This is a genomic window from Pedobacter psychrotolerans, from assembly GCF_004340665.1.
GTDB lineage: Bacteria > Bacteroidota > Bacteroidia > Sphingobacteriales > Sphingobacteriaceae > Pedobacter > Pedobacter psychrotolerans.
The window spans coordinates 461,286-518,956 of record NZ_SLWO01000002.1; the positions used below are offsets into that span (position 1 = coordinate 461,286).

Genomic DNA, 57,671 nt, shown 5'->3' on the forward strand with positions numbered 1-57,671 from the left:
AATCCACTACCAAATCTAGCAACATTGAGGGTCAGGATTTCCCAAGTGATGCCTATGTAAAGTTAGGATCTGCGGCCACAAAGGTAATTGCCTTAAGTAGTGAAAGTGCCTTTAGCTTTCTTTCCTATTTTTTCAGAGCCAATTACAAATACAATAACCGTTATTTAGTCGGACTTAGTGTTAGAGCAGATGGTTCATCCCGTTTTGGCGCAAACCACAGATATGGATATTTTCCTGCCGGATCGGTGGCATGGATTGCTTCAGAAGAAGATTTTTTGAAAAGCAGTGAAACCATTAGCTTATTAAAACTTAGAGCAAGTTATGGCCTTACCGGTAATGCAGAAATTGGTAACTATTCAGCAAGAGGCCTGTTTGCCGGAACGGGTGCTTATGGCGGCATAGCTGGTCAGATACCATCACAAATTGCTAATCCAGACTTAACCTGGGAAAAAACAAAACAACTGGATCTTGGATTTGATTTTGGCTTACTTAAAAACAGGATTACTGGTACATTTGATTTCTATCAAAAAAATACCACAGATTTATTACTGGACGTACGAATTCCCCAAACAACAGGCTTTGGCATTAAGACACAAAACTTAGGTGCCTTGAAAAATAATGGTTTTGAACTGGGCATTAATACCGAGAATTTCGTTGGTGCCTTTAAATGGTCTACTGCCATTACAGGTGCCATCAACAATAACAAAATCACCAATCTGGGCGGGCAAATCCTAAACTCAAATGAAATTAATGCCGCGGTGGAAGGACAGCCCATTGGTGTATTTTATTTACCAGAATATGCCGGTGTAAACCCAGCCAATGGCGATGCCCTATATTATTTAAATACCGTTGACCCAAACACAGGAAACATTAATAGAGGTACAACTACTAACATTAATGAGGCAGCAAGAATATTTGCTGGTAACCCAAACCCTAAATATACCTTCGGTTTAAACAATACATTTTCTTATCAAAACTTCGACTTAACTGTATTTTTTCAAGGCGTATCTGGCAATAAAATATTTAATGCTGGCGGCCAGTACATGAGTGCAAATGGCTCAAACGGATATGATAATCAGACTGTCGATCAAATGCAGTATTGGAATAAGCCTGGTGATATCACTTCAGTTCCTGAGCCTAGGTTAGGATATGGAAATGGAGTTGGGAACTCAACCAGATATCTATCAGATGGTAATTATGTCCGCCTTAAAACTTTAACCCTTGGCTATACTTTTCCTGCGTCAGTTTTAACGAAGATTAAACTTAGTAAACTGAGACTCTATGCCACAGCCCAAAACCTGGCGACTATTACCGGTTACAAAGGTTGGGACCCTGAGGTTAATGCAGATCATCAATCTACAAACATTAACCAGGGTGTAGATTTTTATTCTGCGCCCCAGCCACGGGTAATTTCATTTGGCATTAACATAGGTTTATAATTTACAGACGAATCAACATGAAAAAAACATATAAATATACTTTGCTCTTTGCATCTGCACTACTTTCTGTAGCCACATCATGTAGAAAAGCACTTGAAATTTCACCGGTAAACACTATTGAACAGGGTAAAGCATTACTCAGTTCAAAAGATGTAGAGGCTGCTTTGGTAGGTTCATATTCGGCACTTGGAAGCAGAAATCTTTACGGTGGCAGACCATTTCTAATGGCCGATTTTTTAGCGAATACCGATGCCATTGAATGGTATGGAACTTATGCCGAGCTCACACAAACCATCAATAAATCGCTATTAAAAACCAATACCTTTGTAAATAATATTTGGGCCGATAGTTATTCCGCAATTAATGATGCTAATAATGTACTGGCAGCGATTGACAAAGTAGATGCCACGAAAAAAAATAAAGTTGAAGGTGAAGCCAAATTTATCAGAGGATCGGTTTATTTTGACTTAGTGAGATTATTTGGGAAGGCTTATAATGATGGATCGCCATCAACCAACCCAGGGGTACCCATAGTACTAAGTCCTACTACAAATATTACTGACGGAAGTTATGTTAGCAGAGCAAATGTTGCCGCTGTATACGCGCAAGCTATTGCCGATTTAACCGACGCGGAGGCTAAGTTACCAGCAACTAATGGTTTCTTTGCTACAAAATTCGCAGCGGCAGGCATGCTGGCCAGGTTGTATTTGCAAATGGGAAATTATGCAGCAGCTGGAGCAGCAGCTAATCGCGTGATTACATCTGGCAATTATAACTTGACAAGTACTTTTATTTCAGCTTTTCCTAAAATGCCCGAACCAGGAAATTCAGGTCAACCAGCAGACAATACAAAAGAAGATGTCTTTGCAATTCAAGTGAGAACCTTAACAGGCTTTAACGGTTACAATGAATTTTATGCCTCACCAACCTATGGTGGTCGTGGAGACGCAGTAATCTCAAAAGATTGGATTGATCTTACGTATAGTAACGATGACGATCGTATTAATGCTTTTTATGATGATGGAGATATGTTCACTTCTAAGTTTGGCAATCAGTATGGAAATGTTCCAATTATTAGATTGGCTGAAATGTATCTGATTAGAGCTGAATGCAATGTACGTTTAGCCCCTGCTGCACCAATTGGCGGGCAAACTCCTTTACAGGATTTGGCCGTAATTAGAAGTAGGGCTGGATTAACCACAACCACAGCAACTTTAATAGATATACTGACGGAAAGAAAACTTGAACTTGCTTTTGAAGGCTTTGCGCTGCATGATGCCAAGCGAACTCAAACCAATATTGGATCTATTCCATGGAATGCAAATCAACTGGTATTTCCAATTCCTCAAATTGAAATTGATGCCAATAAGAATATCGTTCAAAACCCAGGTTATTAATCGCTAAATCATCTTAACAAAAAATGCTCCCGAAATTCGGGAGCATTTTTTATTTAAATCAATATTATACTTATTTCAAAGCCTTAGTAGCTTCAATAATTTCGTCCACAATAGCCGGATCCAACAACGTTGATGTATCACCCAAATTTGAAGTGTCACCCTCTGCTATTTTCCTTAAAATTCTTCGCATAATTTTACCGGAACGTGTTTTAGGCAAGCCTGAAACAAACAGAATTTTATCAGGCTTAGCAATTGCTCCGATTACACGGGTAACGGTTTGAAGAATATCTTTTTTAGTCAGTTCGGCTTCACCATGCATTTCCGGGTTAATCACAAAGGCATAAATTCCCTGTCCCTTCACATCATGTGGATAACCTACAACCGCACTTTCCACCACACCAGCATGCATATTGATGGCATTTTCTACTTCAGCGGTTCCGATTCTATGTCCTGAAACATTTAAAACATCATCTACACGACCTGTAATTCTATAATAGCCATCCTGATCGCGTAAACATCCGTCTCCAGTAAAATATAAATTTGGATAAGTAGAAAAATAAGTCTGTTTACACCGCTCATGGTCTCCATAAGTAGTCCTTAACATTCCCGGCCATGGAAATTTAATACAAAGATTCCCCATAACATCATTGCCAACAATTTCCTGACCGTTTTCATCCACCAGGATAGGCTGAATTCCAGGTAAAGGCAAAGTAGCAAAGCTAGGTTTAGTTGGTGTTACCGTAGCTATAGGCGAAATCATAATCCCTCCGGTTTCCGTTTGCCACCAGGTATCAACAATAGGCGCTTTACCCTTTCCAATTTTCTCATCGAACCAATGCCAAGCTTCTTCATTAATAGGCTCACCTACCGACCCTAAAACGCGGATACTGCTTAGATCTTTCTCTGCTAAGGGTTCATCACCATAACTCATTAAAGAACGAATAGCTGTTGGTGCAGTATATAACGTATTCACTTGATGTTTTTCTACAATATCCCAAAACCTCGATGGTGTTGGATAAGTAGGAATTCCTTCAAATAAAACAGATGTGGCACCTTGAGAAAGCGGACCATAAACAATATATGAATGCCCGGTAATCCAGCCAATATCTGCCGTACAGAAATAAACTTCGCCTGGCTGATAATTGAAAACGTTGGCAAATGTATAGCCTGCATAAACCATATAACCACCACAAGTATGTACCACACCTTTGGGTTTTCCAGTAGATCCCGAAGTATAAAGAATGAAAAGCATGTCTTCTGCATCCATTTCTTCAGCCTCACAAATATCATTAACATGTTTCACTTCATCTTCCCACCAAACATCACGTCCTTTTAACATAGAAACCGGGGTACGCACATGCGTCAGCACGATACATTTTTCCACTGTCGGGCAACCAATTAAGGCATCATCAATTACATCTTTTAAAGGAATTTGCTTACTTCCTCGATAGGCACCATCTGCAGTAATCACCACCTTACATTGCGAATCATTAATCCTGTCGGCAATAGATTTTGCTGAGAAACCTCCAAAAATTACAGAGTGAACGGCACCAATTCTGGCACAGGCCAAAACAGCAATAGCCAGCTCAGGAACCATTGGCATATAAATACAAATACGGTCGCCCTTTTTTGCGCCATTGCGTTTTAATACATTGGCAAAACGACAAACACGTTCGTGAAGCATTTTGTAGGTGAGCGTAACGCTTTCTTCTTCAGGGTTGTTGGGCTCCCAGATAATTGCTGGTTGATCACCTCTTTTTTCCAGATGACGATCAAGACAATTTTCAGTGATGTTAAGTTTTGCACCTTCAAACCATTTAATATTGGGTTCTTCAAAATTCCACGATAGTACCTTGAACCAGGGTTTACGCCACTGAAAATTTTGCGCAACTTCGCCCCAGAACTGTTCCGGATTTTCTACGCTTTTTTTGAAATCTTCCTCGTATTGCTTAAAAGATGTAATTTGCATTGCTCAATTATATGTTTTGGATTAGTATCGGCTAATTTAACTAAATAATGATAAGGAGAAATATCCAAAGGAGATTAAAATGAATCATCCATCATATTTAAAAAATATATGAAAATATTTACCGGCACTCTTGCGCTTTTCATTTATTATTCAGATATTTGCACACTCTTAAAAAAATTAAGCGGACGATATTAACAACTATATTTACAAGTCATGTCAAGAGTTTGTGATTTAACAGGAAAAAAAGCAATGGTAGGTAACAACGTTTCTCACTCAAACGTTAAAACCAAACGCAAATTTTACCCGAACCTTCAACTTCAGAAATTTTATATTCCTGAAGAAAACCGTTGGATTACGTTGAAAGTTTCTACTTCAGCGATCAAAACCATTAATAAAGTGGGTATCAGCGAAGCCATCAACCGTTTCGTTAAAAAAGGATTTTTGTAAAAACATTAACTGTTGAGATTAACAGTTTAAATTTATATTATAATGGCAAAAAAAGGTAACAGAGTTCAGGTTATTTTAGAATGTACTGAACATAAAGAAAGTGGCATGCCAGGTATGTCTAGATATATTTCTACCAAAAACCGTAAAAACACCACTGAGCGTTTAGAATTGAAAAAATTCAATCCGGTGTTGAGAAAAGTAACCGTACACAAAGAAATAAAATAATTGAACGATAGATTGATTGAATGATTGAGTTAAAAATTCTCTCATTCCAACATTCTCTAATTCGATCATTAAAAACATAAGAACATGGCAAAGAAAGTAGTTGCAACCCTTAAAACAGGTACAGGTAAAGAATATTCGAAAGTAATTACAATGGTTAAATCACCTAAAACTGGTGCTTACTCATTCAAAGAACTTATCGTTCATAACGACCACGTAAAAGATGCTATTGCATCCAAATAAGGTTAATATTTTTGATCTTGAAAATATTAAAGGCCGTTCCGTTTTAACCGGAAGGGCTTTTTTTGTTAGTGAAATTTACGATAGAAAATAATTGATTACCTTTGAAAAAATTAGAGCCATGGAAGCGTATAAATTTAAAACCAAAGTTTCTGAAAATGGAACAATCGTTGTTCCGGATGGCTTTGATGTAAAAAACAAAGAAGTAGAAGTGATTATTTTGGATGAGGTAGTTTCATTTCCAAAAAAGATGACAGGAGCAGAATTTGTTGAAAAATTTGCTGGAGTCATTCAAAATATTGATGCTGACAAAGCAAAGTGGGCGTATCTAAAGGAAAAACATAATCTATGACAATTCTATTTGATACAAACATCATTATCGATATTGCTTTAACTAGATTACCATTTTTTCAAGATTCATCTAAAATTTTTGCACGTATTGATGGAAACCAGATTAAAGGTTGCATAACTGCATCATCATTAACTGATATTTACTATATAATCAAAAAGAATTCAGATTATAAAAAAGCTATTTCATTTATCGAATCGTTAATCATGACAATAGACGTTTTGAATGTAAATAGAGATACCATAATGCTTGCCCTCCATTCCAACTTTTCTGATTTTGAAGATGCTGTTCAAAGTTCAGCTGCAGAATTAAATCATGTTGATTTAATTTTATCAAGAAACGTAAAAGATTTTACAAAAAGCAAAATACCAACTTTAACACCTACTGAATTCCTAGAAAAATATAAACAATAATGGGCTTATTTGATTTTTTCAAAAAGAAAGAGACTGCGCCTGAAGCTCAGGAAGCTTTAGATAAGGGTTTAGAGAAAACTAAAGATGGTTTCTTTAATAAAATTACCAAAGCCGTTGCCGGTAAATCTACCGTAGACGATGAAGTACTTGATAACCTTGAGGAAGTTTTAGTTACTTCCGATGTTGGCGTAAAAACCACCCTAAAAATTATTTCGCGTATTGAAGATCGGGTCTCAAAAGATAAATACCTCAATACTTCCGAACTGAATTTCATTCTTCGCGATGAGATACAGTTACTTCTATCAGAAAACAACAGCAACGATTTTCGCCAGTTTGAATATGGTGATTATAAACCCTATGTAATTATGGTGGTTGGTGTAAATGGGGTGGGTAAAACTACAACCATTGGTAAACTGGCACATAAATTAAAGGAATCGGGCTTAAAAGTTGTTTTAGGCGCTGCCGATACTTTCAGAGCCGCAGCTGTTGATCAGATTAAGCTCTGGGGTGAGCGTGTAGGTGTTAGAGTAGTGGCACAAGCCATGGGTTCTGATCCGGCATCTGTAGCTTTCGATACTTTACAATCTGCTGTGGCTAATGGTGAAGATGTAGTTATTATCGATACAGCCGGACGTTTACATAATAAATTGGGCTTAATGAATGAGCTTGGTAAAATTAAGCAGGTAATGCAAAAGGTTATACCTAATGCACCTCATGAGATTTTATTGGTTTTGGATGCTTCTACCGGTCAAAATGCTTTTGAACAATGCAAGCAATTTACAGAAGCTACTGATGTAAATGCTTTAGCTATCACCAAACTTGATGGAACTGCCAAAGGTGGAGTCGTAATCGGGATTTCAGATCAGTTTAAAATTCCGGTTAAATATATTGGTGTAGGAGAAAAAATTGGAGATTTACAGCTTTTCGATAAGAAAGAGTTTGTAAATAGTTTATTTAAATAGAATTTGAGTCGTCGTCATTGCGAGGCACGAAGCAATCCTTCTCGATTAGTAAAATCGTCGCTTCAAGATTGCTTCGTGCCTCGCAATGACGATGTGTAGAAAAAGCTAACAAAATTAAAACAGGATTATTGATTAACTTTGGCAACACTAGTTGTGAAGTAAAGAGAATATCTGTTTGATTCTTTAAGTATCTACACATTACAATCTGTGACATCGCTAAATCTGTGTAATCAAACCGCAGGAGAAGCGCAATTATTACAAATATGATTACCAAAATAATAAAAAGTAAATCTGCCATTAAACAACCTAAAATTAACGTGATTACTTTAGGTTGCTCAAAAAATATTTACGATTCTGAAGTATTGATGGGACAGTTGCGTGGAAACAATTTAAACGTTGTTCACGAATCTGATAAAATGGGGAAAGATGATATTGTTGTCATCAATACCTGCGGATTTATTGATAATGCCAAACAAGAATCTATCGATACCATTTTGCAGTTCAGCGAGCTAAAAGAAGCTGGCAAAATTGGTAAGGTTGTGGTAACAGGATGTTTATCTGAACGCTACAAACCAGAATTAGAAGCAGAAATCACCAACGTTGATGCCTTTTTTGGTACCAATGATTTACAAAATATATTGCATGAGCTAGGTGCGAACTACAAACATGAGCTAATTGGAGAGCGTTTGCTCACCACACCATCTCATTTCGCTTACTTTAAAATCGCCGAAGGTTGTAACCGTCCTTGTTCATTTTGTGCCATCCCGCTGATGCGTGGAAAGCATATGAGTAAACCAATGGAAGAATTGGTTAACGAAGCTAAAATACTGGCTAAAAATGGTACGAAGGAATTAATTCTAATCGCTCAGGATCTGACTTATTATGGCTTGGATCTTTATGGCGTTCGTAAACTAGATGAATTGATGCGCCGCCTTTCTGATGTTCCCGGAATTGAGTGGATTCGCTTACAATATGCTTATCCGAGTGGTTTCCCTATGGAAATTTTAGATGCCATGAATGAACGTGATAACATCTGCAAATACCTGGATATGCCACTTCAGCACATTACTGACAATATGTTGAAATCAATGCGTCGTGGTACCACCAAACAGAAAACGATTGATCTGGTAAATCAAATCAGAGATAAAGTGCCAAATATAGCCATGCGTACCACATTGATTTGTGGTTACCCTGGAGAAACCCAACAGGATTTCGAAGAAATGGCTGCTTGGGTAGCAGATACTAAATTTGATCGATTAGGTTGCTTTACCTACTCACATGAAGAAAAAACTCATGCACATACATTGATCGATGATGTTCCAGAAGAAATAAAACAACAACGTGTAGATGATATTATGGAAATTCAACAGGGTATTTCTTTTGATATCAACCAGGATAAAGTTGGTCAAACCTTTAAGGTTTTGGTAGATAAGAAGGAGGGCGACTTTTTTGTAGGAAGAACAGAGTTTGATTCTCCAGAAGTTGACAATGAAGTATTAATTGATGCCACCACAGGTTATGCTGCAAATGGAAGCTTTGTTAACGTAAAAATAGATAGGGCTGAAGATTTTGATCTGTATGGTACCATCGTTTAAATATAAATCAAAAACATTAATGATCCTGAAGGCTTTCCCTTCAGGATTTTTTTTATCGTTATTTTTCTTTGTTGCTGTAGCGATAAAAGAACAATAGCCGTTTAACTTCCTAAACCATTAAACATGAAAAAAGTCTTTATTATCCTCGCTGTGATGTTTGTTACTGGAGTCAGCTGTAAAAAAACAATTGATCCAGGTGGAGGTGCATGTGCCTGCTCCCCTACTATAGAATCTTATTTAATTTTATCCATTAAAGGAAGTAATGGTTCAGATTTATTAAACGTAACAAATACTGGTGCTTATAGCAAAAATCAGATTCAGCTCTACTATGTTGACAAAAACGGAACTGTTCAACCAGTAGAATTTGAGATCAGACAGGCATTCACATATGGCACCACAACCTATGCCTTTAATCAGTTATTTTCTTCCCGAATGGCATCGCTTGCTCAAGTCAATATCAACACTTTTTTCCTTAAACTTGGTGACCGCCAACCCTTGGAACTAACCTTAAAGATGAATGGAATTAAAGCTGAAAGGCTATTGGCCAATCAGATTGAAGTGCCACTGGAGACTTCTGCACCTAATGATGATGTATATATAAAAAGCATATTTTCCCTGAAATTATAACCATAAAAAAGCAGCTCATAATGTTGAGCTGCTTTTTTATTCAATTCAGTTGCCAAATACTATTTTTTGTGATTTGGTCTGTTTTTAATCTGGCTAGGTTTTAACCAAATCTTTGCACCCTTCGAATTAACATAGTACTTTTCGTTTTTAGAATTGATGTACACGTCAGTACCATCTGGTGCCATTTTACCTTTCCAGGTTTTGTCTGCAACCTTCGAACCACCTTTGACAGCAACTTCGGCCGTTTTATTACCAACAGATTTTGCACCTTTTCCAATGGCTTTACCTGTTTGATCTAATGCTTTTCCTACTTCTGTCTTTTTCTCTTGTGCGCCCGCACCGAAGGTTAATCCTCCAATTAAAGCAAGCGTTAATAATCCGATTGAAAATTTCTTTTTCATGGCCTTTATATTTATTTCAGTTGATAACAGACAGTGTTTAATTTTGTTTTAATTTACAGCGTTACAAAAGGTTAAATAAATCCATATTGCCTATTGTGATGTTTCACGCAGATAAATAAAAATTAAAGAATAGAATATTAAGACAAACAAACACAAATGTCCCTTTTTGCTTAGTTATCTTTAAAAGACTAATTTAATTTTTCTGCCAGTAATTTCATTTCAATCCTTGGGGAACGGTTACCATACAAAATGTTATGCACGGCTCTGCAAATCGGCATATCAACATCATGAGCTTGGTTTTTGATATGCATGCATTTAACAGCATAATAACCCTCAGCAACCATATTCATTTCCAGCTGTGCTGATTTAACCGTATAGCCCTTCCCAACCATATTTCCAAAGGTACGGTTACGACTAAATTGAGAGTATGCGGTAACCAAAAGATCGCCGAGATAAGCTGACTCCATAATGTCACGGTTAATGGGATGCACAGCATCAACAAAACGTTTAATTTCACGGATAGCATTGCTGATTAGCACTGCCTGAAAATTATCACCATAGCCTATTCCATGGCAAATACCACTGGCTACAGCATAAATATTTTTTAATACCGCAGCGTATTCCGTACCAAAAATATCATCCGATACATTGGTTTTAATATACCGGGTATTTAGAAATGCTGCAAATATGGAAGCCTTTTCTACATCAGTACAGGCAATAGTAAGGTAAGAAAGTTTTTCAAAAGCAACTTCCTCGGCATGGCATGGACCACTAACCACCAGAATATTTTCATAAGGTACCTGATAAACCTCGTGCAAAAATTCGCCTATAATCAGATTATCCTCCGGAACAATCCCTTTAATAGCTGAAATGATTTTCTTTCCTTTCAAATCTTCTGCACTAATCCCTTTTAAACTTTCTTTTAAAAAGGCAGCAGGCACATTTAAAATCACGAAATCTGCTGGATTAATGATACAGGCTATATCTGAAGAAATTCGATCCTCAGGCAATTTAATTTCAACAGAACTTAGATAATGCGGGTTGTGCTTAAATTTTTTAATGTGTTCTATCGCCACTTCATTACGCATCCACCAATAAATTTCCTTCTCAGATAAGTTATCTGATAACATTTTTACAATAGCTGTAGCCCAGCTACCGCCCCCTATCATTGCTATTTTAGGTATCATGTTTATAAAAAAAAGGTTAAAGGTAAAAGGTGCTTTAAAAAAGGCATAAGTAAAAGGTGTAAGGCTCAAGATTTAGACTTCGTGCCTTAAACCCTGAACCTTACACCTCAAACTGATGTATTTACACCTTAAAGCCTTGCAAGTTACTATTTCTAGCGATTATTTATAAACTACTTCTTACCGTCTTTGCTAAACAATTGGTCTTTAGCTGTTTTTTCTACAATCATTCCATCCTTTAATTTATTTTGAATGGCTGAATACGGTCCGGTTACAATTTCAGCTCCAGATTTAACACCAGATTTTACGATGATAAACTGATCATTCTGGATTCCGGTAGTAACTTCAACTTTTTTAACTTTTTTAGTTTTAGCATCGTAAGTATATACAAACTGCTTAACCTTTTTATCTGATAATTTAGACTTCTGTTTATCTGAGTTTTCCTGATTACCTTGATTTTGATCAGCGCTTTTACCACTTTCGGTAAATACAGCCTGGATCGGGATGGCTAACCCATTAACCGATGCACTTTCGATATCTACAGTGGCTGACATGCCCGGACGGAAGATAGATTGTTGCTTACCTTCCATTACTTCTGTAATTCTGATTTTCACGGAGAAGTTAGTTACCTGATCTACAGAAGTGCTGGTAGTGGTACCCACAGCGGTTGATGAACTGGCGATTTCAGTAACTATACCTCTGAATTTTTTATCTGAAAATGCGTCAACCTCAATTGAAGCCTTATCTCCAACCTTAACCCGGGTAATATCATTCTCATTTACATCAACATTAACTTCCATTGATGATAAGTTTGATATCCGCATAATCTCGGTTCCGGCCATTTGTGATGTACCTAAAATACGATCACCTAATTCAATTGAGAGTTTTGAAACTACTCCATCAGCTGGTGCGTAAATGGTAGTTCTGGCTAAATTAGCACCTGCTTCTTTCACATTTGCACCAGTTTGTTCAAGGGTAAATTTAGCACCGGTTACACTCTCTTTAGCACTGGCTAAGGTGGCTTTTGCTGATAAATAAGCCGCTTTTGCTGCATCAAACTCCGATGCTGAAATTACTTTTTTCTTAAAAAGTTCTACATTACGTTTATAGGTTGCTTCTTCATTGGCGAAATTTGCCTGATTTTGTATCAGTTGTTGCTGAGCAGCTGCAACACTTGCCTTTTGTGCATTAAAAGTGGCTACACTTCTTTCATATCCTGATTGTAAAATATCTGGACGAACTTTACAAAGCAATTGGCCTGCCTTTACAATATCACCTTCTTTAACTTTCAATTCTACAACCTCTCCTGAAACTTCAGAACTTAATTTAACCTCTGTTTCTGGCTGAATTTTACCACTTGCCGTTACAGTCTCCACCACAGTTTTTGATGATGCTTTTTCAGTCGTCACTTTCTCTGTTTTATCTCCGCCTATCACTCCGGTAAGTTTCAGTACGATTAAAATGGCAATGATCACACCAATGGTAATTAATATGTGCTTCAGTTTCATAATTCTTTATTGTGTTTCGTTAGTTTATTTTTTCCCAGAAGGTGACCCTTTAATCTTTTACTATGGCTATCTTGCCTTAAATTTTCTAAGCTAGCTTAGAATGTAATCTGTTTTCCTAAATAATAATCGATCACTTTGGCCCTGAATAAAAGATCATATTTTGCCTGAATAAAATCTATTTCAGCTTTATTTCTATTGGTTTGTGCAGTGCTATAATCCAATGAATTAACCAAGCCAACATTATAGCGTTGCTCAACCACATAAAACGCATCTTTTTGAGCATCAAAAGCATTCTGTGTAGAACTGTAACGGCTCTCTGCTGCTTTTAAATCTGTTGTGGCCTGGAAGATAACCTTATTTAAATTATTCTTCGCAAGCTGCTCTGAGGTTAAGGTATTTTGATAAGTTATTTTCGCTTTGCGAACACTCGAACGAGCAGTAAATCCGTTAAAAATTGGAATTTGTATACTCATCCCGATACTTTGTCCTAAACGTTGATTAATCTGATCTGCAAATGATGACTGAGGAAATGCTCCTATATAATCAAATTGGTACGAATAAGAAGTATTAAGTCCGGCACCTAAACTCAATGAAGGAGAATAAGCACCTTTTGCTACTGCAATTGCTTGTTTAGCAGCCAATGAACGTAAACTTGCGAGTTTTATATCCGGAAAAATATTTAAAGCATTATTATAAATTTCTTCAGCATTAGCTGTTGAAGAAGCAGCTTTGATATTATCAATTAATGGTGCTTGTACAACAAATCTCTGATTAGGTTGCATTTCCATAAGCTGACCTAATGTTAAATAAGAAATTGACAACTCATTCTGAGCATTTGTTAAATTAAGCTCTGCGGTTGCCACCTGAGATTTAGCCTGAGACACATCAGCAAGGGTTTTATTTCCTGCATCAAGCAAAGCATTTTCCCTGATTAAAGTTTTATTGGCAATTTCCAATTGTTCTTTTGATGCTCTTTCTAAATCAGTATTATATAAAACTTGTAAGTATGCAGTAACCACATTCAAAATCAAATCATTTTTAATTTTGTCTACATTGGTCTGATCTGCTTGTAACAATAATTTGTTTTGTCTGATTTGATTAATTTTAGAAAAGCCCTGGAACAAATCAACGTTGGTACTTAAACTACCACTAGTGTATAAAGATGTTTGATTGGTAACCTGAAAAGTGGTTTGATCCAGACCACGTCCGAAGGTTAAATTTGGACTAATACTTGCGTTTAAGTTTGGATAAAGCGCATATTTAGATTGTGTTAAATTCTCTTCGGTTATGGCAGCGCTAAATTGAGCTTGTTTAATGGTGAGGTTATTATTTAAGGTTTTATCAACCGCTTGCTGAATGGTAATTACTTGTTGGGCGTTAGCAACTTGACTTAAGCCTAAAGCAATTAATAATGCAGATCCGGTAATTAACTTAATTTTGGTAAACATCTTCATAATTTGTTTTCAAATCTATATAAACAACTTTAATAATTTAAATCTGTACAGGCATTTACTAACTTTGGAGTTAAATGTACCTGATCAAATCACCGCTTCTGCTAAAATGGTATTACCCATCCTTGTTGTGGAATAAATCCCGCACCGAAAAAGTTATTTATTTGACCTTTGACGATGGACCTATACCCAATGTTACAGATTTTGTATTAAAAACTTTAAAAGCTTTTCATGCAAAAGCTACTTTTTTTTGCATTGGTGATAATATTGTGAAGCATCCCGAAGTTTACGCTAAAGTTATAAACGACGGTCATGCCATCGGCAACCATACTTTTAATCACTTAAAAGGCTGGAAAACCGATGATGAAACCTATATTCAAAACACTTTAAAATGCCAGCAACTTACTCAGACTAATCTTTTTAGGCCACCCTACGGAAGAATAAAGAAAAGTCAGATTAGGAGCCTGGAGTCGTTAGTCATAAGTCAACAATCAGACTCAAGACTCCCAACTCAAGACTCCCAACTCAAAATTGTAATGTGGGATGTACTCAGCGGTGACTTCGACATTAATCTCTCTCCAGAAAAATGTTATCAAAACGTAATCAATCACACCGAAAACGGCTCCATCATTGTTTTTCATGATAGCTTGAAGGCTTTTGACAGATTAGAATACACATTACCGTTGGTTTTAAAGTATTTCACTGAAAAAGGTTTCACTTTTTCAACGCTATAGCCCTTAGCGATTGTTATGCCAGTAAATGAAGTGTCTATTTCTATGGTATGAAGTATTATTTTTGTTGATTATTTTTGGATTCGTGTCCGGAAACGAACATTAACGTTCGGTAATGAACACCCATGATAATTCTAGTGTATATACATTTGTTTCCTGAATGCCGATTATTAATCAAACTTAAAATAGATATTGTAAACAAGAAAACAATCGTTTAAATATGGATAGCGCTATTATTTAGAACACTTCCAAATAATACAATGATCTAAGGATGACCGGAACAGGTGCTTTTTTTTTGTAAATTCGCAGCTATTAGAATAGAAGTATTACCTTTTAACCAATAAAAATCGATGGCTTTTGATATAGACATGATTAAAAAGGTGTATGCAAACTTCCCAAGCCGCATTGATGCAGCCCGTAAAGTAGTTGGCAGACCTTTAACATTATCAGAAAAAATATTGTATGCTCACCTTTGGGATGGCGATCCTAAAAAAGCATTTTCACGCGGAACGGATTACGTAGATTTCGCACCAGACCGTGTTGCAATGCAGGATGCTACCGCCCAAATGGCGCTTTTGCAATTTATGCAAGCTGGTCGCCCACAAGTGGCTGTTCCTTCAACCGTTCACTGTGATCACTTAATTACGGCAAAAGAAGGTGCATCAATAGATTTACCGCATGCCAGAACTGAAAGTGCTGAAGTTTTTGATTTCTTATCATCTGTATCAAATAAATATGGTATCGGTTTCTGGAAACCAGGAGCTGGTATTATTCACCAGGTAGTTTTAGAAAATTATGCATTCCCAGGTGGAATGATGATTGGAACCGACTCACACACCGTAAATGCTGGTGGTTTGGGTATGGTAGCCATTGGTGTTGGTGGTGCTGATGCTTGTGATGTAATGGCTGGTTTACCATGGGAACTAAAATTTCCAAAGTTAATCGGTGTTAAGCTTACAGGTAAATTAAACGGCTGGACTGCTGCTAAAGACGTTATTTTAAAAGTGGCTGGTATTTTAACTGTAAAAGGTGGTACTGGTGCAATTGTAGAATATTTTGGCGATGGTGCAATCAACTTAAGCTGTACAGGTAAAGGTACCATTTGTAATATGGGCGCTGAAATCGGTGCAACTACTTCTACTTTCGGTTATGATGAAAGCATGGAACGTTATTTACGTGCTACAGGTAGAAATGAAGTAGCTGATGAGGCTAATAAAATTGCAGCATATTTAACGGGTGATAGCGAAGTTTATGCTGATCCTGAAAACTATTTTGATCAGGTAATTGAAATCAATCTTGATGAATTAGAGCCATATTTAAATGGTCCTTTTACACCAGATTTAGCTACTCCTGTTTCTCAAATGAAAGTGGAGGCAGAGAAAAATGGCTGGCCTTTAAAAGTAGAATGGGGTTTAATTGGTTCTTGTACCAACTCTTCGTATGAAGATTTATCAAGAGCAGCATCAATCGCAAATCAGGCCATTTCAAAAGGTTTGGTAACTAAAGCAGAATTTGGAATTAACCCAGGATCTGAACAGGTACGTTATACGGCTGACCGTGATGGTTATTTAAAAACTTTCGAAGATTTAAATGCGACCATTTTCACTAATGCCTGCGGACCATGTATTGGGATGTGGGACAGAACAGGAGCAGAAAAAGCAGAGAAAAATACAATCGTACACTCGTTTAACAGAAATTTTGCTAAACGTGCTGATGGTAACCCGAATACTTTCGCTTTCGTAGCCTCACCAGAAATGGTTGCTGCTATCGCAATCGCTGGAGATTTAGGTTTCAATCCATTAACGGATACATTAACCAACGACAAAGGGGAACAAATCAAATTAGATCCACCTACCGGTGATGAATTACCTACAAAAGGTTTTGCAGTTGAAGATGCAGGTTATCAGGCACCAGCTACAGACGGTTCTTCGGTAGAAGTTTTAGTTTCTCCATCTTCGCACCGTTTGCAATTACTAGATCCTTTTACACCTTGGGAAGGTACTGACTTAAAAGGTTTAAATCTTTTAATTAAGGCCAAAGGAAAATGTACAACAGATCATATTTCTATGGCTGGTCCATGGTTAAAGTTCCGTGGTCACTTAGATAATATTTCTAACAATATGTTAATTGGAGCAGTGAACTACTTCAATGATAAGACAGATAATGTTAAAAACGAATTAACGGGTGAATACGGTCCTGTTCCGGCTACACAACGTGATTACAAAGCAGCTGGCATTGGTTCAATTGTAGTGGGTGATGAAAATTATGGTGAAGGTTCATCTCGTGAACACGCAGCTATGGAACCTCGTCATTTAGGTGTTCGTGCGGTATTGGTAAAATCTTTTGCACGTATTCACGAAACTAACCTTAAGAAACAAGGTATGTTGGGCTTAACTTTTGCTGACAAAGATGATTATGATAAAATCCTTGAGGATGATAAAATTGACATCTTAGGCTTAACTGAATTTGCTCCAGATCAACCATTAACGTTGGTTTTACATCATGCAGATGGCACTGAAGAATCTTTCCAGGTTAACCACAGTTATAATGCACAACAAATCGATTGGTTTAAAGCCGGTGGTGCATTGAACATTATCAGAGCTGAAGCTGCTGCAAAAGCGGCGCTTTAATTAAGTCTGAAGCCTTCAGTCGAGAGCCTGGAGTTTATATAACAAATCCCGTTTTGAGTAAAATCAGAACGGGATTTTTTGATAAATCATGTTATTTTAATATCCTATCCTTTTAAATCTGCGCTTCTTATCTTCAAAATCAGCGGAAAATAACAAATATCACTTTCTAATTATTATTATTACTTAAAAAGGTTTCTCCCGCAGATTTAAAATAATAAAAATCGCTGATCAACACAGATCAACAATTAACTATAAAATGAATGTTTGATCATTATTTAAACTCATAACCACAGTCATAACAATGGTAGCATTTCTTTGCGAAGAATGGAAGCACGAGTAATATTAAGGCTAAAATTTTTACCAATGAACTGTGCTTATCTTGTGTTGCTATCCCATAACTCACATTGAGTGAACCACATTTTTCGCAGGCTACACCTGCAGTTTCTTCAGGTGTATATTCACTAAACTCTTGCTGATCAAGTACTGGATATTCTATAGCTAACAATTCATTTATAGCCAGTACATCTTTTTCAAATACAATAAGCTTTACCCCGCCAATTGCCTGATTATAAAGTGGATTAAGCGTTGCAACATTTTCATCTGCAAGAAAACAAGCAAAACCACTATCCTCCAGTCTGGATTTAATAATATTGGCTTCCATTGAATTATAATATGTACTATGCACTATAGTTTTATCGCTCATAGCGTTAAAATAGTTATTATTTAAGAAATTATAGATGTTGGCAATTATAATATCGTCAAAATCTCCACCACATCCATTTAAATCTGCGCTTCTTATCTCCAAAAATCAGCGGGAAAATAATGTACAACTATACACGATGCTATAATCTTCAATCTGCGCTTATCATCTCCAAAAATCAGCGGGGAATACAAACATCATTTTCTAATGATTATTACTTAAAATGGTTTCTCCCGCAGATTTAAAAAAATAAAATCGCTGATCAACACAGATCAACGCCTAACTATAAAATGAGTTGAGTAAGGACATGATGGATAGCAATGAGCCGTAAAGAATTCCTTAATAAACCTATCGATCCTTTTAAATCTGCGCTTATCATCTCCGAATCAGCGGGAAATAAAAAACCTAATTCCTCAGAAACTCCTGCCACCAGTAACCTGAATATTTAATCGTTCTGGTTAATGTTTTAAAATCGGTATGAACCAAACCAAAGCGGGCATTAAAACCCTCCGCCCACTCAAAGTTATCCATTAAAGTCCAGGCCATATAACCAGTAATATTGATTCCCTCTTTCTTTGCCTTTAACAAAGCACTTAGATAAAGCTCGAAGTATTCAATCCGTTCAGCATCTACAATATTTCCATCTGTTATCTTGTCATGATAAGCAGCACCATTTTCACTAATTACTAAATTTTTAATATTTGGATAAGCAGCAAACTGTTTAATAATCCTGTAAAAACTATCAGCATTAATTTCCCAGCCCATTGCGGTGTGTGGTTTTTTGCGGCTCTTTGCTTTAACTTCCCAAGCCTGAATAACAGGAATAAAGGCGTTGTATTTTATGGTTAAAGGGAAATAATTCTGCAAGCCAATAAAGTCGAAATCAAACTTCATCCGTTCATTCAATCGCCAGGTACCATATTCAATTTGAAATTTCTCCAGCACATCCCAGTTTTCTGTTGGGAATCCTAAACCCTGGGCTGGTTCAACAAATAACCTGTTCATCAAACAATCTACCCGCTTCGCAGCCAGGAGATCATTATCACTTTGGGTATAAGGAATAATCTCAGAGCAAGAGTAAGTGGTACCTATATTGGCACCTTGAATTTCAGCACGAAGAATCTTCCCGCCTTCTGCCTGTGCAATGGCAGTATGCAAAACGGCAGGAAAAAAATTGCTTAATCCGGTTCTGCCAGGTGCATGAATACCCAGCATATAACCCAATGATGTGAATCCGAAAGGCTCATTTAACACCAACCAGTTCTTTACCTTATCTCCATATTCAGCAGCACAAAGGCTCACAAAAGCATTAAATGCGGCATTAATACTGAAACTCGTCCACCCACCTTCATTTTCCAATGCCTGAGGTAAATCCCAATGATATAAAGTAATGCATGGGGTAATGCCCTGGGTAAGACACTCGTCAATCAAATTATGATAAAATCTGATCCCTTCCTGATTAACTTCACCTCTCCCATCGGGTAAAATTCTTGCCCAAGCTATAGAAAACCGAAAGACCTTAAAACCTAAAAGTTTAACCAATTGGATATCTTCGCGATATCGATGATAGAAATCGCAGGCAATATCTAATTTATGTCCCTTTTTAATTTTTCCACTTCTGGCAGAAAAGGTATCCCAGATGGAAGGGCCTTTGCCATACAGCTGTGCAGCACCCTCTATCTGTGTTGCTGCTGTAGCCACACCCCAGGAAAAATCATTACCAAAATCACTTGCTTTAATCATCTTATCAATTGATTGAGCGTAAATTGCAAGTTTACTATTAAGAAATCATTAACAATTGAGATTGTATAAAGATTTTTTTAACCGGTTTAAACAGATAAACATATTATTTCCTGCGATTCTATATTTAACGATCTGACCACAAGAAGTAAATTATTCTAAAGTTAACCCAATTTCTTTCAGCAAAATTGCAGCATTAAATGTAGCGCAAGGACCTTCTTTCAATTTATAGTCGAATTTCATTTCGCCATCAGCAATTTGAATATCAAAATGAAAATTTCGAAGCGTCTGTTCGTGATCATTTTTAAGATCAGCCAATTGCAAATCGTGGGTAGCAAAGAGTGCAGGTGTGCCTTCTGCAATTAGTTTTTCTACAAAAACCTTTGACCCCAGGTATTTGTCACGACTATTCGTTCCCCGCAACATTTCATCAATTAATACAAAAGTATCTTTATCACTTACAACATGATCTAAAATCATTTTTAAACGGTTCAGTTCCGCTTTAAAAGTAGAGGTACTTTCATTCAGCGAATCTTTAATTCGCATATAGGTATTGATCGAAAAAACGGAAAGACTCATTGATTGTGCACATACTGGTGCTCCAGCATAAGCCAGTACCATGTTAATACCCAATGTACGGAGGAATGTACTTTTTCCAGCCATATTAGAACCAGTTACAATATCTACTGTAGGCCTCGCTTCTAAAGTAAAGGAATTGGTGATTCTTATTTCTGGGGAAATTAAAGGATGTCCAACAGCTGTGGTAGTTAAGGTAAAGGCATCTGTAATTTCTGGAAAAATCCATTCTGGTTCATTATGTGCTGAAGTAGCCAAAGAGATTAATTCTTCAAAATCACCTAAGTGGTTAAGCGCCGAAATCACATCATTTGATGAAGATTGATACCATTGATTCAGTTGGATGCAACATTTAAGATCCCATAAAGACAAAGCATTAAGTACTGTACCCACTACAACATTTAACCTGGTATCAAAACGTTGTATAATTTTAGATAGCCCCTTAATCTCTTGGCTAACGGGAACTTTTGAATGAAATAGTGCTTGGATATAAGTACTCGTCCAAGGGTGATTCTCCGTCCATAAAATCGCATCAGCATAACCATTCAGTAAACTGGAACTGCCTCCAAAACTATAAAACACCTTATCTATTTTTGAGTTTTGCAATACAGTAACACCTATATTAACGATCATATAGATGGTAAGTACATTCCAAAAGGTACCGCTTAAAAATATTGCAGCCAAAAATATTAATCCAGAAATGTAAGGTGTAATGGCTACATAAGATTTTAATATCTTATTCCTAATGAAACTCAACTGTTCACCAAGTTGAAATTTGAGCTGAATTTTAATCTGTTCAATTTTTTCAACATCGTGCCCATGCAGATTTGCCCTGAAATCGAAGGTATCTTCAATTTTAGTTTGCATTTCTTTTACGGCTTCCTGCCTATCTATAATCCTGCTCCTAAATGATTTCTCTGCTAAACTTTTAGCCAGCAATTCCCGACCATTTTTAGTGTAACACCTGTTTAAAAATCCATAAAGCGATGCATTTCCAAAAATATCCAAATCAGAAGAATAAGGATGAGATTCTGATTCAAATGATTTACCATCGTCATAACCATTTGTCTTACCATTTAAAATGTTCCATTCATTTTGATACACCCACAACAGTTCTTTTTGATACTCAATCTCCCGATCCAGCTTACTTTGCTTTTTAACGATATAAGCAAAGACAAGAACAGGTAATAAGAGCAAAATTTGAAGAAGTGTTCTCCAGCTATCATCGGCAGAATTTAAAAGCAAAACGAAAAATAGAATTTCTATCAGAAAGAGTCCTATTCTAACCAAAGAGAGTTGATCTATTTGGTTTTTGGTCTGATCAATGCGGTCCGTTACTTCAGTAATTTTTTGACTATAACCAGATATTATTTGTGCTTGTGTTTTTAACATTATCTTTGAATCGCTGAAAATTCTAAAGATAGCAAAATATTAAATGAAGATTACTTTAATAGCCATTGGCAAAACTGAGGATAAATATTTAATTGAAGGTATTGATAAATACATTAACCGTTTGAAGCATTATATTAATTTCAGCTTTTTAGCTATCCCTGATGTTAAGAATGTGAAAAACCTAAGTGAAGCACAGCAAAAAAGCAAGGAAGCAGAATTATTGCACAAACAAATCAATAATGGCGATGTTGTTATTTTATTAGATGAAAAAGGAAAAAAATATTCTTCAATAGCATTTTCTGATTATTTGAATAAACAAATGATTGGAAGTGTTCAACATCTGATTTTTATCATCGGCGGTCCATATGGCTTTGATGATGGCATTTACAAAAGAGCAAATGGACTAATCTCACTTTCAGACATGACCTTTTCGCATCAAATGATCCGTTTGTTCTTTGTAGAACAATTGTACCGTGGATTCAGTATCTTAAAAGGCGAGCCATATCATCATGCCTAAATAGGAGAAGAATATTAGGTTTTAATCACAAAACATGAATAGTGTGGAATAATGCGCCAAACATCATCATTAAATAAAAAAACGAATATGTTAGATAAATATAAAAGACAATACAGGTTTAGAAGTAATCAAAGTGGAAACAGCAGAATGCTTTGGATCAGCATCATCGTATCCATTGTGATTGTAGCTATTTTATACTATTTCTTCTAAAATCAAGACATAAAAAAACACCAGACAATAAGCCTGGTGTTTTTAACTACATTCAAATAAAAGCTTAAACGCCTTTTTTGCTTGTCATACTTGCTTTTTTAGCCGGTGCAGAAGTTTTTGTACTTGCTTTAGCACTTGCTGAACCTTTAGCGCTTGCAGATTTTTGTTTTTTATCTGCTGCAACTTTTTCCTCCGCCAGGCTAACCTCAGCCGGAGAACCTGGAGTTTCAGGAGTATCTTCTGTAAATAATGGCAAATCTTTCAATAAGTTATACCAGGTGATGATTTTTTTCATATCCGAAGCATAAACTTTTTCCTGATCATGACCAGGAGCAACTTCTAAAAAATATGAACGTAAATCACCTTTTAAATCTGGTGTAGTTCCTTTTTCAGAAATTTTAGCAAAAATATCAGATAACTTGATTTCTTCATCTTCACCATACACTGTAATATCTTCTAATGAAGCTAATTTTGTATTGGTAATATTTGCTACTACTTTAGTTTTCTGAGCATCTAAACCCTCTAAAATATAACCTACTTTATTTTGTCCAACCAGTTTAAATAAACCAGGTCTGCCAGATACGGCAACAATTCCTCTTAAATTCATAATATCTTTTTTTGAGATGTGAGATTTGAGAAATAAGATGTGCGAAATCGCTCAAATAAAATACCCAAATCTATTATCTAATTATTTAACTGAGAAAGAAATTCAAATCGGAGAATAATATCTCGAATCTAATACCTCACATCCCGCATCTTTTTACTAATCTTCAACTATTTCAATACCTAAAATTTTATCTCCCTGGCGGATATCATCTACAAGGTCAACATTTTCAACTGCTTTACCAAAAACAGTATGGTTACGGTCTAAATGTGCAGTATTCGTTCTGCTATGGCAGATAAAAAACTGAGAACCACCTGTATTGCGACCAGCATGAGCCATTGATAACACACCACGATCATGATATTGATTTTCGCCATCAAGCTCACAATCAATCTTGTAACCCGGGCCACCAGTGCCTGGCATACCAGTAGCACCATCTTTAGAATTCGGGCAGCCAGTTTGAACCATGAAATCAGGAATTACACGGTGGAAAGTTACCCCATCATAAAAGCCTTCATTGGCTAATTTTTTAAAGTTTGCAACTGCTTTAGGAGCATCTTGTTCAAAGAACTCAACAGTCATATTTCCTTTTTCGGTTTTTATTATTGCTTTACTCATATCAATTTTGGTACTAAATTTATAATTCGACGCTTAAAAAAACAGTTCAGTTTTTTTAAGTAAAAGGCAAAAATAACAAAATTGTATTACATCTGATACCATTAAATTTTTCTAACCAATTTAAATGAGGTATTTTAGTATTTTAAGTAACATCATTTTGAAAAAGAAACATTATATCCTGTTATTTTGTCTGCTTTGCACCTTTGGCGTTCGGGCATCTTCCCTGTTAATTTATATGGATGAAGACCAGAAAAACCATTTGAAAGCTTATGGCATAGCCTATTGGACAATTAGCAAACAAGTAGAAGTAGATTGGCTTTTAAATTATCGAGGAGGAAGCTTCCTGATTAAATACAATAAAAATGTTGAAGATGAATTAAAAATCCGAGGCGTTTCATATGAGGTAATGGCCGACAGCAAGGTGATTAATCTTTTAAATGAAATTAGCGATCCATCCGTTAATATGGAAATGGTTAAATTAGAGAAGACACCTAAAATTGCAGTGTATTCACCTAAAAGTAAATTGCCCTGGGATGATGCGGTAACCCTCGTATTAACTTATGCAGAAATCCCATATGATGTTATTTATGATGACGACATTATCCAGGATAAATTAAGTAAATATGATTGGCTGCACCTGCACCATGAAGATTTCACCGGGCAATATGGTCGGTTCTGGTCTAATTTCAGGTATGCTAAATGGTATCAGGATGATGTTAAGAATCAGGAATCACTGGCCAAAAGACTGGGTTATAAAAAGGTTTCTGAAATGAAGCTCGCCGTTGCTAAACACATTAAAGAATATTGTGCTGGCGGTGGTTTTATGTTCGCCATGTGCTCCGGAACAGATAGTTTTGACATTGCCCTAGCTGCTGAAGGTGTAGATATTTGTGCTCAGATGTTTGATGGCGATGGCGCTGATCCAAACGCACAGTCTAAACTTGATTTTAATAAAACGCTTGCCTTTCAAAATTTCAAATTGGATAATAACCCTATGAACTACGAATTTTCGGACATTGATGTTACCCAGTTCAGAACACTAAATCAAAGTAATGATTATTTCACCTTATTTGATTTCTCAGCAAAGTGGGATTTGGTTCCAACCATGCTCACGCAAAATCATGATAAAGTAATTAAGGGTTTCATGGGGCAAACAACCGCATTTAAAAAGAGTCTGGTAAAACCCAGTGTAACCGTTTTGGGAGAAAATAAAGGAGCCTCAGAAGTAAGGTATCTACATGGTGAAATAGGAAAGGGTCAGTTTACCTTTTACGGCGGGCATGATCCTGAAGATTATCAGCATGCCGTTGGCGATCCGCCTACGGATTTAAATTTGCATCCAAATTCGCCAGGTTATCGTCTTATCCTAAATAATGTACTTTTTCCGGCTGCAAAGAAAAAGCCACAGAAAACATAATCAGGCATCCAAAGAAGAACTAACTCCTCCAATTTATTCATATTCCTAATTTGTATACACTTCACAAAGACGTATGGAATCCAGCTTAAGATTGCGCTTCAATCTAAAATCATTGTAAAAAAGCACTGGTGAACAATATATTAGCTTTGAAATTTTTCTTGAAATAAACAATTGGCACACCTTTTGGAAGGAAGGCTTTAATTAACAAAAGGTTTAGGCCTTATTATTTTAAACAAGATTATTTATCTAAGAAAGATATTATGAAAAAGTTACTATTAAGTGCATCAGTGGTATTATTGGCAACAGGTGCTTTTGCGCAAACAACAACAATGACAGGATCAGATGCTAGATTCGGAATTAAAGCAGGAGTTAACTTGGCTAGATTTCATTCAAGTGGCGATAACAGCAACGAAGCTTTTAACGATAATGTAAAAGACAATGTTGGTTTTAATGTTACAGCTTTTGCAGATTTTGGTGTGGGTAATAACTTTTTTATCCAACCTGGAATTTCATTACAAAACAAGGGCGCTAAGTTTGAGTCAACTACCTCGCTAACGGCTAACAACATCACTACAACTACTGTATCAAGTAACAAAACTAGTTTAATGACTATTGAGGTTCCGGTTAATGCCGTGTTCAGAATCCCAACTGGCGATGCTGGAGCAATTCAAATCAGTGCAGGTCCTTACATTGGTTTCAATGTTTCTGGAAAAAACAAATTAGAATCTACTGCTACAGCAGTTAATAACACAAACAACTCTAGCTCAACGATCACAAGTTCGGGTGAAAATGATTTATCTTTTGGTAGTGCTACTGACAAAAATTATAGCAGTACAGAATTTGGTGCTAACTTCGGTTTAGCTTACCGTTTAAATTCAGGTATTTCAGTTGGTGCTAACTATGGTTTAGGTCTTACAGACTTAACACCTAAAGATAGAAAAGATAACTCTAACAAATTGACTAACCGCGTATTAGGTTTTTCAGTTGGTTATTCTTTCTAAGAAAGCTAAAATTTTAAAAAGCCGTTCTGATTCATTTCAGAACGGCTTTTTTTATGGATTCAATAATTGAAGCTTCATGAAGATCCTGAATCAAGTTCAAGAAGATGAATCAACAAATTGGGGTTTGGACGAATTTCGCTCACGATCGTTATTAATTTGTCAAAGCTTAAGAAGCATTCTGGTATTTTTACTGCCTCGCTGTCATTCTTAGGCATGAAGAATCTTTTTATCAATTAGCACTAAAATTCACTTTCCTTATGCCTTAGCATACGTTTATATGAACTTTACTAGGGTTTATTAATAAGTTTCTTCGCTACGCTCTGAATGCTAAAAATTAATCGTAAAAATTCCAGCTTACACCAAACTTCAATAAAGCATCCTGCATCGGGTAGCGGTTAACCGTATAATACCCCGGAACAAATAAACCCTGATTAATGAAATCATATTTAATAAAAAGATTAGCCCTTTTTAAATTTGCTTTCAAAAAGAAATCAACAATAGGTGTTGATTGATAGACCGTATTGCTGCCAATATAAAATTGTGCTGTTGCTGGTGAATATGAATAATTCGCATACTCAGAATTATACCTTACATCAAATCCAATATTCGCCTTTAATACCTTAAAGAAAGTATTGTTCAGATAAATACTATTATAAGTATAAAATTCAGGAGTTCTTAAGATATCATTCTGATCTGTTTTTTGATAAGCTAAATAATTTTCCAGTACAAATTTTCCAAACCGCCATTTTTTTGAAATATCAAACCTAATCAGGCTGATGTCTCCATTTACTTGTCTGGGTGTTATAGCATTGGTTCCATCGCTATCATCCAAACCAAAATATAAATAATTGCTGGTTAAAAAATACTTCGCACCAGCAGTAAATTCATATTTATCATTAATAAAGTTGAAAGATAGGTTGGCAATTTTTGTGTTCTTAAAATCCGTATTGTCCCATCTGTAATGGTTACCATGATAATAATTAAAAAGCTGCGCAGGAGATTGATTTTGCACATAAGCGCCCAATTCGATCCTACCTACTGCTTTACTTAAAAGAATTCTACTTTTAGCCTCATATAGATAATCACCAGCATTTTCTCCTTGAATGATTTGTTGCAGATCAAGGTTAAAATCTATATTATTTGAAAAACGATACCCGGCCGATCCTAAAACCGTAACGTTCTGATAAGTGAACTTACTTTCTTCATAAGTTAACCCATCAGGTTTAAAGCCTAAAAACCGATGCTGATAATAATCATGACGAATACCAGCATCAACCTTCAATTCATTTTTGATTACCGTAGAATTTTTCGGACGTAAAAAAAAGCTATAAATAAATTCATTCTTAAGGTGTTTTACTTTCGTCGAATCGTTGGTGAAGGTAGCATCCGCCAGCCCTGTCGGCATCACACCATTTACATCAAGCTCATTTTTAAAGAAACTATAGTTATCGCTATTGTACTCTACAGTATAGGTTACTTTATTCGTGGGTAAAACAGAATTGTTGGCATTAGCCGAAGTATCAATCCGGCCCACATAATATGTCTGTTTTAAAAACAAAGTATTTTTACGATACATGTTTCTGGCGGTATTTAAATTAACCACTTCCGCACTCCGTTCTATCTTCTGATAGCCAGGTTCAAATATTGCTGGATCACTGTTGGAGCCATTTTCATAAGCCCGCATGGTATTAAAAATAACTGATGCCCACATGTTATATCGCTTACTTTGCGATTGATACCATGAAAATACAGCAACATTTAAATTATCTCCACGCTGCCTCCGGTAAAAACCACGCGAATCACCACGGTTAAAATTAACGCCTACATTCCAGTTCTTTTTAATATTCTGACTATGAATCATTTTAAAAAGCTGCTCTTTCTGTCCGGCACTAATTAAATATAAGCTGGTGAATGGTGCTCTGGCCTGATAATAAACAATATCATCCGGTGTGAGGGCATAATAATCCAATGAATGAAAACCCACGTCGAAACCAATTCTTTTACTAGGCTCATAAAGTAATGGCCTGGCAGAAAGCCCCATATTTCCATTATTAATAGTAGGATGCTGAGGCTGTAAAAGCGGACTATAATTCTGAATATTAGTGGTAGAAGTATCAAGAGGCAGTAATACAATACTATCCTTACTTAAACCAAGTTTAGTGTAACGGATAAATTTTGCAGTATAGATAACAGAATCTTTCCCATCGAGTTTTTTCCTGATGGAATCTGCTTCCGTTTTATTATTAATACTGGTTTTTAAATCCTGAGCAAAAGCCCTATTAATACCCGTAAGCAGTAAGATGAAGAAACAAATTTGAGCCAGTCTACCCATTCTACAATTCAGCAACTAAGCGGATTAAAATTTCTGTCATTTTGGGTTCCGCTTTCGCCGCAGCTTCTAAAATTTCATCTAAATTAAAGGGCTGTAAATCTTCCGGAAAACCCTCATCAGTTAAAACTGAAATGGCAAACACAGGCAAACCTGCATGGTTGGCAACAATCACTTCAGGCACGGTACTCATGCCAACGGCATCGCCTCCAATTAATCGTAAATATTTATATTCGGCTTTGGTTTCTAAATTCGGACCAGAAACTGCTACGTAAACACCTTTATGGCATTTTACCTCTACAGCTTCAGCAATCTTTAACGCCTTAGCAATGATATCACGCTTATAAGGTTCGCTCATATCAGGAAAACGAGGCCCAAGTGAGCTTTCAATTAAACCACGTAAAGGATTTTCTGGTTGAAGATTGATATGATCTTCAATAATCATTAAATCACCTTTTTTAAATTCAGGATTTAAAGAACCTGCAGCATTTGAAACGATTAAGTTTTCGATGCCCAAACCTTTCATTACCCGAACCGGAAAAGTGATTTGCTGCATACTATAACCCTCGTAATAATGCAAACGCCCTTGCATGGCGATGATTTTCTTCCCGTTTAACGTTCCAAAAATTAACTTACCACTATGAAATTCTAAAGTAGAAATTGGAAAATTAGGAATATTAGAATACATCAACTGATGTTCGATTTCAATTTCCTTAACCAATCCACCCAAGCCAGTGCCTAAAATAATACCTATTTCTGGCTGAAAGTTCTCAGTTTTACGTTTAATATACTCAACGGTTTCTTCTATTACTCTTAACATAGTTCAAAATAAGTTCATCAAAGGTAATCTTATCTTCTTCAAATAATTCAACCTCAATGGGTAAAAAATATACTGGTAAATTTACCAGTAAATCTTTAAATCCCGCAGCATTTAAACGTTTGCTATCCTTTTCTGTTGTGATGATGATTTTTTCTTTTTCATTACCCGATTCAAAAGCCGATTTAAACTTTTTAATGTCCGCTGTTTTAAATGCATAATGGTCTGGAAATTTTTCGTGTTTGATGGTTTTGGTATATTTTTCCAACTCGTCAATTAAAGGATCTGGATTCGCTATACCTGTTAGCAAGTATATTTCATAATCTTTAATAGACGTTAGTGAACGACTTTCAGGAAGATAGAGATGTTTCAAATCCCCGTATTTCAAATAACTGTGTAGCACCTTTTGCGCCTGATTAGGCTGCAGTTCATTTATAGATGCTTGTTGTGCTACATGCAAGAGCGGAACAGGTGATTTCGTAACCAACAAAACATCAGCTCTTTTTCTGGATGAAAAAACATCACGTAAGTTCCCAGCTGGAAGCAAAAACTGCAAGGTTCCCAATTTACGAAACTCAAAAAGTAAAATATTTAATCCTGCTTTTACACGACGATGCTGAAAGGCATCATCTAAAATAATCAGATCATGATTTTCCTTTAATTTTTCTATGCCTTTAACCCGATCTTCACAAACCGCTACCGTTACACCATCAAACTTTTGATAATATTGTAAAGGCTCATCTCCAATGCTTTCTGCAGTAGCATCACCGTCTGCCAATATAAATCCCTTTGTTTTACGGCCATAACCCCTGCTTAAAATAGCAACTTTATAAGTTGTCAATAACCTGACTAAATACTCCGTTGTTGGCGTTTTCCCTGAGCCACCAACCGCCAAATTACCCACACAAATTACTGGCAATTCAAACTTAACTGAAGGCATTACCCCCGAATCGTAAAGCTTTTTACGAAGCGTAATGGCAATACCATAAATTAAAGAGAAAGGAAGCAGTAAAAAGCGCAAATAGTTAAGTAGCATCATCGTATTTTCAAAATTACTGATTATTTAAAAAAGAAAAGCATTGCAACATGACGATGCCTGTTAAAGCAACCCTAAATAAGAACAAATGTTTTTTAGAATGAATTACAGCAATTCATATATGTTTTTTTTCTGGTAAATCAGCTATTAGAACCACTTAGCATACAAGAATCTTAATACTCAATTCTCATTTTAAAACACACTTCAATTCTTCACTAATTAACCGAATTAAAATATTAGGGTGAATTAGAAAGTTATTTTTTGTTATAATTGTTATCATCAAAATGCAAAATAATGTCTCCTAATAAACGATTAGTGGTTGGCCAAGGCCAGATCAGTGGTTATATTTCTATTTTCCTGGCTGTTTTAGCGTTGCTCGGAATTCTTTGTTTTTACTACCCTGAAAAATTGACCACGCCAGAATTTAGAGAAATTTATACTAAAGACAGTATGGAAATGCTCATGCTTGGCGGTGTAATCGCTTCCTTTTTCTTTGCTGCATTAAGTATTATTTTAAGCAAAAAACTCAAATGGGGCTGGCCAGGTTTTGCCTTGGCGGCGCTGGCTGTTATTTTTGGTGCTTTGAGTGTTGAAGGTAGAGACGTAGCCAAATCAAGCTGGCATTTTGGTTTAGACTGGATGATTCTGGATTTGCTCTTAATGGTCGCCATTTTTGTTCCGCTGGAATTATTTTTTCCAAAGAATAATGAGCAAACCAAGTTTCATGAAGAATGGCGTACTGATTTAACCTATTTTGTAATCAGTCATTTGTTCATCCAGTTTTTTGGTATCATCACCCAAAAGCCCGCCGTACTGTTTTTTGGCTGGATGGGATTAGATAAATTGCACACCTGGGTACAAGGCTTACCTTTTATAGTGGCATTATTTTTAGCTTTCTTTACGACAGATCTATTTCAATATTGGGCACACCGTTTTTTCCACACGCGGGTATCACTTTGGCGTTTTCATTCCATCCACCATTCCACACAAAATATGGATTGGTTAGCCGGAAGCCGAACGCATTTTATTGATATCTTTTTCACCAGGGCAATGACCTTCATTCCACTTTACATATTTGGTTTTTCATCAACCGTATTTAACGTGTATATTATTTTCATCGCCATCCATGCCGTGTTAATCCATGCCAATACCAGAATCAATTTCGGCCCGCTTAAATATATTTTTACTACGCCACAGTATCACCACTGGCACCACTGCGAAGATCCTAAATATTATGGGCATAACTTTGCATCCATCTTTCCTTTTATTGATATGATGTTCGGCACTTATTATTTACCTAAAAACGAATGGCCAGCTGGCACGGGTGTTCATGAGGCTTCCTATCCAAAAGGCTTTATCAACCAATCTATCTATCCGTTTACGAAAAGTCCGTTCGATACCGATCTAAACATGGAAGAGCGGAGTGACAGATAGGTTCATCATGTAAATTTGTGGAGAAGACCATTTTTAATCACAGTGATCAATTAGCCTCCGGTTCACCACGAGTACATTTCGGTAAAAGCAGTAATTTAATAATCAAACTCAAGTTCAGGCATTCTTCATTTAATTACCATAAATTGCATCATGCTTGATGCAGATGTAATTATTATTGGAGGGGGCCTTGCCGGATTGGTTAGCGCCATTCATTTGTCGCAGGCTGGAAAATCGGTAATTGTGATCGAGAAAGATGGCTATCCTCACCATAAGGTTTGCGGCGAGTACGTCTCAAACGAGGTTTTGCCATACCTCACAGCGTTAGGTGCAAATCCTGCTGTTTTAAATCCAACAGAGATCACTAAATTTGAAATGAGCACACCAAAAAGTGCACTGATTCATGCCGATTTGCCTTTAGGAGGCTTTGGATTGAGTCGTTTTACCTTTGATTATTTCCTGCAGGAAAGGGCAAAACAATCAGGTGCCATCATCTTCCAGGATACCGTATTAGATATAGTCTATAAGGATGAGATCTTCAACGTGATAACAAAAGATAAAACTTATAAAAGCCGCATCGCAATCGGAGCTTACGGTAAAAGATCAGCTTTAGACCTTAAACTTAAACGCCCTTTTATTAAAGAAAAGTCTGATTGGCTAGCGATTAAGGCACATTATAGCGGTGATTTCCCAAATGATCTCGTTGCCTTGCACCATTTTAAAGGTGGTTATTGCGGCGTATCAAAAGTAGAGCATCAGCTGATCAACATTTGCTACCTGGTTAATTACACCTCTTTTAAAAAGTATAAAAACATCAAAGAACATCAGGAAAAGGTATTGTATCAAAATCCACACCTGAGGGCGATTCTGGAAAACAGCACCATGCATTTTGATGCCCCCCTGAGCATCAGTCAGATTTCTTTCGAACAAAAAGAAAGCGTTAAGAACCATATTTTGATGGTGGGTGATACCGCCGGGTTGATCCATCCACTCTGTGGTAACGGAATGGGAATGGCTATCCACGCCGCTCAAATCGCAAGTACACTTATCCTAAAATTTTTTAACGGAGAAATTTCCACTCATAAAAATCTGGAGCATGCTTATACCTTTGAATGGAACCTCCATTTTAATTCAAGATTAAAAACTGGCAAGCTCCTTTCAGGGTTATTAAGAAATGAAAGCCTGTCAGATTTTATGATAAACTGCATCACTAAATTCCCGGCACTTTTACCAAAAATAATTAAACGGACACACGGAAAACCCATAACTATAAGTTAGATGCCAGTAAACACCAAAACCAGGAGTGATGAGCCCGAGCTGATGGATGACTTTGCCCTTGAAGGGGAAATCCTGAGAGATGCACTTGACAAAATTGCCAGTATAAATAAACTGCTTGGCGGAAACAATGTAACCATACATGGTGTTAAAACTTTAATCAATAACCAACGGAATAAGAAGGAAATATCCATTTTGGATGTAGGTTGTGGAAACGGCGATATGCTGAGGACATTAGCAGATTACGGACAAAAAAATAAAATTAGCTTTAAGCTGACGGGGGTTGATGCCAATGCTTTTACCATCAAACACGCTGAGGGATTGTCTGCAGCTTATGAAAACATCAGTTATGACTGTGTGGATATTTTTAGTGATGCCTTTAAAGCGAAAGATTTTGATATCATTTTATGTACATTAACCCTGCACCATTTTAAGGATAGTGAAATTTTAGCCCTAATGAATTCATTTCACCAGCAAGCTAATCTTGGAGTAGTGATTAATGATTTACACCGCAGCAAACTGGCTTATTATTTATTCAATGCCATCTGTTTTGTTTTTAGCCTCAATGAAATGTCTCGAAAAGATGGACTGGTTTCCATTTTAAGAGGATTTAAAAAAGCTGATCTGCAGCGATATTCAACAGAATTAAAATTTGAAAGTTTCAGTATCCAATGGAGATGGGCTTTCCGTTACCAATGGATTATAAAATCAATATGAGCGTAAAAATTAAAGCCGTCAGTAAAGCCTTACCTCCTTTTAACCGCGCCACCGAAGAAATTGTACCATTCCTGGATGCCTGGTTAAGCGGACAGGATGAACGGTTTATCCGGAAAGTAAAAAAGATTTTTGAAAATGCGGCGGTTGATAAGCGCTATTCCTTCATGTCCCCAGAAGAGGTTTTCAGCGATGCTTCATTTGAAGAAAGGAACAAAATCTATATCCGGGAAGGAATAAAACTGGGTGCTAAATGTTTGACCGATGCCTTGGAAAAAGCCAACTGGAAACCCCAAGAGCTTGACTTTATAATCACAGTAAGCTGTACAGGAATCATGATTCCCTCTCTTGATGCCTATTTAATCAATCAATTAAAACTCCGCCAAGATATTGTTCGCCTTCCGGTAACAGAAATGGGTTGTGCCGCAGGCGTTTCAGGAATGATCTACGCCAAAAACTTTTTAAAAGCAAACCCTGGAAAACGAGCAGCAGTTGTAGCAGTAGAGTCGCCAACAGCAACATTTCAGCTGAACGATTTCTCGATGACTAACATTGTAAGTGCAGCTATTTTCGGAGATGGTGCAGCTTGTGTGCTATTATCTTCTCACGAAGAAGATGAAGGGCCTGAAATCATTGCCGAAGAAATGTACCACTTTTACGATGCGGAACACATGATGGGCTTTGACCTCACCAACACAGGACTGAAAATGGTTTTGGATATTGAAGTACCACAAACGATTGAAACTCATTTCCCAGACATTATCCATCCTTTTCTGGCAAAGCAAAATTTAAAGATCGACGACATTAATTATTTAATTTTTCACCCGGGAGGCAAAAAAATTGTACAAATGGTAGAAAGTTTATTTGGTGCACTCGGAAAGAATATTAATGATACCAAAGAAGTTTTACGCCTTTACGGGAACATGAGCAGTGCCACCGTTTTATATGTTTTGGAACGTTTTCTGGATTCAAAACCTGCCAAAGGAGAAAAAGGTTTAATGCTGAGCTTTGGTCCTGGTTTTTCTGCACAAAGAATTTTAATCGAATGGTAAAAATGACATCCAGAGAAATCATAACCCTTCTTCCCTATTCCAAACCATTTCTTTTTGTTGATGATATAGAAAGCATCAATGAGGATGGTGTAACGGGTTCCTTCACTTTTAATCCTGAACTTGAATTTTACCAGGGCCACTTTAAGGATCATCCCATTACACCCGGTGTTATTTTAACGGAAACCATGGCGCAGATTGGCCTGGTCAGTTTAGGGATTTTTCTGCTTTCGGCCGAAGAGCATACTTTTAAAGGTCAGGTGGTCATGACTTCCACTAACGTAGAATTTTTAAGGCCCGTTTTCCCGGGCGATAAAGTGACCGTAATTTCTGAAAAAATATATTTTCGATTCAATAAACTGAAATGTAAAATAACCATGCAAAATCAGGCTGGAGATAAGGTTTGCTACGGAGAACTGGCCGGAATGTTTATTAAAAATATCAATGGATAATCGAGCAGTCATTACCGGAATGGGGGTGGTTTCACCGAACGGCATTGGGTTAGATCGATTTCTATCTGCAATAAAAAATGGTGTTTCAGGAATTAAGCACCAGCAAAATTTAAGTGATCTGAAATTCTCTTGCCAGATTGCCGGATTACCTGATGTCTCAACAGAACTGGCTGCGCAATATTTTACACCTTTAGAATTACGCAACTTCAATAGCTCCGGGATTTTATATGGCGTAATAGCCGGCATAGATGCCTGGCATGATGCAGGTTTGCCGCTGAATGAAACGGATGAACCTTTTTGGGATTATGGAATGGTGTTCGGTGCTGGAACTTCTGGAATAGACCGATTTAGAGAAGCCATTTATACGATCGATAAACTCGAAATCAGGCGTTTAGGCAGCACCGTTGTGGCGCAAACCATGAACAGTGGAGTAAGTGCTTACCTATCAGGAAAAATAGGACTGGGAAATCAAATTTCCACCAACTCATCCGCCTGCTGTACCGGAACAGAAAGCTTACTCACCGCTTTTGAACGCATAAAAAGCGGACAAGCAACTGTGGTTCTTGCCGGTGCCACGAGTGATAGTGGCCCCTATATCTGGGGCGGTTTCGACGGAATGAAAGTTTGTACCTATAAACACAATGAAACCCCAGCAAAAGGTTCGCGACCTATGAGTGCTACAGCAAGTGGCTTTGTACCCGGGAGTGGTGCAGGTGCTTTTGTAGTGGAGTCTTTAACGCATGCAAAAACCAGGGGTGCAAAAATTTATGCTGAAATTTTAGGCGGACATGCCAACTCCGGCGGTCAGAGAGGTGCCGGAACCATGACTGCCCCTAACTCAACTGCAGTTCAAAGGTGTATCAGCAAAGCACTTGAAAATGCCCAAGTTCAAGCCAATGAAATTGATGCCATCAACGGTCACCTCACCGCTACAGCAATGGATGCCCTGGAAATTAGCAACTGGACGATTGCACTGAACCGTAAGGGAGATGATTTCCCATATATTAATGCTTTAAAAGGAATGACAGGTCACTGTTTAACCGCATCAGGAAGCATAGAATGTGTGGCATCTGTGTTGCAAATTCACCATGATTTTCTGTTTCCAAATGTAAATTGCGAAGATTTAAATCCAGCCATTACGGCGTTAATCGATGCTGAAAAAATTCCGCAGAAAATGAAATCAATAAAAATCAATACCTTAATTAAGGCAAGCTTCGGTTTTGGCGATGTAAATGCCTGTATCATCCTTAAAAAATATACCTCATGAGTAACGAAGAAATCATCCATAAACTAAAACCAATTATCACCACTTACGCACCGGCTTCAGCTGCACTGGAAAACCTGAACGAAGAATCCGATTTCATTAAAGACTTAAATATAAATTCGGCCAACCTGGTGGATATCATTTTAGATGTTGAAGAAGCATTCGGCATTACCATCGATAACACATCAATGGAAAAAATGCTTACCGTTAAGGCATCCATTGAAGTAATTAAAGAAAAACTAAGTGAAAAATGATCGGCAACGATGTGGTTGATTTAGATCTTGCGAAAGTACAAAGCAACTGGCGACGAAAAGGATACCTGGATAAAATTTTTACTCAGGCAGAGCAGATTTTAATTGCAACCGCAGACTGTGCAGATGAAATGGTTTGGATATTATGGAGCATGAAAGAAGCAGCTTATAAAATAGATAACCGGATCACAGGTATACGAAACTTCGCTCCGGCAAGCTTAGCTTGTAGCCTGGCTTTTTCTAATGATGAATTGAATGGTTCCGTAAGTATTCAAGATAGGGTTTATTTTACGAAAACAAGTGTTTTACCAAATTATGTACATACGATCGCTACTGCGGTTTATAATCAGCTCAGCGAAATTAGCATAGAAATTTATTCGCAACCCAATTACCCGATTGATTATAAAAGTTTGAATGCCGGATGTGTGAGCCACCATGGGCGGTATCTGGCTTTGGTATATTGCTAAGTTGTATTAAGTGATCATATGGGCATTAACCATTTGTAATGATGGCATTATCATCAATCTCGTCTACCTTTTTGATGGTAATTAAATGTGCATGATTATTTATTTAGCCGAATTAGTTTGGTGCCTCAATAATGTGTGATATAGTAAAAGGCCTTACCTAAAAGTACACCAGCAGGAAGAGAAAGCAGCATGATCCCAAATGCTAAAGATATAAGGTTTGTTATGAATAAGCTTTTATTTTATCTGTCCTCACAAAAACAGAAGTAATACAAGGTATAAGGAGCAAAATGACAGCACTTACAAGTAAAGAAATCATCATGATAATTTTAGTTTAAAACACAATTTATTCTGATTAATGAATGTAAAACTCGCCATATTTGCCTTCGGCTACTTTGTTGCTGGCTGCTGAAATCATTTTATAATTTTTTGCTACTACTTTTTTTGCTTTCTGATCGAATGATATTTCATCTGCGGTGATATCAAATTCTTTACAAGTCAGTTTAGCATGACCGTATAAAAAAATAAGAGTTTTATTTTTACTAAATTTTGTAGAATCTTTAGCAGACCATTTAATTAAATCATCTCTCGTCTTAGCGCTATCAATTCTGCTTAAAGTATATAAATCTGGCTTCAACGAAGCTGAAGATTTTTTATCAGTAAACCCTGTTGAAATCACAAACAATAAAGTCAAACTAAAAACACTAAAAGACAGGTTGGCCATTTTCATCATTAACTTCATGATATTTAAAGCTGTTCTAAATTTCGTTGATTAACGCTTTTATAAAGTAGGTAAGCAAACATGATTATAGATATTATTAAAAAGCTATATTTAATAAATCCCTGATCTATTAATATCCCAATAACTAATAAGGTTGACGCCAAAGTATGATAAATAATTTTCATGTTGATATCGTTTAAATATGATGAATGTTACTATGTAATGAAACAATTATCTCTTTTTAAAAACTAAATTAAAAAAATAATACACAAACCTGCTGATTGTAAGGACGAAATTGTTTTTTGAATAGTATCATTCTTAATTCAAGTTAAGCACAAAATAGTAAATCCCTTGTTACTTTAATTTTTTAAAGCCTTTTTCTTTTGTTTGTTATTGTTTTAAATCTGGAACTGATGATTATCAAGGTTCAAAAAAATATACTTGTCCAAATTTGAAAGGATATTTTTGTATAGATGATCATCAATTTTTCTTACTTAAAGTTTATGCGTTTTCATTAAACATATTAAGTAATTCATTTCGGCAGCATCGGATAAGTTATTTGATGAAATCATTTAATCCTGCATACATTCCTTGTAAAAATTCCATACGATAATCGTAAAGAAATATAAAAAGAAGTGTTGCTATAAATAGCATATTGATTAATTCTTCATTTTTCTTGATCAATATATTTCTCATGAGATTTTCTGATATTTAGCGGGAACTTAAGTTGCAAATTTATTTCAATTTACAACTTATTTGAATAAATTACAAATCAATAACAGAAACTGAATTGGATTACCTACTGGATTTGAGTATCCCTTTCAGCACATCCGCTAACGAAGTGAAGCAGCCCAATCAGATTAATTTAGTAGAACAATTTACCTTACATACCATAAAGCCAAAACCATATACCCCATGATTCACTGCATTATTGTTGATGACGAAGAACATGCCATTGAAGTGATTCAGCATTACCTGAAATCTGTAGCAGCCATACACATAGTGGAAACATTTACAAATCCAATAGATGCTCTGAGTTTTCTAAGCAAAACCCCCATAGATCTTATTTTTTTAGATATCCATATGCCCGAAATTTCTGGCATTGAGTTCATTCAATCCATCCCCTTGCCCCGTTTTCTACAGGCCATTAATAAGGCTCAAAATATCCTCAACACCAAAAGAAACAGTATCAACAATCCTCGCCAGGATGATTATTTCATGGTCAAAACAGAAGCCAAAGGTAAAATGCTTAAAATCAACATTACTGAAATTGATTTTGTTGAAGGCATGAAAAACTATGTCGCCTTTCATCACAACGGCATCAGAACACTCGCTTTACTTACCATGAAAGATGTAGAAGACAGGCTTCCAAAAACTCAATTTATCAGGGTCCAAAAATCATTTATTGTTGCCCTTAATAAGATTACCTCTATAGATGGAAACCGGATTATCTTAAAGGGTATTTCGGCAGAAATACTAATTGGCGAAACCTACAGGAAAGATTTTTTAGATATGATGAAGCAAAAATTACTGCTTTAGAGGAGAATGGCGCTCTTAAACCCGCTCCATCAGAAACTCGGCAGCAGACCTCGCATATAGAACGCATAAATATCAAACGCATGTTTATTCACAATCTCAATATATAATCGTTAGATCATTCCCGCCTTACATTTCCAATTCCCAGCTACATAATATAAACTTTAGTTTTTTAGGTTACAATCGCCATTCCCCTCTTCTGGAGGGGTGCCTGTAAGGCGGGGTGGTTAAAACATAAACAACCGACTTAAACAGCATTCTACCGCACATTATTAATCCAACTCCAAGTTAATATCTCCTAAACTAACATTCTACGCCCTTTCCCTTTCAGGGGAAAGGTGCCGATAGGCGGATAGGGGTTAATATAAACAACCTGCCTAAACAGCGTCCTAAGGCACATTATTAATCAAACTCAGTTTAATATCACTTAAATTAACAAATCTAACGTTTAAGCATGCGCAAGGTTTTCTTTACCAAATAAATAGAATTCCATCCCCCAAAAACCCTTATCTTTGCGCAACTCATAAAAAATACACTATGCTTAAAGGATTTTTTAACGTACCCACTCCGGTAAACGAACCTATATTAAACTACGGCCCAGGCAGTAAAGAACGTGACCTTCTAAAAGAAGCACTAGCCGAAGCCCGCTCACACCAACAAGACATCCCGATGTACATTGGTGGCAAAACTATTCATACTGATAAAAAAGGTAAAGTAGTTGCCCCACATGATCATCAACATATCTTAGCCCAATACAGTATTGGCGATAAAACACACATTGCACAGGCTATTGATGCCGCTTTGGCCGCAAAAGAAGATTGGGAAAACCTTTCTTGGGAACACAGAGCAGCTATCTTTTTAAAAGCCGCAGATTTAATTGCAGGCAAATACCGTTACAAATTGAACGCCGCAACCATGCTTGGTCAAAGCAAAAATGCTTACCAGGCAGAAATTGATGCCGCTTGCGAGTTGATTGATTTCTTACGTTTCAACGTAAGTTACATGGCCGACATTTATAAACAACAACCTCCTGTATCTCCTCGTGGAAGCTGGAACCGTGTAGAGCAACGACCGTTAGAAGGCTTTGTATTTGCACTTACACCATTCAATTTTACCGCAATTGCAGCAAACTTACCTGCCTCTGCCGCCATGATGGGAAATGTAGTGGTTTGGAAACCTGCAGATACGCAAGTTTATGCTGCCAACCTCTTAATGGAAATTTTCCGTGAAGCAGGCTTACCCGATGGAGTAGTTAATTTAGTATATGCTGATGGCCCTGAAACTGGTGATGTTATTTTCAATCACCCTGATTTCGCTGGTATTCACTTCACAGGTTCAACCAAAGTTTTTCAGGAAATCTGGAAAACCATAGGTACCAACATTCATAAATACAGATCATATCCACGTATTGTAGGCGAAACTGGCGGTAAAGATTTTATCCTGGTTCACCCTTCTGCACAAACAGATATCGCCAGTACCGCAATCGTACGTGGCGCTTTCGAATACCAGGGACAAAAATGTTCTGCAGCATCAAGAGTGTACATTGCAGAAAGCATCTGGCCAGAAATTAAAGAATTAATGCTTCGCGATTTAGCCACCTTTAAAATGGGCGGAACAGAAGATTTCACCAACTTCATCAATGCGGTAATCGACGAGCGTTCTTTCGATAAATTAGCGAAGTACATTGATCAGGCTAAACAGGATGAAGGTGTAGAAATCATCGCCGGAGGAAATTACGATAAGAGCAAAGGTTATTTTGTTGAGCCAACCGTTCTTGTGGTAAACGATCCGAAATACACCACCATGTGCGAAGAATTATTTGGCCCGGTATTAACCGTTTATGTTTATGCAGACCAAGACTTCGAATCTATTTTAGAGGTTATTGACACTACATCGCCATACGCCTTAACGGGTGCTTTAATTGCGCAAGACCGTTATGCCATTGATAAAGCAAGTCATGCGCTACGCAATTCGGCGGGTAACTTTTACATCAATGATAAATGTACAGGAGCAGTAGTGGGTCAGCAACCTTTTGGCGGTGCCAGAGGTTCAGGTACCAATGATAAAGCAGGTTCGATGATTAACTTACTGCGTTGGGTTTCTCCACGTACCATTAAAGAAGTTTTTGAATCTCCAACAGATTATCGTTATCCTTTTTTAGCAGAAGATTAATAAAAATCAGTCATCTAATAAAGATGGGCATTTCGTCTCTCTTCACTGGGTGACTTAATAACATTTATATTTTATAACCCCTGAAAACTTCAGGGGTTATTTTTTTTAAAGGCAATCGGTGATTTCATGACCGCCTTAACCTAAACTTTGGCACATCGAAAATAAAAAACCCCGACTGATACCGGGGTTTTCATGACCTATTAAGCTGGAAGTTCGATAAACAATATCCATTAGAATACCGTTTGAATGGCGATCGTAATTCCCCTCTTTCAGAGGGGTGGTCGCAGACCGGGGTGTTAAAAGCGTTGAATCTCAACTTAAATATATCATCAAAACACCTTAGCCAATCTTAAATGCAGGCGTTACATCATCCAGGCAATTACTAGTCACTTCCATGTCTTTGATAATTCCTGTTTTCAAACTATAAACCCAAGCATGAACTGATAATTCCTGACCATTTGCCCAGGCTGCCTGTACAATGGAGGTGTTCATAATATTTGATGCACCTTCAATTGCATTCAATTCCACCAGTCGATCAAACCTTTTAACAGGATCCTGAATCGCCGACATTTCCAATTCATGAGTCCGGTATACATCACGAATATTCCTCAACCAATTATCAATAATGCCTACCTGCTTATTGCCCAATGCAGCTTTCACACCACCGCAACCATAGTGGCCACAAACAATTACATGTTTAACTTTCAACACATTTACTGAATAATCCAGAACGGAAAGCATATTCATATCAGTATGTACCACCACATTGGCAATATTCCTATGTACAAAGATATCGCCAGGTTTAGTGTTTGTAATCTGGTTAGCAGGTACACGGCTATCAGAACAACCAATCCATAAAACAGGTGGATTCTGACCGTCAGAAAGTTTATCAAAAAAACCCGGATCTTTATCAATCGTATCCCTTACCCAATCTTTATTTCCTTGTAATAATGCTTCGTATGAAATATCTTTTGTTTCTATTGGTTTTGCGCACATCTTACTTATTTATTAAAATCTTCTACAAATTTGTTGGTTAATTTTGGTACAGTATAATGTTTCTGTATATGCTCTAATGTTACTATAATGCCTTTTGTATAAGCATTATGTTTATAATTGAAAATGGTTTCCAACACATCAGGATCAATGTATCTGGCATTGGAGCCATCAATGATGACGTTTGTTTCTCGGGGAATATTCGTTAAAACGACCTGTATGGCAGCCTTATTTAAAAATGATACCTCTTCCGCCAGCTTAATTCTGATATTTTTCCGGTCACCATCATTAGTAATCCGGTAAAAGAAAGGGTTACGCATATTGGTACGCAACAAATAGAATATAGAAACCATCATCCCTACAGCTACCCCTTTTAGTAAATCGGTAAACAGCACGGCCAGTACGGTAACCACAAAGGGCACAAACTGATCCCAGCCCTTATGGTACATGTGTTTGAACAAGGCTATCCGCGTTAATTTATAACCCGTTACCAATAAAATAGCAGCCAGGCAAGAAAGTGGAATCATATTAATCACCTGAGGGATAAATAATAAAGACAAAAGCAGCCAGATGCCGTGGAAAATAGCAGACATTTTGGTCCGGCCACCTGCATTCACATTGGCAGAACTCCTTACAATGACCGATGTCATGGGTAAACCACCAACCATCCCACTCGTAATGTTACCTATCCCCTGTGCAATCAGCTCACGATTAGTGGGCGATACCCGTTTAATCGGATCTATTTTATCCACCGCTTCAATACTCAAAAGCGTTTCCAAACTGGCCACTACCGCAATGGTGAGGGCTACAATATAAACATTTTTATTAGCCAGCTGTGAAAAATCAGGCAAGGTAAATAAACCTAAAAACCCACTAAAACCACTAATTACCGGTATTTTAACCATTTGATCGGCCCGTAATGGATGATCTGTTCCAGAGAATAAAAATGTACCCAGAATGCCCAGTGCCACCACCAATAAGGGAGCAGGTACTACAGTTAATTTAGGAAATTTGGGCCAGATAATTAAAATGGCTATAGATAACAAGCTGATCACCACAGCAGCCAAACTAAAATGACCAATTGCCGCCGTAATTGCAGAAAAAGTATTTTCATGGTCTTGTTGAAAAAACCCCTCATCGCCACTAAAATCAGTATCAACACCCAATGCATGAGGCAATTGCTTCAAGATTAAAATCAAACCAATAGCGGCCAGCATCCCCTCTATCACACTGGATGGAAAGTAATTCCCAATGGTACCGGCCTTTACCAAACCCAGAATCAATTGAAAAACCCCTGCCAGTACTACGGCCAGTAAAAAGGTTGGATAAGCACCTAATGAAGTTATGGCACCCAAAACAATCACTGTTAAACCAGCAGCAGGTCCGCTTACACTTAACTGCGAACCACTACAGGAAGCCACAACAATACCGCCAATAATGCCGGTGATTAAACCAGCAAACAATGGCGCACCAGAAGCCAGGGCAATTCCCAAACATAATGGCAAGGCCACTAAAAATACAACGATACTGGAAGGAAGATCTTTCTTGAGATTCTTTTTCAGGAAATATTTTTTGATATCCGAACCTGAAAAGGCAGGGTTAAACTTTTGCATAACGATAGAATTATCTGGTAAATTTTAACGAATAAATCGCGGGGATCTTAAAATGAAATCTTCAACTCTAGCATGCAGCAAAATGACCATGCGCCATATGCCTGCCTCAGTTAAAAAGCACAACAAAAAATTAACCCCAATAAAAAAACTAGATAAAGTTGGGTGGCGGTGTGGGCACCGTAGGATGATATGGATCTACATATCTTTTAAAATGCTCAATAAAACTACTCTTCAACACAAAATGGCTGGAAGAGAATTCATAAGCAAAAATTGGATGATTGAGTTCGAGAAGTTTGAAATCGGTAAATTTTGTAATGTCTTTGCCAGTATCCTTGCCGCTATCATGTTCCAGTTCAATCTGCATGATTACCGCATTCATAATCTCCTTATCCATACTCTTATAAAAAACCGGCGCACCAGAAATGCCCATCTTCGCAATGAAGATAAACATAAAGGCCGTAACGATAATATATTTGTATTTCCTAAAAAACATCCGAGATTTCTAATCCGATTCTAATGAGATATTACAAATGTAAAGGGATTATTCGCTTTTCAATGAGATTGCCGTAAAAAAATGCAATATAACCGATGAAGCATTTTAGATATATGACTGGCTATCCTACAGGCTGATACCCATCTGATATTTGACACTTATAACGCAGATCTAAATTAAGAAAGATACAAACTTGGAATCTCAATGGTAATTTTTAAATTTAAAACCTCATACATCTGCAATGGATAAAAAAATAGCTTTACTTCAGGATAAAATCAAACAAGCCAACCTTGGCGGCGGACAAGCACGTATTGATAGCCAGCACGCTAAGGGCAAGTTAACCGCTCGCGAGCGCATTCATTTTTTGATGGATGAAGGAAGTTTTGAAGAAATTGGGATGATGGTAACTCACCGAAGTACAGATTTTGGAATGGAGCGTGAAAAGTACCTGGGTGATGGTGTAGTAACCGGTTACGGTACAATAAACGGCCGTTTAACCTATGTTTTTTCACAGGATTTTACTGTTTTCGGAGGTTCCCTGTCAGAAACACATGCCGAAAAAATCTGCAAGTTAATGGATATGGCCATGAAAAATGGTGCCCCATTAATCGGCCTGAATGATAGCGGGGGTGCCCGAATTCAGGAAGGTGTGGTTTCACTGGGCGGTTACGCCGATATCTTTTATAAAAATGTGCAGGCATCAGGAGTAATTCCTCAGCTATCTGCAATTATGGGCCCATGTGCGGGCGGTGCAGTATATTCTCCAGCCATCACCGATTTTATTTTAATGGTAGAAAATACTTCCTATATGTTCGTAACAGGACCAAATGTGGTGAAGACCGTTACACACGAAGAAGTAACTTCTGAAGAATTGGGGGGAGCCACCACACATGCCACCAAATCTGGCGTAACGCATTTCGCATGCAGCAACGAAATAGAAGCCATCAATCATTTAAAAAAACTTTTAAGTTACATGCCACAAAATTGTGAGGAAATACCCTTGCAATGTCCATATGAAGCAGGAGATGAAAGTAGATTATCATTAAATACTTTCATGCCGGAAAATGCATCTCAACCCTATGATATCCGCGAAATCATTTCAACAATAACCGATGCCGATAGTTTCCTTGAAATCCATAAAGATTTTGCAGAGAATATCGTAGTAGGTTTTGCCCGTTTAGCTGGCCGAAGCATTGGCGTAGTCGCCAATCAGCCTGCTTACTTAGCGGGTGTGCTAGACAGTAACTCTTCTACAAAAGCGGCAAGGTTTGTCCGTTTCTGCAATTGTTTTAATATTCCATTGCTTGTGTTTGAAGATGTTCCGGGTTTCCTTCCCGGAACCGATCAGGAATGGAATGGCATTATTACCAATGGCGCCAAGTTGTTATATGCTTTCAGCGAGGCAACCGTCCCACGCATTACGGTAATTACCAGGAAAGCTTATGGTGGAGCCTACGATGTCATGAACAGCAAGCATATCGGAGCAGATCTGAATTATGCATGGCCTAGTGCAGAAATTGCCGTGATGGGCGCAAAGGGTGCTGCAGAAATTATCTTTAAAAGAGAAATAACCTCAGCAGAAAATCCCGAAGAAAAGTGGATCGAGAAAGAAAAATTATACGCCGATATTTTTGCCAATCCTTATCGTGCTGCCGAAAGAGGTTTTGTAGACGAAGTAATTGAGCCCTCACAAACCAGAATGAAGCTGATTAAAGCTTTTAAAATGTTGGAAAATAAAGTGGTTAATCATCCCCGTAAAAAACATGGAAACATACCTTTGTAAAAAATAGTCCATAGTCATAAGTCCATAGTCTGGGAGTATATCAATCTCAGCCTCCAAGACTCATGACTAAGGATTTTGGACTTTAGACTAGCATGCAGACTACTTCAACATTATCCCGAACCGATATTTTATTAATGGCCTTTTGTACCGGCCTTATTGTGGCCAATATTTATTATTGCCAACCCCTGGTGATCCTCATTGCCGAAGATTTTAAGCTGAATGAAACCTATGCAGGAAGGATTACCTACATCACGCAGATTGGCTATGCACTAGGTTTATTTCTATTGGTTCCCCTGGGCGATATGTTCGAACGCAAAAAACAGATTTTATTCATCACCGGCTTAGCCATTATAGCCTTATTAGTTGCAGCAGTTTCGCATACTTTTTTCTTACTCGAAATCGCATCCTTGTTAATTGGCATTTGCTCCATTGTTCCGCAGCTTATTTTACCACTTGCAGCCAACTTAAGTTCTGATGAAAACCGTGGAGCCAACATAGGCATCATCATGAGCGGTTTATTAGTGGGCATCCTCGCTTCCAGAGCAGTAAGCGGAAGTATAGGTTTTTGGCTGGGCTGGCGTGCCGTTTATTACATGGCTTCCGGAATCTGCTTGTTATTAATTGTATTAATGGCGAAACGATTTCCGCAAAGTTTCCCGGCATTTAAAGGTTCTTATAAACAGCTCATGCGTTCCATGTTTGGCTACATTAAAACGCAACCTGTTTTACGGGAAACATCTATCATTAATTTTCTGGCTTTCGCCATTATCAGTGCATTCTGGACAACCATGGTGCTGTTTTTAGCCAACCCACCCTTTCGTTTTCAAACCCTGCAAATTGGTTTATTTGGAATTGCCGGCGCAGCAGGCGCCTTGGCTGCACCTTTGGTTGGCAAGTTAAGTGATGGAAATAATCCACGTAAAAATCTCATGATTGGTTTCGTATTACAGTTGGTTAGTATCGCATTATTTTATTTCACGGGCAGTCATTTATACCTTTTCGTCATTGGCATTGTATTGATTGATATCGGTCAGCAGGCCATTCATGTAACCAATCAAACCCGGATTTATACCCTCATTCCAGAAGCCAGAAACCGATTGAATACTATTTTTATGTCCGTCAGCTTTATTGGTGCCAGTTGTGGGTCAGCCTTAGGATTATGGCTTTGGGGCCAGGGCGGCTGGGCAATGTTTTGCTACGGCATGGCAGCCATTACGGTACTTAACATCTTAATTTATAAGTTCTACGGAAGAAAAAAAATTACATTATAGAATTATGATGCTCATTCAGATTGAACAGATTTTCCCCTCACTCACCTGGAAAATAAGGCATGAAGTAATGTACCCTGAGTTGCCTATGGATAGCGTAAAATTGGCAGATGATTTTGAAGGCATCCATTTTGGAGTATACCTCGAACATAAACTTACAGGCGTGGTATCATTATTTAATGAAGGCGATGTATACCAGTTTAGAAAACTGGCCATTCTTTCTGACGCACAAAAATCTGGCTTAGGCACACAACTTATGAATCATATCTTGGATTTTTGTAAAATTCAGAAAGCCTCAAAGCTTTGGTGCAATGCCCGCGTAAATGCTAAAGAATTTTATTATAAATTTGGCTTTCATGAAACCGAAAAAACCTTTTTTAAAGATGGTTACGATTTCGTAGTAATGGAAAAAGAACTTTAAATTACCAACCGTCATGCTGATCCGATAGTTATCGGATTTAGTTCAGCATCTCATTAATCAGATCCTGAATCAAGTTCAGGATGACGAATAATTATAGAATAATATTATGGCTAAGAAAAAAGAAGACGAAAAGAAAAATCATGTTCCCGTAGTGACCAAAAAATCATTACAGTTTTTGGAAGAATATATTAATAACCCTGCCCCTACTGGTTACGAATGGGAAGGACAAAAACTTTGGTTAAACTATTTAAAACCCTACATCGACGAGCATTTTGTAGATAATTATGGAACTGCAGTGGGTGTAATCAATCCAAAGGCACCTTACAAAGTTGTTATTGAAGCACATGCTGATGAAATTTCATGGTATGTAAATTACATCACCAGTGATGGCTTAATTTATGTCATCCGCAATGGTGGTTCTGATCATCAGATTGCACCATCAAAAAGAGTAAATATTCATACCGAAAAAGGTTTGGTTAAAGCCGTTTTTGGCTGGCCAGCCATCCATACCCGTCACGGCGAAAAAGAACAGGCACCAGAATTAAAAAACATCTTTTTAGATTGTGGCTGCACTACAAAAGAAGAAGTAGAGAAATTGGGTATCCATGTAGGCTGCGTAATCACTTACGAGGATGAGTTTATGATTTTGAACGACCGCTATTATGTAGGTCGTGCTTTAGATAACCGTGTGGGTGGTTTTATGATTGCAGAGGTAGCACGTTTATTAAAAGAAAACAAGAAAAAACTTCCGTTTGGATTGTACATCGTAAATTCTGTACAGGAAGAAATTGGCTTACGCGGTGCAGAAATGATTGCACAACGGATTAAACCAAATGTGGCCATTGTAACTGATGTAACGCATGACACCACTACGCCAATGATTAATAAAAATATTCAGGGCGATTTATCAGCCGGTAAAGGCCCTGTGGTATCTTATGCGCCAGCGGTTCAAACCAATTTGAATAAGTTATTAATTAAAACAGCCGAAAAGAATGAAATTCCATTTCAGCGCCAGGCCTCATCACGTTCTACCGGAACCGATACAGATGCATTTGCATACTCTAATGGAGGTGTTCCATCTGCGCTGATTTCATTGCCACTACGTTACATGCACACCACTGTAGAAATGGTACATAAAGAAGATGTAGATAATGTAATCAGCTTAATTTATGAAAGCTTACTGAACATTAAAGACGGGCAGGATTTTAGAGAATTTAAATAATGGAACAAAAGATCTCGCACCCGAAAATAGCAGTCAGAACCTTACTAAAGGTTCTATTAATGATTGTAATTATTTTCACACTGAACTCCTGGCCAAGCATAAAACAAAGCCTGAGTGGTCAGGTGCCACCTTTCAACTACTGGCTTGATCACAGTTTTAAGCCAAGTAATTTCTTGCTTATCATTGGCTTTGGTGCATATTTCTACTATAAAGATTTAACCGATCAGAAAGCATTGATTGAAAAACAGCAGAACGAGATTGATTAACAAATGAAAAGGCTTGAAGTGAATACTTCAGGCCTTTTTTACATATCAAAATATAGCGCCCTAAATTTGACAATCCGCATACAGCGAATAAAATCAATTACTATTGGCAATTGTTATCAAAGGCAAATGAAAAAAATCGTATTAATTCGGCACGGGCAAAGTATCTACAACCAGGAAAATCGTTTCACAGGCTGGACAGATGTAGACCTTTCTGAAAAGGGCTATCAGGAAGCTAAAAAAGCTGCAGAAATATTAAAGAAACATGATTATAACTTTGATATTGCCTTTACATCATTATTGAAACGGGCAATCAAAACCCTGCACATTATATTAGAGGATCTTGATCATCTTTGGATTCCGGAGTATAAAACCTGGCATTTAAACGAGCGTTTTTACGGCGCACTACAGGGATTAAACAAAGCGGAAACCGCAGAGAAATATGGAGCGGAACAAGTTTACAAATGGCGCAGAGATCCTGATGAGGAGCCTCCTCAAGTCACAAAAGATGATGAACGCTATCCTGGAAATGATTCACGTTACCATAACTTATCACCCGAGCAATTACCATTAAGTGAAAATCTAACCGATACAATTGCAAGGGTACTGCCTTTCTGGAACGAATCAATTGTGCCAGCCATCAGCAAAAATGAGAAAGTAATCATCTCCGCACACGGAAATAGTTTAAGGGCATTGATCAAATACCTTGACCATTTATCAAACGAAGAAGTTACCGCTTTAGAAATACCAACAGGAAGTCCACTGGTTTATGAACTTGATGATGACCTGAAAAAAATCAGGCATTATTATTTAGAATAAATGATTTGCAAAGGACGATCAGTAACGAAGAAACTAGCGCACTAAACTCAAGAGGTGTCATCATTACGAGAAGCTCTTCCCCCACATCGTCATTGCGTGAAGGCTTTTTCAGCCGACGAAGCAAACTCATTCGCGATATGATTAAAGAAAAAGGATCACTCACTCATTTACTAATTCCATCATTCTCCAATCCTACTTAACCTCAATCCACACCGGGGCATGATCACTTGATTTTTCCCAACCACGAACATTTTTATCAACACCAGCATTTAATAACCTTCCCTCTAATTTAGGGCTCAACAAAAAATGATCAATCCTTAAACCCGCATCCCGACCATATGCATTTCTAAAATAATCCCAGAAAGTATAAATGGTTTCCGTAGGATAAAGCTTTCTAAGCGCATCCGTCCAACCCTGATCCACCAGCTTTTTAAAAGCATCTCTAACTTCGGGCCTGAAAAGGGCATCATTTACCCAACGTTCAGGTTTATATACATCATTTTCAGTAGGAATCACATTAAAATCTCCAGCTAAAACCACAGGCAAATCATATTCAAGCAATTTCGCTGCATGATCAGTTAGCCGCGCCATCCAAGCCATTTTATAATCTAATTTTGGCCCTGGTGTAGGGTTGCCATTTGGAAGATACAAGCAACCAATCACCACATCATTGATCAAGGCTTCAATATATCTGCTGTGTAGATCTTCATCATCACCCGGTAAACCACGCCTAAGTTCCTTAATTTCATAACCACGTGCCAGAATAGCTACCCCGTTCCAGCTTTTTTGCCCCTGCCAAATGGCTTGATATCCAGCATCTAAAATCGCTTGTTCCGGAAATTTCTCCTGTGGTGCTTTTAACTCCTGAATACAAACTACATCAGGTTGAGTTTCGGCTAACCACCTCAAAAACACAGGCAAACGTCCATTTATTCCATTAACATTATAAGTCGCTATTTTCATGATAAATTAAAGTGAATAAAGCAGTTAGTAATAAAAATATTTCATTTTTTTGTAAATGTAAATCAAAATTTGGCCTTATCTTGCAAATTATTTTACAAGTCAATCTAATTAATGTCTGAAGTTATTCTAAACATCTCAAAAGAAGCATCTAAAGATATCCGGCAATTTTACGATAAATATGCCGGTATGCTTTTAGGCTTTATTCATGGTGCCATTCAGGATCCTAAAGAACCCGAAACACTTTTAATTAAAATTATAACATCTTTTATATTGGAAACGAATCTAAATGCGCAAAGTAACCTCAGCACATGGATGCTTTTAAGGCAACATGCACAAAGAACTTTGGCACAGCAAAATTTGAGCGACAAGCCCTTAACAGATTCTGTTTTGAATACAATTCCCAATCACCCGGCAGAAAATTCAGACCTCCTAAGTCCCAGAGAAAAAGAAATATTTAGTGCCGTATATTACCAGGGCCGATCAATTTCTGGCTTAGCCGAATTACTTGGCGAAGAAGAAAATAACATACGCATTCAACTGAAATCATCAATTGATAAAATGAGGAGGTTACGTGAAAATTAAAGAATGGATAGAAAGTGGTATCATGGAAACCTATGTAATGGGAGTTGCTACCGAACAGGAAATTGAACAAGTAATATCACTGAAAAAACAATATCCGGAATTTGAACAAGAACTAGCCAAACTGGAGTATGATATGGAAATGCTGGCACAGGGCATGGCCATTCTACCCCCTCCGGGAATTTTATCAAAAATTCAACATGAAGTAAATGAAATTCAGCTTCGTGAACAGAAAGTAGAGAAATTTACCGCACGTGAGCACACCTCAAGCCAGGATGATACCCGAAAAGACCGCTACATTGAAGTGGAATCAGAATCCAACCACATGCGCATTCATAAAGCATGGCGATGGGTTTTTGCAGCCGTTTTTGTATTAGGGAAAATCTTTTTAGGCTTCGCAATTTATTATTACCTGGAAAACAGACAAGCAAAAGAACAGATTGAAGAACTTAAAATGGAAATCAAAAAAGGTGCTCCACTTCGTTAATTTCTTATTTTTTTAAACTATAGCCTCCTTAAGGCGTTGTTATAAAAATCAAAAAAATGAACGAAGATTTAAATCAACCCAAATTATATATGCTTTTGCTTGGATCAAAAGCCCCCAAAAGAAATGTAGAACAGCACGACTATTTCTTTGGAATAGCTACATCATTAAAAGAACTTGTTCCGGAAATTAAAGCATTCTGGCCCGAAGCCGGAGCAAGTATTCATATTGATGGATGGAGAGAAGTAAATCAGGTAGATGGCTATCAGATTAATATTCTTCCTAAAGTGGCAGAACAAAAATCATCAGTACACAAATTATTCTTTACTAATCTGGGCGGTTATCAGGCCGGTAAATTAGCAGAGCAACATTACATTGTATTAAGTGTAAAAGATGATCGGGCCTCTGCCATTCAACACGCTAAAAAAACCGTATTCTTTAAAACCAATTCCATTAAAGGCGCAAATGCACACATCGATGAAAAATACGGTATCGACATTGATGACATTTATCGGGTAGAAGAAATTTTAAGTCCGGTTTTTAAGACAAAGTATCACATCGAAATTACGCCCGATTCTACTTTACCAGAAGATGAGATTCATTTAGGTTACTTTAAACTCGATAAACTTTAAGACGGTTAGCATTCGCATTTGTCAAGAAGTATCTGCCTGAAAACCATTCCGTAATTATCATGTTATTAGATGATAACAAAACCAATAATATATGAAAAAGTTAATTTATGTAATGGCAGTTTCCGTTTCAGCATTGGCATTTCAAGCATGCAGCGGAGGAAACAAAGATGCTAAAGAAAGTGCAGACAGCTTGAACCAAAGCAAAGACACGACTACTAATGTGGCTGCAACCGGAGGGATTGCTGTTGATGAGGCCGATTCAAAATTTGCAACAACAGCTGCTGTTGGCGGTATGGCAGAGGTAGAATTGAGTAAACTTGCACTTCAAAAAAGCAGCAATGCTCAGGTAAAGGAATTTGCTACAATGATGGTTACCGATCATGGTAATGCAAATGCTGAACTAATGGAAATAGCGAAAACAAAAAACATCACACTTCCAACTACAGTTGATGCTGATCACCAGAAAAAAATGGATGATTTGAGTAAAAAATCAGGAGCAGATTTTGACAAAGCATATGTGAGCGATATGATTGACGGTCATAAATCTACCTTGAAATTAATGGAAGATGAATCTAAAAACGCAAAAGACGCTGAATTAAAAGCTTTTTCAACTAAAACCGCACCTATTGTTCAGGGCCACTTAGTAATGATCAATAAGATTAATGATTCCATGAAGTAATCTTCAGGATAAGTAATACCCTGTTGAGATAATATGCTTTACAATATTATCTCAACAGGGTATTTTGTTTTAAACCATCCCGGTCTGCGACCACCCCTCCAAAGGAGGGGAATTACAATCGCCATATCCCTCTTTCACAGGGATGGTCACAGACCGGGGTGTTAAAAGCAATAAACAAGTATTAAACTCAACTTAAGAGTAAAAAAATCCCGAGGTTATACTTCGGGATTCTTTTTGCTTTGAATAGTTTTCAGCACTTCCATAGAAGCCGCCTCACAGAAATCAATTCCAGAGTAATCTGGATTATAGCCTCCAATATAAGGCACCGCCATAATATAAATCCGATCATTCGGTTGCCCATCCTCACCTACCACCTGAAAAGTATCATTAATGGTAATGCCCGGAACCTTTAAAGCATATAACCCATCTTTATTTTTTTCCACCAGCTTATTCCCTTTTTCCACCTCTTCTTTACCAATATCAGGTGATTTGAAGTTTAACATAGCAGGGCTAACAGAACCACCTTCTACCAACCCTTTAAAAGGAAAATCATCATATGACAAGTGTGGCTGACCAATGCAACTGATAAAAGTTTTATAGTGTATTGAAACTTCATCTCCCTGATCATTGGTATAAATATATGTTGCACCACCCTCTTTATGAGGCTCTACAGAACTATCTTCACCTACAGAAACAATTTCGAGCACACCAGCATCATGCAAGGCCATTAAATCTCTGCATGAACTTTGCGGCACAAATGCAATGACGATAGAAATCAGCGGCATCAACTCTTTCTGTAATCGCTGCATGTCTTCAGCACATAAGTATTTTGCAGGGTAATTCATGGCAAAGCTTAAAACCGCCAATGCCTCTTTCCAATAAATGGATTCTTCACGTTTAATCGATTTTTCGGCCTCCTCATACTCCTTTCTAAATAAATCAAATGGTGGAACATTTTCCCGGTAAGACATCATGGCCTCCACAAAGGTTTCCAGATCCATATCCTTTATTTTTTCATAAAAGGCAGCGTCTCGTTTTTTAAACTGATCCTTAAAATTCTTTTCAAAAACAAAATCCAATGGAATAAATCCACCGTTTTCCTTAATATTTTGCTGAATCTCCGCTTTGCTTAAAGTCTCATCCTTTCCTAAATGCGAATCTTCCAGGTGAAAACGAATGGCCGGGAGCAAGCCATTTCTGGAATGCATCACAATTTTAAATAGGCTACTGTTTTCATTAAGAATGAATTTATAAGTCCCATCCTCTTCTGCCTCAAAAGCACCATTATTACGTGCCAGCGTTCTAATAGCATCTATAGCCGTAAGCGAAGAACCCATAATAGCGATTGGGTGATTAAGATGCTTTGCCAGTTTTTTTGGTGGATAAGGAGAATCATAATAACCTGGAACTTTGCCTTCATGTTTTTTCGGCCAGTTATGCCCCACACATACAATGATGTGATCAAAATATCTGATGTCACCTCCATTAATTTCTACACCCACATTATTTTTAGCCGGATCATCTATAATATCAGTTACCTGAGTATTTAGACTAACCTTCGTAACCACCCCCTGTTCATCAGCCACTTCTTTAAGCAATTCAAATTGTGCCGAGAGGTATTCACCAAAAAACAACCTGGGTAAAACCTTATATTCATTAAACGTATCTGAATTGATATTAAACTTCTTTAACAGCGGTTTTGGCGCCATTTTAACCCAATCCTCTATAGAATTAAAGATTACGGGAATCTCGTTATCCGATACATTTGTGATGTGTTCCTCATTTGCACCCTCTGTGCTGTAAGGCATTCCAGATCCAAGTGTATCTTTTCTTTCAAAGATTTCAATTACCAGGTTTTTAATTCCCGATTCAACCAATCTTTTATACATAAAAAGGCCACTAGGACCACCGCCAAGTATGGCTATTTTTAACGGGTTAGCTTTGTTAGTCATTTAATAAATGATGATTTTTTTTAATCTGTAATTGCAGCAATGTTTAAAGTAACCACTAGAGATCATTCCTTACACAATCTTAAAAACCCCAAATTGTTTTGTTCAAAATTAAAATCCTGAGGCTAATGATCAAGAGAAGCCCATCAATAAATTTATATGCCAATTTCTGAACAAAATTACCATGCCCAGCAATACAAACAAGAGGGAATAAATGCTAAAGAAATGTGTAGAAGAATAGAAAAATAAAAATTACATTAATCCAAAACCAACCTGCATCCAAGTTGTTTATCACGTAATTCATTCATGTTTGAGCGCATGTTTGGGTTTAGATAGAGGGATAGGTTTTTATAACCTGTCCCTTTTTGCTTTTTAATAAAGTGGCAAAGAGAAGTAAAAAGTAGAACCCACATCTTCATTACTTTCTACCCATATTTTACCATTATGGCGTTCAATAATTTCGGCACTAAGGTACAGGCCAATTCCAAAACCCGAAATGGTATGGTTGCTTTGCACACGATAATAACGATCAAAAAGTTTCTTGGCATCATCACTCGAAATCCCAATCCCCTCATCTTTAACACTAACGATTACGTCATTATCCTTAATCTCACAATTTATCTCAATACTACTTCCGTTAGAAGAATATTTGTGTGCATTGCTCAACAAATTCGAAACTACGCTGCCTATTTTATCCCGATCTGCATAGATGGAAACCTCACATGATTGTGCAAAAATGATATCATGTGTAGAAGGCGATATAAATGTTTCATCAACTGTTTCTTGCAAAAGCTGATCTAACCTGAAAGAAGTTTTATCAATCATTAATTTACCCGATTCCAATCTGGATACATTAAGAAAACCATTAATCATGGCTGTCATTTTCCGGATTTGAATTTGGGTTTTTTCTAATGCATTAGAAGCATACTGATCGTCATCAATTTTTGATTTACGTTGTAACACTTGCACAAAACCATTTATGGCAGTTAATGGCGTTTTCAACTCATGGCTTACCATTCCGATAAAGTCATTTTTACGCAGTTCATCCAGTTTACGTTCCGTAATATCCATAAACATACCCGAATATTCTGCCATATTACCCATCTCATCCAAAAAGACCTTTCCGGTAGCCCTAATCCATTTTTCCTCTCCGGTACGTAAATTATTGATCAAATATTCGGTATCGCTGGATGAATGACTATTGAAAGCATCATCAAGAGTTGCTGAAAACATTTCACGGTAATCAGCATCAATGGTTTTTAGCACCTCCTCCATAGCCACTTCCCCATCCATTTCCAACCCGAGAAGTTCACGTACAAAAGCAGACATTGAAATTTTACGTGTATTTGGATCGATGCTCCAGGTACCCATTTTTCCTGTTTCAATAGCCTGAAGAAGCTTTTCTTCACTATCTGATAACTTTCTAATGTATTGAACAAGGTCTTGATGTGTTTGAGCCAGCTCCTCATTAGTAGCAGCCAGTTCCTCATTGGTTGCGGCAAGTTCCTCGTTTGCAGCTGCCATTTCCTCATTCACTTCCTGTAATTCCTCCTGATGCTGTTTTCTTTCCGTTACATCAGGTCCTACCGTTGCCAATACAACAAATTCATTAGAAATAGGATCTTTGATAGAAATTCCGTTCCACTCTACCCAAAAGGG

56 protein-coding genes (2 of these 56 cut by a window edge) are annotated in these 57,671 nt (G+C 37.3%); 36 read left to right on the forward strand and 20 right to left on the reverse strand.

Translation table 11 applies throughout. The features are described 5' to 3' along the window. Together EV200_RS05525 and EV200_RS05530 are read left to right on the forward strand one after the other, a co-directional pair. Positions 1–1,439, forward strand: the 3' end of a protein-coding gene (locus EV200_RS05525) for a SusC/RagA family TonB-linked outer membrane protein (RefSeq protein WP_165877871.1). Its footprint begins 1,657 nt before the window's first position; only the last 1,439 of its 3,096 coding nucleotides appear in the window; its start codon lies beyond the left edge, outside the window; it ends in the stop codon at positions 1,437–1,439. A 17-nt stretch (positions 1,440–1,456) separates the two neighbouring features. Further along, positions 1,457–2,836, forward strand: a complete 1,380-nt coding sequence (locus tag EV200_RS05530) for a RagB/SusD family nutrient uptake outer membrane protein (protein ID WP_132530005.1) — start codon at positions 1,457–1,459, stop codon at positions 2,834–2,836. A gap of 70 nt (positions 2,837–2,906) precedes the next feature. Here EV200_RS05530 and acs read toward each other — a convergent pair whose 3' ends face one another. After that, on the reverse strand, positions 2,907–4,805 hold the full coding sequence (gene acs / locus EV200_RS05535; RefSeq protein ID WP_132530007.1) for an acetate--CoA ligase: 1,899 nt from the start codon (positions 4,803–4,805) through the stop codon (positions 2,907–2,909). A gap of 213 nt (positions 4,806–5,018) precedes the next feature. On the opposite strand from acs, the gene rpmB reads away from it, so the two are divergent. The 8 genes from rpmB to EV200_RS05575 all read left to right on the forward strand — a co-directional run bounded on the left by rpmB (position 5,019) and on the right by EV200_RS05575 (position 9,660). Then, positions 5,019–5,252, forward strand: coding sequence for a 50S ribosomal protein L28 (rpmB, locus tag EV200_RS05540; RefSeq protein WP_025145121.1), 234 nt, complete (start codon positions 5,019–5,021; stop codon positions 5,250–5,252). Positions 5,253–5,294: 42 nt separating this feature from the next. Further along, positions 5,295–5,477, forward strand: a complete 183-nt coding sequence (rpmG, locus tag EV200_RS05545) for a 50S ribosomal protein L33 (RefSeq protein ID WP_010599807.1) — start codon at positions 5,295–5,297, stop codon at positions 5,475–5,477. Positions 5,478–5,561: 84 nt separating this feature from the next. Next, positions 5,562–5,717, forward strand: a complete 156-nt coding sequence (locus EV200_RS05550; protein ID WP_010599808.1) for a DUF4295 domain-containing protein — start codon at positions 5,562–5,564, stop codon at positions 5,715–5,717. A 118-nt stretch (positions 5,718–5,835) separates the two neighbouring features. Next, a complete protein-coding gene (locus EV200_RS05555; protein ID WP_132530009.1) occupies positions 5,836–6,066 on the forward strand; it encodes a hypothetical protein in 231 nt (76 codons plus the stop codon). After that, positions 6,063–6,476 (forward strand): PIN domain-containing protein, encoded by a 414-nt coding sequence (locus EV200_RS05560; RefSeq protein WP_132530011.1) that lies wholly within the window; start codon positions 6,063–6,065, stop codon positions 6,474–6,476. Before EV200_RS05555 ends, EV200_RS05560 begins: the two co-directional genes overlap by 4 nt. Beyond that, on the forward strand, positions 6,476–7,438 hold the full coding sequence (gene ftsY / locus EV200_RS05565; protein ID WP_132530013.1) for a signal recognition particle-docking protein FtsY: 963 nt from the start codon (positions 6,476–6,478) through the stop codon (positions 7,436–7,438). The genes EV200_RS05560 and ftsY overlap by 1 nt, the downstream gene beginning before the upstream one ends. A gap of 263 nt (positions 7,439–7,701) precedes the next feature. Then, positions 7,702–9,033, forward strand: coding sequence for a 30S ribosomal protein S12 methylthiotransferase RimO (gene rimO / locus EV200_RS05570; protein WP_132530015.1), 1,332 nt, complete (start codon positions 7,702–7,704; stop codon positions 9,031–9,033). Between the two features lie 123 nt (positions 9,034–9,156). Next, the gene (locus EV200_RS05575) at positions 9,157–9,660 is read left to right on the forward strand and encodes a hypothetical protein (RefSeq protein WP_132530017.1); all 504 of its coding nucleotides are present in this window, start codon (positions 9,157–9,159) and stop codon (positions 9,658–9,660) included. Between the two features lie 59 nt (positions 9,661–9,719). Here EV200_RS05575 and EV200_RS05580 read toward each other — a convergent pair whose 3' ends face one another. The 4 genes from EV200_RS05580 to EV200_RS05595 all read right to left on the reverse strand — a co-directional run bounded on the left by EV200_RS05580 (position 9,720) and on the right by EV200_RS05595 (position 14,201). Then, on the reverse strand, positions 9,720–10,061 hold the full coding sequence (locus tag EV200_RS05580; RefSeq protein WP_132530019.1) for a hypothetical protein: 342 nt from the start codon (positions 10,059–10,061) through the stop codon (positions 9,720–9,722). A gap of 188 nt (positions 10,062–10,249) precedes the next feature. Then, entirely contained in the window at positions 10,250–11,248 is a 999-nt protein-coding gene (locus EV200_RS05585) for an NAD(P)H-dependent glycerol-3-phosphate dehydrogenase (RefSeq protein ID WP_229676776.1), read from the reverse strand. Positions 11,249–11,418: 170 nt separating this feature from the next. Continuing rightward, entirely contained in the window at positions 11,419–12,753 is a 1,335-nt protein-coding gene (locus EV200_RS05590) for an efflux RND transporter periplasmic adaptor subunit (RefSeq protein WP_132530021.1), read from the reverse strand. Between the two features lie 95 nt (positions 12,754–12,848). After that, positions 12,849–14,201 carry a TolC family protein gene (locus tag EV200_RS05595; protein WP_229676777.1) on the reverse strand — a complete coding sequence of 451 codons (1,353 nt, stop codon included), beginning with the start codon at positions 14,199–14,201 and terminating at the stop codon, positions 12,849–12,851. 80 nt (positions 14,202–14,281) lie between these two features. Between EV200_RS05595 and EV200_RS05600 the strand changes: the two genes are divergently transcribed. Further along, on the forward strand, positions 14,282–14,938 hold the full coding sequence (locus EV200_RS05600) for a polysaccharide deacetylase family protein (RefSeq protein WP_132530025.1): 657 nt from the start codon (positions 14,282–14,284) through the stop codon (positions 14,936–14,938). A 347-nt stretch (positions 14,939–15,285) separates the two neighbouring features. Further along, a complete protein-coding gene (locus tag EV200_RS05605) occupies positions 15,286–17,565 on the forward strand; it encodes an aconitate hydratase (protein ID WP_132530027.1) in 2,280 nt (759 codons plus the stop codon). A gap of 271 nt (positions 17,566–17,836) precedes the next feature. On the opposite strand, the gene EV200_RS05610 is transcribed toward EV200_RS05605, so the two are convergent. The 3 genes from EV200_RS05610 to EV200_RS05620 form a co-directional block, all read right to left on the reverse strand. Continuing rightward, positions 17,837–18,370 carry a DUF2007 domain-containing protein gene (locus EV200_RS05610; protein WP_229676778.1) on the reverse strand — a complete coding sequence of 178 codons (534 nt, stop codon included), beginning with the start codon at positions 18,368–18,370 and terminating at the stop codon, positions 17,837–17,839. A 300-nt stretch (positions 18,371–18,670) separates the two neighbouring features. Continuing rightward, positions 18,671–20,008 (reverse strand): GH1 family beta-glucosidase, encoded by a 1,338-nt coding sequence (locus tag EV200_RS05615; RefSeq protein ID WP_132530029.1) that lies wholly within the window; start codon positions 20,006–20,008, stop codon positions 18,671–18,673. A gap of 150 nt (positions 20,009–20,158) precedes the next feature. Next, on the reverse strand, positions 20,159–21,973 hold the full coding sequence (locus EV200_RS05620; protein WP_132530031.1) for a MutS-related protein: 1,815 nt from the start codon (positions 21,971–21,973) through the stop codon (positions 20,159–20,161). Positions 21,974–22,016: 43 nt separating this feature from the next. Here EV200_RS05620 and rlmH point away from each other — a divergent pair, with 43 nt between their 5' ends. Both rlmH and EV200_RS22070 read left to right on the forward strand, forming a co-directional pair. Further along, positions 22,017–22,490, forward strand: coding sequence for a 23S rRNA (pseudouridine(1915)-N(3))-methyltransferase RlmH (gene rlmH, locus EV200_RS05625; RefSeq protein ID WP_132530033.1), 474 nt, complete (start codon positions 22,017–22,019; stop codon positions 22,488–22,490). Between the two features lie 87 nt (positions 22,491–22,577). Continuing rightward, positions 22,578–22,700, forward strand: a complete 123-nt coding sequence (locus tag EV200_RS22070) for a hypothetical protein (RefSeq protein WP_262707925.1) — start codon at positions 22,578–22,580, stop codon at positions 22,698–22,700. A 64-nt stretch (positions 22,701–22,764) separates the two neighbouring features. On the opposite strand, the gene EV200_RS05630 is transcribed toward EV200_RS22070, so the two are convergent. Both EV200_RS05630 and EV200_RS05635 read right to left on the reverse strand, forming a co-directional pair. After that, on the reverse strand, positions 22,765–23,307 hold the full coding sequence (locus tag EV200_RS05630; protein ID WP_132530035.1) for a DUF5606 family protein: 543 nt from the start codon (positions 23,305–23,307) through the stop codon (positions 22,765–22,767). A gap of 156 nt (positions 23,308–23,463) precedes the next feature. Beyond that, entirely contained in the window at positions 23,464–23,922 is a 459-nt protein-coding gene (locus EV200_RS05635) for a peptidylprolyl isomerase (protein WP_132530037.1), read from the reverse strand. 235 nt (positions 23,923–24,157) lie between these two features. Between EV200_RS05635 and EV200_RS05640 the strand changes: the two genes are divergently transcribed. Continuing rightward, positions 24,158–25,339: an asparagine synthetase B gene (locus EV200_RS05640; RefSeq protein WP_132530668.1), complete on the forward strand. Its 1,182-nt coding sequence runs from the start codon at positions 24,158–24,160 to the stop codon at positions 25,337–25,339. Positions 25,340–25,599: 260 nt separating this feature from the next. After that, positions 25,600–26,340, forward strand: a complete 741-nt coding sequence (locus tag EV200_RS05645; RefSeq protein ID WP_132530039.1) for a porin family protein — start codon at positions 25,600–25,602, stop codon at positions 26,338–26,340. Between the two features lie 334 nt (positions 26,341–26,674). Here EV200_RS05645 and EV200_RS05650 read toward each other — a convergent pair whose 3' ends face one another. From EV200_RS05650 to lpxK, 3 genes are read right to left on the reverse strand one after another with little or no spacing between them, the layout of a single operon-like run. Next, on the reverse strand, positions 26,675–28,672 hold the full coding sequence (locus EV200_RS05650) for a putative porin (RefSeq protein ID WP_229676779.1): 1,998 nt from the start codon (positions 28,670–28,672) through the stop codon (positions 26,675–26,677). A gap of 1 nt (position 28,673) precedes the next feature. Then, positions 28,674–29,489, reverse strand: a complete 816-nt coding sequence (locus EV200_RS05655) for a purine-nucleoside phosphorylase (protein ID WP_132530041.1) — start codon at positions 29,487–29,489, stop codon at positions 28,674–28,676. After that, positions 29,461–30,525, reverse strand: coding sequence for a tetraacyldisaccharide 4'-kinase (gene lpxK / locus EV200_RS05660; protein WP_229676780.1), 1,065 nt, complete (start codon positions 30,523–30,525; stop codon positions 29,461–29,463). The genes EV200_RS05655 and lpxK overlap by 29 nt, the downstream gene beginning before the upstream one ends. A gap of 291 nt (positions 30,526–30,816) precedes the next feature. Here lpxK and EV200_RS05665 point away from each other — a divergent pair, with 291 nt between their 5' ends. From EV200_RS05665 to EV200_RS05700, 8 genes are all read left to right on the forward strand, one after another. Then, the gene (locus EV200_RS05665) at positions 30,817–31,956 is read left to right on the forward strand and encodes a sterol desaturase family protein (RefSeq protein ID WP_132530043.1); all 1,140 of its coding nucleotides are present in this window, start codon (positions 30,817–30,819) and stop codon (positions 31,954–31,956) included. Positions 31,957–32,106: 150 nt separating this feature from the next. Next, positions 32,107–33,231 carry an NAD(P)/FAD-dependent oxidoreductase gene (locus EV200_RS05670; RefSeq protein WP_132530045.1) on the forward strand — a complete coding sequence of 375 codons (1,125 nt, stop codon included), beginning with the start codon at positions 32,107–32,109 and terminating at the stop codon, positions 33,229–33,231. Beyond that, positions 33,232–33,945, forward strand: coding sequence for a methyltransferase domain-containing protein (locus EV200_RS05675; RefSeq protein WP_132530047.1), 714 nt, complete (start codon positions 33,232–33,234; stop codon positions 33,943–33,945). After that, positions 33,942–34,994, forward strand: a complete 1,053-nt coding sequence (locus EV200_RS05680; protein ID WP_132530049.1) for a type III polyketide synthase — start codon at positions 33,942–33,944, stop codon at positions 34,992–34,994. The genes EV200_RS05675 and EV200_RS05680 overlap by 4 nt, the downstream gene beginning before the upstream one ends. A gap of 2 nt (positions 34,995–34,996) precedes the next feature. Then, positions 34,997–35,443, forward strand: a complete 447-nt coding sequence (locus tag EV200_RS05685) for a 3-hydroxyacyl-ACP dehydratase FabZ family protein (protein ID WP_132530051.1) — start codon at positions 34,997–34,999, stop codon at positions 35,441–35,443. Continuing rightward, positions 35,436–36,710 (forward strand): beta-ketoacyl-[acyl-carrier-protein] synthase family protein, encoded by a 1,275-nt coding sequence (locus EV200_RS05690; protein WP_132530054.1) that lies wholly within the window; start codon positions 35,436–35,438, stop codon positions 36,708–36,710. Before EV200_RS05685 ends, EV200_RS05690 begins: the two co-directional genes overlap by 8 nt. After that, positions 36,707–36,961, forward strand: a complete 255-nt coding sequence (locus tag EV200_RS05695) for an acyl carrier protein (protein WP_029282770.1) — start codon at positions 36,707–36,709, stop codon at positions 36,959–36,961. Before EV200_RS05690 ends, EV200_RS05695 begins: the two co-directional genes overlap by 4 nt. Then, positions 36,958–37,425 (forward strand): 4'-phosphopantetheinyl transferase family protein, encoded by a 468-nt coding sequence (locus EV200_RS05700; RefSeq protein WP_132530056.1) that lies wholly within the window; start codon positions 36,958–36,960, stop codon positions 37,423–37,425. The genes EV200_RS05695 and EV200_RS05700 overlap by 4 nt, the downstream gene beginning before the upstream one ends. A gap of 352 nt (positions 37,426–37,777) precedes the next feature. On the opposite strand, the gene EV200_RS05705 is transcribed toward EV200_RS05700, so the two are convergent. Next, a complete protein-coding gene (locus EV200_RS05705; RefSeq protein ID WP_132530058.1) occupies positions 37,778–38,155 on the reverse strand; it encodes a hypothetical protein in 378 nt (125 codons plus the stop codon). 903 nt (positions 38,156–39,058) lie between these two features. Between EV200_RS05705 and EV200_RS05710 the strand changes: the two genes are divergently transcribed. Then, complete coding sequence (locus EV200_RS05710) at positions 39,059–39,682, forward strand: LytR/AlgR family response regulator transcription factor (RefSeq protein WP_132530060.1); 624 nt, start codon at positions 39,059–39,061, stop codon at positions 39,680–39,682. Between the two features lie 534 nt (positions 39,683–40,216). After that, positions 40,217–41,851 carry an L-glutamate gamma-semialdehyde dehydrogenase gene (pruA, locus tag EV200_RS05715; RefSeq protein WP_132530062.1) on the forward strand — a complete coding sequence of 545 codons (1,635 nt, stop codon included), beginning with the start codon at positions 40,217–40,219 and terminating at the stop codon, positions 41,849–41,851. 339 nt (positions 41,852–42,190) lie between these two features. Here the strand turns inward: pruA and can are convergent, their stop codons facing one another. The 3 genes from can to EV200_RS05730 form a co-directional block, all read right to left on the reverse strand. Continuing rightward, entirely contained in the window at positions 42,191–42,847 is a 657-nt protein-coding gene (gene can, locus EV200_RS05720) for a carbonate dehydratase (protein ID WP_132530064.1), read from the reverse strand. A gap of 5 nt (positions 42,848–42,852) precedes the next feature. Next, positions 42,853–44,457 carry a SulP family inorganic anion transporter gene (locus EV200_RS05725; protein WP_132530066.1) on the reverse strand — a complete coding sequence of 535 codons (1,605 nt, stop codon included), beginning with the start codon at positions 44,455–44,457 and terminating at the stop codon, positions 42,853–42,855. A gap of 148 nt (positions 44,458–44,605) precedes the next feature. Next, positions 44,606–44,950 carry a hypothetical protein gene (locus EV200_RS05730; protein WP_029282759.1) on the reverse strand — a complete coding sequence of 115 codons (345 nt, stop codon included), beginning with the start codon at positions 44,948–44,950 and terminating at the stop codon, positions 44,606–44,608. Positions 44,951–45,191: 241 nt separating this feature from the next. Here EV200_RS05730 and EV200_RS05735 point away from each other — a divergent pair, with 241 nt between their 5' ends. From EV200_RS05735 to gpmA, 6 genes are all read left to right on the forward strand, one after another. Further along, positions 45,192–46,733: an acyl-CoA carboxylase subunit beta gene (locus EV200_RS05735; RefSeq protein WP_132530068.1), complete on the forward strand. Its 1,542-nt coding sequence runs from the start codon at positions 45,192–45,194 to the stop codon at positions 46,731–46,733. Between the two features lie 92 nt (positions 46,734–46,825). Continuing rightward, positions 46,826–48,004 carry an MFS transporter gene (locus EV200_RS05740; protein WP_229676781.1) on the forward strand — a complete coding sequence of 393 codons (1,179 nt, stop codon included), beginning with the start codon at positions 46,826–46,828 and terminating at the stop codon, positions 48,002–48,004. Positions 48,005–48,008: 4 nt separating this feature from the next. Beyond that, positions 48,009–48,422 (forward strand): GNAT family N-acetyltransferase, encoded by a 414-nt coding sequence (locus EV200_RS05745; RefSeq protein WP_132530070.1) that lies wholly within the window; start codon positions 48,009–48,011, stop codon positions 48,420–48,422. A 106-nt stretch (positions 48,423–48,528) separates the two neighbouring features. Beyond that, a complete protein-coding gene (locus EV200_RS05750; protein WP_132530072.1) occupies positions 48,529–49,644 on the forward strand; it encodes a M42 family metallopeptidase in 1,116 nt (371 codons plus the stop codon). Continuing rightward, positions 49,644–49,910: a hypothetical protein gene (locus tag EV200_RS05755; protein ID WP_165877872.1), complete on the forward strand. Its 267-nt coding sequence runs from the start codon at positions 49,644–49,646 to the stop codon at positions 49,908–49,910. Before EV200_RS05750 ends, EV200_RS05755 begins: the two co-directional genes overlap by 1 nt. 126 nt (positions 49,911–50,036) lie before the next feature. After that, complete coding sequence (gene gpmA / locus EV200_RS05760) at positions 50,037–50,726, forward strand: 2,3-diphosphoglycerate-dependent phosphoglycerate mutase (protein ID WP_132530076.1); 690 nt, start codon at positions 50,037–50,039, stop codon at positions 50,724–50,726. Between the two features lie 192 nt (positions 50,727–50,918). Here gpmA and xth read toward each other — a convergent pair whose 3' ends face one another. Then, the gene (gene xth / locus EV200_RS05765; protein WP_132530078.1) at positions 50,919–51,689 is read right to left on the reverse strand and encodes an exodeoxyribonuclease III; all 771 of its coding nucleotides are present in this window, start codon (positions 51,687–51,689) and stop codon (positions 50,919–50,921) included. A 111-nt stretch (positions 51,690–51,800) separates the two neighbouring features. Here xth and EV200_RS05770 point away from each other — a divergent pair, with 111 nt between their 5' ends. From EV200_RS05770 to EV200_RS05785, 4 genes are all read left to right on the forward strand, one after another. Next, positions 51,801–52,271 (forward strand): RNA polymerase sigma factor, encoded by a 471-nt coding sequence (locus tag EV200_RS05770; protein WP_132530080.1) that lies wholly within the window; start codon positions 51,801–51,803, stop codon positions 52,269–52,271. Further along, complete coding sequence (locus EV200_RS05775; RefSeq protein ID WP_132530082.1) at positions 52,261–52,755, forward strand: hypothetical protein; 495 nt, start codon at positions 52,261–52,263, stop codon at positions 52,753–52,755. The genes EV200_RS05770 and EV200_RS05775 overlap by 11 nt, the downstream gene beginning before the upstream one ends. 56 nt (positions 52,756–52,811) lie before the next feature. Then, positions 52,812–53,384 carry a DUF1543 domain-containing protein gene (locus EV200_RS05780; RefSeq protein ID WP_132530084.1) on the forward strand — a complete coding sequence of 191 codons (573 nt, stop codon included), beginning with the start codon at positions 52,812–52,814 and terminating at the stop codon, positions 53,382–53,384. Between the two features lie 91 nt (positions 53,385–53,475). Then, the gene (locus EV200_RS05785; protein ID WP_132530086.1) at positions 53,476–54,063 is read left to right on the forward strand and encodes a DUF4142 domain-containing protein; all 588 of its coding nucleotides are present in this window, start codon (positions 53,476–53,478) and stop codon (positions 54,061–54,063) included. Between the two features lie 215 nt (positions 54,064–54,278). On the opposite strand, the gene EV200_RS05790 is transcribed toward EV200_RS05785, so the two are convergent. Next, positions 54,279–56,015: an FAD/NAD(P)-binding protein gene (locus EV200_RS05790; RefSeq protein ID WP_132530088.1), complete on the reverse strand. Its 1,737-nt coding sequence runs from the start codon at positions 56,013–56,015 to the stop codon at positions 54,279–54,281. A gap of 369 nt (positions 56,016–56,384) precedes the next feature. After that, positions 56,385–57,671 carry the 3' portion of a PAS domain S-box protein gene (locus EV200_RS05795; RefSeq protein WP_132530090.1) on the reverse strand. It continues 1,209 nt past the right edge of the window, so only the last 1,287 of its 2,496 coding nucleotides appear in the window; the start codon falls outside the window, past its right edge — the gene reads right to left on this strand; its stop codon occupies positions 56,385–56,387.

Bases quoted from the DNA above. Each gene is read 5' to 3' on its own strand.
- EV200_RS05620 (WP_132530031.1), bottom strand. From the start codon at position 21,973: ATGTTAAAAACACAAGCACAAATAATATCTGGTTATAGTCAAAAAATT.
- EV200_RS05755 (WP_165877872.1), top strand. From the start codon at position 49,644: ATGGAACAAAAGATCTCGCACCCGAAAATAGCAGTCAGAACCTTACTA.
- rpmB (WP_025145121.1), top strand. From the start codon at position 5,019: ATGTCAAGAGTTTGTGATTTAACAGGAAAAAAAGCAATGGTAGGTAAC.
- EV200_RS05655 (WP_132530041.1), bottom strand. From the start codon at position 29,489: ATGTTAAGAGTAATAGAAGAAACCGTTGAGTATATTAAACGTAAAACT.
- EV200_RS05585 (WP_229676776.1), bottom strand. From the start codon at position 11,248: ATGATACCTAAAATAGCAATGATAGGGGGCGGTAGCTGGGCTACAGCT.
- ftsY (WP_132530013.1), top strand. From the start codon at position 6,476: ATGGGCTTATTTGATTTTTTCAAAAAGAAAGAGACTGCGCCTGAAGCT.
- EV200_RS05645 (WP_132530039.1), top strand. From the start codon at position 25,600: ATGAAAAAGTTACTATTAAGTGCATCAGTGGTATTATTGGCAACAGGT.
- EV200_RS05705 (WP_132530058.1), bottom strand. From the start codon at position 38,155: ATGATGAAAATGGCCAACCTGTCTTTTAGTGTTTTTAGTTTGACTTTA.
- EV200_RS05785 (WP_132530086.1), top strand. From the start codon at position 53,476: ATGAAAAAGTTAATTTATGTAATGGCAGTTTCCGTTTCAGCATTGGCA.
- pruA (WP_132530062.1), top strand. From the start codon at position 40,217: ATGCTTAAAGGATTTTTTAACGTACCCACTCCGGTAAACGAACCTATA.
- xth (WP_132530078.1), bottom strand. From the start codon at position 51,689: ATGAAAATAGCGACTTATAATGTTAATGGAATAAATGGACGTTTGCCT.
- EV200_RS05595 (WP_229676777.1), bottom strand. From the start codon at position 14,201: ATGTTTACCAAAATTAAGTTAATTACCGGATCTGCATTATTAATTGCT.
- EV200_RS05685 (WP_132530051.1), top strand. From the start codon at position 34,997: ATGACATCCAGAGAAATCATAACCCTTCTTCCCTATTCCAAACCATTT.
- EV200_RS05735 (WP_132530068.1), top strand. From the start codon at position 45,192: ATGGATAAAAAAATAGCTTTACTTCAGGATAAAATCAAACAAGCCAAC.
- rimO (WP_132530015.1), top strand. From the start codon at position 7,702: ATGATTACCAAAATAATAAAAAGTAAATCTGCCATTAAACAACCTAAA.
- EV200_RS05665 (WP_132530043.1), top strand. From the start codon at position 30,817: ATGTCTCCTAATAAACGATTAGTGGTTGGCCAAGGCCAGATCAGTGGT.
- rlmH (WP_132530033.1), top strand. From the start codon at position 22,017: ATGAAGATTACTTTAATAGCCATTGGCAAAACTGAGGATAAATATTTA.
- EV200_RS05635 (WP_132530037.1), bottom strand. From the start codon at position 23,922: ATGAGTAAAGCAATAATAAAAACCGAAAAAGGAAATATGACTGTTGAG.
- gpmA (WP_132530076.1), top strand. From the start codon at position 50,037: ATGAAAAAAATCGTATTAATTCGGCACGGGCAAAGTATCTACAACCAG.
- EV200_RS05730 (WP_029282759.1), bottom strand. From the start codon at position 44,950: ATGTTTTTTAGGAAATACAAATATATTATCGTTACGGCCTTTATGTTT.
- EV200_RS05530 (WP_132530005.1), top strand. From the start codon at position 1,457: ATGAAAAAAACATATAAATATACTTTGCTCTTTGCATCTGCACTACTT.
- EV200_RS05750 (WP_132530072.1), top strand. From the start codon at position 48,529: ATGGCTAAGAAAAAAGAAGACGAAAAGAAAAATCATGTTCCCGTAGTG.
- EV200_RS05640 (WP_132530668.1), top strand. From the start codon at position 24,158: ATGGATGAAGACCAGAAAAACCATTTGAAAGCTTATGGCATAGCCTAT.
- EV200_RS05700 (WP_132530056.1), top strand. From the start codon at position 36,958: ATGATCGGCAACGATGTGGTTGATTTAGATCTTGCGAAAGTACAAAGC.
- EV200_RS05615 (WP_132530029.1), bottom strand. From the start codon at position 20,008: ATGATTAAAGCAAGTGATTTTGGTAATGATTTTTCCTGGGGTGTGGCT.
- EV200_RS05605 (WP_132530027.1), top strand. From the start codon at position 15,286: ATGGCTTTTGATATAGACATGATTAAAAAGGTGTATGCAAACTTCCCA.
- EV200_RS05590 (WP_132530021.1), bottom strand. From the start codon at position 12,753: ATGAAACTGAAGCACATATTAATTACCATTGGTGTGATCATTGCCATT.
- EV200_RS05580 (WP_132530019.1), bottom strand. From the start codon at position 10,061: ATGAAAAAGAAATTTTCAATCGGATTATTAACGCTTGCTTTAATTGGA.
- EV200_RS05695 (WP_029282770.1), top strand. From the start codon at position 36,707: ATGAGTAACGAAGAAATCATCCATAAACTAAAACCAATTATCACCACT.
- can (WP_132530064.1), bottom strand. From the start codon at position 42,847: ATGTGCGCAAAACCAATAGAAACAAAAGATATTTCATACGAAGCATTA.
- acs (WP_132530007.1), bottom strand. From the start codon at position 4,805: ATGCAAATTACATCTTTTAAGCAATACGAGGAAGATTTCAAAAAAAGC.
- EV200_RS05680 (WP_132530049.1), top strand. From the start codon at position 33,942: ATGAGCGTAAAAATTAAAGCCGTCAGTAAAGCCTTACCTCCTTTTAAC.
- EV200_RS05555 (WP_132530009.1), top strand. From the start codon at position 5,836: ATGGAAGCGTATAAATTTAAAACCAAAGTTTCTGAAAATGGAACAATC.
- EV200_RS05600 (WP_132530025.1), top strand. From the start codon at position 14,282: ATGTACCTGATCAAATCACCGCTTCTGCTAAAATGGTATTACCCATCC.
- EV200_RS05690 (WP_132530054.1), top strand. From the start codon at position 35,436: ATGGATAATCGAGCAGTCATTACCGGAATGGGGGTGGTTTCACCGAAC.
- EV200_RS05770 (WP_132530080.1), top strand. From the start codon at position 51,801: ATGTCTGAAGTTATTCTAAACATCTCAAAAGAAGCATCTAAAGATATC.
- EV200_RS05725 (WP_132530066.1), bottom strand. From the start codon at position 44,457: ATGCAAAAGTTTAACCCTGCCTTTTCAGGTTCGGATATCAAAAAATAT.
- rpmG (WP_010599807.1), top strand. From the start codon at position 5,295: ATGGCAAAAAAAGGTAACAGAGTTCAGGTTATTTTAGAATGTACTGAA.
- EV200_RS05740 (WP_229676781.1), top strand. From the start codon at position 46,826: ATGCAGACTACTTCAACATTATCCCGAACCGATATTTTATTAATGGCC.
- EV200_RS05560 (WP_132530011.1), top strand. From the start codon at position 6,063: ATGACAATTCTATTTGATACAAACATCATTATCGATATTGCTTTAACT.
- lpxK (WP_229676780.1), bottom strand. From the start codon at position 30,525: ATGATGCTACTTAACTATTTGCGCTTTTTACTGCTTCCTTTCTCTTTA.
- EV200_RS05790 (WP_132530088.1), bottom strand. From the start codon at position 56,015: ATGACTAACAAAGCTAACCCGTTAAAAATAGCCATACTTGGCGGTGGT.
- EV200_RS22070 (WP_262707925.1), top strand. From the start codon at position 22,578: ATGTTAGATAAATATAAAAGACAATACAGGTTTAGAAGTAATCAAAGT.
- EV200_RS05650 (WP_229676779.1), bottom strand. From the start codon at position 28,672: ATGGGTAGACTGGCTCAAATTTGTTTCTTCATCTTACTGCTTACGGGT.
- EV200_RS05670 (WP_132530045.1), top strand. From the start codon at position 32,107: ATGCTTGATGCAGATGTAATTATTATTGGAGGGGGCCTTGCCGGATTG.
- EV200_RS05630 (WP_132530035.1), bottom strand. From the start codon at position 23,307: ATGAATTTAAGAGGAATTGTTGCCGTATCTGGCAGACCTGGTTTATTT.
- EV200_RS05550 (WP_010599808.1), top strand. From the start codon at position 5,562: ATGGCAAAGAAAGTAGTTGCAACCCTTAAAACAGGTACAGGTAAAGAA.
- EV200_RS05780 (WP_132530084.1), top strand. From the start codon at position 52,812: ATGAACGAAGATTTAAATCAACCCAAATTATATATGCTTTTGCTTGGA.
- EV200_RS05710 (WP_132530060.1), top strand. From the start codon at position 39,059: ATGATTCACTGCATTATTGTTGATGACGAAGAACATGCCATTGAAGTG.
- EV200_RS05575 (WP_132530017.1), top strand. From the start codon at position 9,157: ATGAAAAAAGTCTTTATTATCCTCGCTGTGATGTTTGTTACTGGAGTC.
- EV200_RS05675 (WP_132530047.1), top strand. From the start codon at position 33,232: ATGCCAGTAAACACCAAAACCAGGAGTGATGAGCCCGAGCTGATGGAT.
- EV200_RS05745 (WP_132530070.1), top strand. From the start codon at position 48,009: ATGATGCTCATTCAGATTGAACAGATTTTCCCCTCACTCACCTGGAAA.